This is a genomic window from Pseudoalteromonas sp. PAB 2.2 (genome assembly GCF_001938575.1).
Classification (GTDB): domain Bacteria; phylum Pseudomonadota; class Gammaproteobacteria; order Enterobacterales; family Alteromonadaceae; genus Pseudoalteromonas; species Pseudoalteromonas lipolytica.
In genome coordinates this window covers 115,344-173,014 of the sequence record NZ_LYPI01000009.1, presented here as the reverse complement: position 1 = coordinate 173,014, position 57,671 = coordinate 115,344, and the positions used below count along the sequence as shown (strand labels likewise).

57 protein-coding genes and 1 pseudogene (1 of these 58 only partly in view) are annotated in these 57,671 nt (G+C 41.4%); 38 read left to right on the top strand and 20 right to left on the bottom strand.

Features of this window, described 5'->3' with window-relative positions; translation table 11 throughout:
• The first annotated feature begins 98 nt into the window (after positions 1–98).
• On the top strand, positions 99–1,289 hold the full coding sequence (gene dapE, locus BWD47_RS07585) for a succinyl-diaminopimelate desuccinylase (RefSeq protein ID WP_075593738.1): 1,191 nt from the start codon (positions 99–101) through the stop codon (positions 1,287–1,289).
• 44 nt (positions 1,290–1,333) lie between these two features.
• Here the strand turns inward: dapE and BWD47_RS07580 are convergent, their stop codons facing one another.
• Positions 1,334–3,049 (bottom strand): lysophospholipid acyltransferase family protein, encoded by a 1,716-nt coding sequence (locus tag BWD47_RS07580; protein ID WP_075593737.1) that lies wholly within the window; start codon positions 3,047–3,049, stop codon positions 1,334–1,336.
• A 115-nt stretch (positions 3,050–3,164) separates the two neighbouring features.
• On the opposite strand from BWD47_RS07580, the gene BWD47_RS07575 reads away from it, so the two are divergent.
• Complete coding sequence (locus BWD47_RS07575; RefSeq protein WP_075593736.1) at positions 3,165–4,085, top strand: glyoxylate/hydroxypyruvate reductase A; 921 nt, start codon at positions 3,165–3,167, stop codon at positions 4,083–4,085.
• A gap of 99 nt (positions 4,086–4,184) precedes the next feature.
• Positions 4,185–4,319, top strand: coding sequence for a hypothetical protein (locus tag BWD47_RS20245; RefSeq protein ID WP_036967016.1), 135 nt, complete (start codon positions 4,185–4,187; stop codon positions 4,317–4,319).
• 59 nt (positions 4,320–4,378) lie between these two features.
• Here BWD47_RS20245 and smrA read toward each other — a convergent pair whose 3' ends face one another.
• From smrA to BWD47_RS07560, 3 genes are all read right to left on the bottom strand, one after another.
• A complete protein-coding gene (gene smrA / locus BWD47_RS07570; protein ID WP_036967020.1) occupies positions 4,379–4,960 on the bottom strand; it encodes a DNA endonuclease SmrA in 582 nt (193 codons plus the stop codon).
• A gap of 148 nt (positions 4,961–5,108) precedes the next feature.
• On the bottom strand, positions 5,109–5,354 hold the full coding sequence (locus BWD47_RS07565; protein WP_036969134.1) for a hypothetical protein: 246 nt from the start codon (positions 5,352–5,354) through the stop codon (positions 5,109–5,111).
• A gap of 100 nt (positions 5,355–5,454) precedes the next feature.
• Positions 5,455–5,898 (bottom strand): hypothetical protein, encoded by a 444-nt coding sequence (locus BWD47_RS07560; RefSeq protein ID WP_075593735.1) that lies wholly within the window; start codon positions 5,896–5,898, stop codon positions 5,455–5,457.
• Between the two features lie 158 nt (positions 5,899–6,056).
• On the opposite strand from BWD47_RS07560, the gene BWD47_RS07555 reads away from it, so the two are divergent.
• Positions 6,057–6,440, top strand: coding sequence for a response regulator (locus BWD47_RS07555; protein ID WP_036967027.1), 384 nt, complete (start codon positions 6,057–6,059; stop codon positions 6,438–6,440).
• Between the two features lie 63 nt (positions 6,441–6,503).
• Here the strand turns inward: BWD47_RS07555 and rpsT are convergent, their stop codons facing one another.
• Positions 6,504–6,764: a 30S ribosomal protein S20 gene (gene rpsT, locus BWD47_RS07550; RefSeq protein WP_036967030.1), complete on the bottom strand. Its 261-nt coding sequence runs from the start codon at positions 6,762–6,764 to the stop codon at positions 6,504–6,506.
• Positions 6,765–7,049: 285 nt separating this feature from the next.
• Here rpsT and murJ point away from each other — a divergent pair, with 285 nt between their 5' ends.
• From murJ to BWD47_RS07485, 13 genes are all read left to right on the top strand, one after another.
• Positions 7,050–8,588 carry a murein biosynthesis integral membrane protein MurJ gene (gene murJ, locus BWD47_RS07545; protein ID WP_371915639.1) on the top strand — a complete coding sequence of 513 codons (1,539 nt, stop codon included), beginning with the start codon at positions 7,050–7,052 and terminating at the stop codon, positions 8,586–8,588.
• A gap of 73 nt (positions 8,589–8,661) precedes the next feature.
• A complete protein-coding gene (gene ribF, locus BWD47_RS07540) occupies positions 8,662–9,588 on the top strand; it encodes a bifunctional riboflavin kinase/FAD synthetase (RefSeq protein ID WP_065978564.1) in 927 nt (308 codons plus the stop codon).
• Positions 9,589–9,613: 25 nt separating this feature from the next.
• Positions 9,614–12,439, top strand: coding sequence for an isoleucine--tRNA ligase (gene ileS, locus BWD47_RS07535; RefSeq protein ID WP_075593733.1), 2,826 nt, complete (start codon positions 9,614–9,616; stop codon positions 12,437–12,439).
• 9 nt (positions 12,440–12,448) lie between these two features.
• A complete protein-coding gene (gene lspA, locus BWD47_RS07530) occupies positions 12,449–12,949 on the top strand; it encodes a signal peptidase II (protein WP_036967038.1) in 501 nt (166 codons plus the stop codon).
• The gene (fkpB, locus tag BWD47_RS07525; protein WP_036967041.1) at positions 12,946–13,386 is read left to right on the top strand and encodes an FKBP-type peptidyl-prolyl cis-trans isomerase; all 441 of its coding nucleotides are present in this window, start codon (positions 12,946–12,948) and stop codon (positions 13,384–13,386) included. Before lspA ends, fkpB begins: the two co-directional genes overlap by 4 nt.
• Positions 13,386–14,315, top strand: coding sequence for a 4-hydroxy-3-methylbut-2-enyl diphosphate reductase (ispH, locus tag BWD47_RS07520; RefSeq protein WP_036967044.1), 930 nt, complete (start codon positions 13,386–13,388; stop codon positions 14,313–14,315). The genes fkpB and ispH overlap by 1 nt, the downstream gene beginning before the upstream one ends.
• A gap of 38 nt (positions 14,316–14,353) precedes the next feature.
• A complete protein-coding gene (locus BWD47_RS07515; protein ID WP_075593732.1) occupies positions 14,354–15,382 on the top strand; it encodes a sensor histidine kinase in 1,029 nt (342 codons plus the stop codon).
• Entirely contained in the window at positions 15,379–16,089 is a 711-nt protein-coding gene (locus tag BWD47_RS07510; RefSeq protein ID WP_305954740.1) for a LytTR family DNA-binding domain-containing protein, read from the top strand. The genes BWD47_RS07515 and BWD47_RS07510 overlap by 4 nt, the downstream gene beginning before the upstream one ends.
• A gap of 158 nt (positions 16,090–16,247) precedes the next feature.
• Positions 16,248–16,802, top strand: coding sequence for a type IV pilus modification protein PilV (gene pilV / locus BWD47_RS07505; RefSeq protein WP_075593731.1), 555 nt, complete (start codon positions 16,248–16,250; stop codon positions 16,800–16,802).
• A 1-nt stretch (position 16,803) separates the two neighbouring features.
• Positions 16,804–17,793 carry a PilW family protein gene (locus tag BWD47_RS07500; protein WP_075593730.1) on the top strand — a complete coding sequence of 330 codons (990 nt, stop codon included), beginning with the start codon at positions 16,804–16,806 and terminating at the stop codon, positions 17,791–17,793.
• Positions 17,781–18,263 carry a type IV fimbrial biogenesis protein PilX gene (locus BWD47_RS07495; RefSeq protein WP_036967062.1) on the top strand — a complete coding sequence of 161 codons (483 nt, stop codon included), beginning with the start codon at positions 17,781–17,783 and terminating at the stop codon, positions 18,261–18,263. The genes BWD47_RS07500 and BWD47_RS07495 overlap by 13 nt, the downstream gene beginning before the upstream one ends.
• Before the next feature lie 12 nt (positions 18,264–18,275).
• Positions 18,276–21,500 carry a pilus assembly protein gene (locus BWD47_RS07490; protein WP_075593729.1) on the top strand — a complete coding sequence of 1,075 codons (3,225 nt, stop codon included), beginning with the start codon at positions 18,276–18,278 and terminating at the stop codon, positions 21,498–21,500.
• Entirely contained in the window at positions 21,484–21,906 is a 423-nt protein-coding gene (locus BWD47_RS07485; protein ID WP_036967068.1) for a type IV pilin protein, read from the top strand. The genes BWD47_RS07490 and BWD47_RS07485 overlap by 17 nt, the downstream gene beginning before the upstream one ends.
• 23 nt (positions 21,907–21,929) lie before the next feature.
• On the opposite strand, the gene BWD47_RS07480 is transcribed toward BWD47_RS07485, so the two are convergent.
• Together BWD47_RS07480 and BWD47_RS07475 are read right to left on the bottom strand one after the other, a co-directional pair.
• Positions 21,930–22,463 carry a GspH/FimT family pseudopilin gene (locus tag BWD47_RS07480; protein ID WP_036967071.1) on the bottom strand — a complete coding sequence of 178 codons (534 nt, stop codon included), beginning with the start codon at positions 22,461–22,463 and terminating at the stop codon, positions 21,930–21,932.
• 71 nt (positions 22,464–22,534) lie between these two features.
• Positions 22,535–23,080 (bottom strand): GspH/FimT family pseudopilin, encoded by a 546-nt coding sequence (locus BWD47_RS07475; RefSeq protein ID WP_036969138.1) that lies wholly within the window; start codon positions 23,078–23,080, stop codon positions 22,535–22,537.
• Positions 23,081–23,217: 137 nt separating this feature from the next.
• Between BWD47_RS07475 and glnB the strand changes: the two genes are divergently transcribed.
• Positions 23,218–23,556 carry a nitrogen regulatory protein P-II gene (gene glnB / locus BWD47_RS07470; RefSeq protein WP_036967074.1) on the top strand — a complete coding sequence of 113 codons (339 nt, stop codon included), beginning with the start codon at positions 23,218–23,220 and terminating at the stop codon, positions 23,554–23,556.
• A 74-nt stretch (positions 23,557–23,630) separates the two neighbouring features.
• Here glnB and BWD47_RS07465 read toward each other — a convergent pair whose 3' ends face one another.
• Positions 23,631–24,392 carry an outer membrane protein assembly factor BamD gene (locus BWD47_RS07465; RefSeq protein ID WP_036967077.1) on the bottom strand — a complete coding sequence of 254 codons (762 nt, stop codon included), beginning with the start codon at positions 24,390–24,392 and terminating at the stop codon, positions 23,631–23,633.
• A 133-nt stretch (positions 24,393–24,525) separates the two neighbouring features.
• On the opposite strand from BWD47_RS07465, the gene rluD reads away from it, so the two are divergent.
• From rluD to clpB, 3 genes are all read left to right on the top strand, one after another.
• Positions 24,526–25,503 carry a 23S rRNA pseudouridine(1911/1915/1917) synthase RluD gene (gene rluD, locus BWD47_RS07460; RefSeq protein ID WP_036967080.1) on the top strand — a complete coding sequence of 326 codons (978 nt, stop codon included), beginning with the start codon at positions 24,526–24,528 and terminating at the stop codon, positions 25,501–25,503.
• Positions 25,504–25,508: 5 nt separating this feature from the next.
• Positions 25,509–26,231, top strand: coding sequence for a peptidoglycan editing factor PgeF (gene pgeF, locus BWD47_RS07455; protein ID WP_075593728.1), 723 nt, complete (start codon positions 25,509–25,511; stop codon positions 26,229–26,231).
• A gap of 98 nt (positions 26,232–26,329) precedes the next feature.
• On the top strand, positions 26,330–28,906 hold the full coding sequence (gene clpB / locus BWD47_RS07450; RefSeq protein WP_075593727.1) for an ATP-dependent chaperone ClpB: 2,577 nt from the start codon (positions 26,330–26,332) through the stop codon (positions 28,904–28,906).
• 85 nt (positions 28,907–28,991) lie between these two features.
• Here clpB and BWD47_RS07445 read toward each other — a convergent pair whose 3' ends face one another.
• Positions 28,992–30,539, bottom strand: coding sequence for a PAS domain-containing methyl-accepting chemotaxis protein (locus tag BWD47_RS07445; RefSeq protein ID WP_075593726.1), 1,548 nt, complete (start codon positions 30,537–30,539; stop codon positions 28,992–28,994).
• A gap of 390 nt (positions 30,540–30,929) precedes the next feature.
• On the opposite strand from BWD47_RS07445, the gene gshA reads away from it, so the two are divergent.
• Positions 30,930–32,504: a glutamate--cysteine ligase gene (gene gshA, locus BWD47_RS07440; RefSeq protein ID WP_075593725.1), complete on the top strand. Its 1,575-nt coding sequence runs from the start codon at positions 30,930–30,932 to the stop codon at positions 32,502–32,504.
• 136 nt (positions 32,505–32,640) lie between these two features.
• A complete protein-coding gene (locus BWD47_RS07435; RefSeq protein WP_036967095.1) occupies positions 32,641–33,249 on the top strand; it encodes a transglycosylase SLT domain-containing protein in 609 nt (202 codons plus the stop codon).
• A gap of 113 nt (positions 33,250–33,362) precedes the next feature.
• On the opposite strand, the gene BWD47_RS07430 is transcribed toward BWD47_RS07435, so the two are convergent.
• The 3 genes from BWD47_RS07430 to BWD47_RS07420 form a co-directional block, all read right to left on the bottom strand.
• Positions 33,363–34,202, bottom strand: a complete 840-nt coding sequence (locus BWD47_RS07430) for a mechanosensitive ion channel family protein (protein ID WP_065978556.1) — start codon at positions 34,200–34,202, stop codon at positions 33,363–33,365.
• A gap of 151 nt (positions 34,203–34,353) precedes the next feature.
• On the bottom strand, positions 34,354–35,622 hold the full coding sequence (locus BWD47_RS07425; protein WP_141687232.1) for an HlyC/CorC family transporter: 1,269 nt from the start codon (positions 35,620–35,622) through the stop codon (positions 34,354–34,356).
• Between the two features lie 61 nt (positions 35,623–35,683).
• On the bottom strand, positions 35,684–36,487 hold the full coding sequence (locus BWD47_RS07420; RefSeq protein WP_065978555.1) for an inner membrane protein YpjD: 804 nt from the start codon (positions 36,485–36,487) through the stop codon (positions 35,684–35,686).
• A gap of 243 nt (positions 36,488–36,730) precedes the next feature.
• Here BWD47_RS07420 and ffh point away from each other — a divergent pair, with 243 nt between their 5' ends.
• From ffh to tyrA, 6 genes are all read left to right on the top strand, one after another.
• Positions 36,731–38,107, top strand: coding sequence for a signal recognition particle protein (gene ffh / locus BWD47_RS07415; RefSeq protein ID WP_036967108.1), 1,377 nt, complete (start codon positions 36,731–36,733; stop codon positions 38,105–38,107).
• Between the two features lie 241 nt (positions 38,108–38,348).
• Positions 38,349–38,597: a 30S ribosomal protein S16 gene (rpsP, locus tag BWD47_RS07410; protein WP_036967110.1), complete on the top strand. Its 249-nt coding sequence runs from the start codon at positions 38,349–38,351 to the stop codon at positions 38,595–38,597.
• Between the two features lie 17 nt (positions 38,598–38,614).
• A complete protein-coding gene (gene rimM / locus BWD47_RS07405; protein WP_036967112.1) occupies positions 38,615–39,148 on the top strand; it encodes a ribosome maturation factor RimM in 534 nt (177 codons plus the stop codon).
• Complete coding sequence (trmD, locus tag BWD47_RS07400; RefSeq protein ID WP_075593724.1) at positions 39,148–39,915, top strand: tRNA (guanosine(37)-N1)-methyltransferase TrmD; 768 nt, start codon at positions 39,148–39,150, stop codon at positions 39,913–39,915. Before rimM ends, trmD begins: the two co-directional genes overlap by 1 nt.
• 33 nt (positions 39,916–39,948) lie before the next feature.
• The gene (gene rplS / locus BWD47_RS07395) at positions 39,949–40,308 is read left to right on the top strand and encodes a 50S ribosomal protein L19 (RefSeq protein ID WP_004587324.1); all 360 of its coding nucleotides are present in this window, start codon (positions 39,949–39,951) and stop codon (positions 40,306–40,308) included.
• Positions 40,309–40,802: 494 nt separating this feature from the next.
• Positions 40,803–41,927 carry a bifunctional chorismate mutase/prephenate dehydrogenase gene (tyrA, locus tag BWD47_RS07390; protein WP_036967115.1) on the top strand — a complete coding sequence of 375 codons (1,125 nt, stop codon included), beginning with the start codon at positions 40,803–40,805 and terminating at the stop codon, positions 41,925–41,927.
• A gap of 56 nt (positions 41,928–41,983) precedes the next feature.
• Here the strand turns inward: tyrA and nhaB are convergent, their stop codons facing one another.
• The gene (gene nhaB / locus BWD47_RS07385) at positions 41,984–43,564 is read right to left on the bottom strand and encodes a sodium/proton antiporter NhaB (protein ID WP_036967117.1); all 1,581 of its coding nucleotides are present in this window, start codon (positions 43,562–43,564) and stop codon (positions 41,984–41,986) included.
• Between the two features lie 285 nt (positions 43,565–43,849).
• On the opposite strand from nhaB, the gene fadR reads away from it, so the two are divergent.
• Positions 43,850–44,563, top strand: a complete 714-nt coding sequence (fadR, locus tag BWD47_RS07380) for a fatty acid metabolism transcriptional regulator FadR (protein ID WP_036967119.1) — start codon at positions 43,850–43,852, stop codon at positions 44,561–44,563.
• A 314-nt stretch (positions 44,564–44,877) separates the two neighbouring features.
• Positions 44,878–45,483, top strand: a complete 606-nt coding sequence (locus tag BWD47_RS07375; protein WP_036967121.1) for a peroxiredoxin C — start codon at positions 44,878–44,880, stop codon at positions 45,481–45,483.
• Positions 45,484–45,550: 67 nt separating this feature from the next.
• Here BWD47_RS07375 and BWD47_RS07370 read toward each other — a convergent pair.
• A pseudogene (locus BWD47_RS07370) lies at positions 45,551–46,057 on the bottom strand (TonB-dependent receptor domain-containing protein); the annotation flags it as partial.
• Positions 46,058–46,127: 70 nt separating this feature from the next.
• Entirely contained in the window at positions 46,128–46,607 is a 480-nt protein-coding gene (gene smpB / locus BWD47_RS07365) for an SsrA-binding protein SmpB (RefSeq protein WP_036967136.1), read from the bottom strand.
• A 133-nt stretch (positions 46,608–46,740) separates the two neighbouring features.
• Here smpB and BWD47_RS07360 point away from each other — a divergent pair, with 133 nt between their 5' ends.
• Together BWD47_RS07360 and BWD47_RS07355 are read left to right on the top strand one after the other, a co-directional pair.
• Complete coding sequence (locus tag BWD47_RS07360; protein ID WP_036967139.1) at positions 46,741–47,181, top strand: type II toxin-antitoxin system RatA family toxin; 441 nt, start codon at positions 46,741–46,743, stop codon at positions 47,179–47,181.
• Complete coding sequence (locus BWD47_RS07355; protein WP_036967142.1) at positions 47,178–47,504, top strand: RnfH family protein; 327 nt, start codon at positions 47,178–47,180, stop codon at positions 47,502–47,504. The genes BWD47_RS07360 and BWD47_RS07355 overlap by 4 nt, the downstream gene beginning before the upstream one ends.
• Before the next feature lie 101 nt (positions 47,505–47,605).
• On the opposite strand, the gene BWD47_RS07350 is transcribed toward BWD47_RS07355, so the two are convergent.
• Positions 47,606–47,968 (bottom strand): outer membrane protein assembly factor BamE, encoded by a 363-nt coding sequence (locus tag BWD47_RS07350; RefSeq protein WP_036967144.1) that lies wholly within the window; start codon positions 47,966–47,968, stop codon positions 47,606–47,608.
• Between the two features lie 116 nt (positions 47,969–48,084).
• Here BWD47_RS07350 and BWD47_RS07345 point away from each other — a divergent pair, with 116 nt between their 5' ends.
• On the top strand, positions 48,085–48,402 hold the full coding sequence (locus BWD47_RS07345) for a GIY-YIG nuclease family protein (RefSeq protein ID WP_036967146.1): 318 nt from the start codon (positions 48,085–48,087) through the stop codon (positions 48,400–48,402).
• On the opposite strand, the gene BWD47_RS07340 is transcribed toward BWD47_RS07345, so the two are convergent.
• The 4 genes from BWD47_RS07340 to ilvC form a co-directional block, all read right to left on the bottom strand.
• Positions 48,391–49,317 carry a M20/M25/M40 family metallo-hydrolase gene (locus BWD47_RS07340; protein ID WP_083633645.1) on the bottom strand — a complete coding sequence of 309 codons (927 nt, stop codon included), beginning with the start codon at positions 49,315–49,317 and terminating at the stop codon, positions 48,391–48,393. The genes BWD47_RS07345 and BWD47_RS07340 overlap by 12 nt on opposite strands.
• Positions 49,244–50,428, bottom strand: a complete 1,185-nt coding sequence (locus tag BWD47_RS07335) for a tetratricopeptide repeat protein (RefSeq protein WP_065978112.1) — start codon at positions 50,426–50,428, stop codon at positions 49,244–49,246. Before BWD47_RS07335 ends, BWD47_RS07340 begins: the two co-directional genes overlap by 74 nt.
• A gap of 93 nt (positions 50,429–50,521) precedes the next feature.
• Entirely contained in the window at positions 50,522–52,435 is a 1,914-nt protein-coding gene (locus BWD47_RS07330; protein ID WP_075593723.1) for a methyl-accepting chemotaxis protein, read from the bottom strand.
• A 142-nt stretch (positions 52,436–52,577) separates the two neighbouring features.
• The gene (ilvC, locus tag BWD47_RS07325) at positions 52,578–54,050 is read right to left on the bottom strand and encodes a ketol-acid reductoisomerase (protein WP_036967155.1); all 1,473 of its coding nucleotides are present in this window, start codon (positions 54,048–54,050) and stop codon (positions 52,578–52,580) included.
• A gap of 137 nt (positions 54,051–54,187) precedes the next feature.
• On the opposite strand from ilvC, the gene ilvY reads away from it, so the two are divergent.
• The 4 genes from ilvY to BWD47_RS07305 form a co-directional block, all read left to right on the top strand.
• On the top strand, positions 54,188–55,090 hold the full coding sequence (gene ilvY / locus BWD47_RS07320; protein WP_075593722.1) for an HTH-type transcriptional activator IlvY: 903 nt from the start codon (positions 54,188–54,190) through the stop codon (positions 55,088–55,090).
• A 227-nt stretch (positions 55,091–55,317) separates the two neighbouring features.
• Entirely contained in the window at positions 55,318–56,367 is a 1,050-nt protein-coding gene (locus BWD47_RS07315; protein ID WP_075593721.1) for a GGDEF domain-containing protein, read from the top strand.
• A gap of 149 nt (positions 56,368–56,516) precedes the next feature.
• Entirely contained in the window at positions 56,517–57,380 is an 864-nt protein-coding gene (locus BWD47_RS07310; RefSeq protein WP_075593720.1) for a MipA/OmpV family protein, read from the top strand.
• A 1-nt stretch (position 57,381) separates the two neighbouring features.
• Positions 57,382–57,671 carry the 5' portion of a DUF3019 domain-containing protein gene (locus BWD47_RS07305; RefSeq protein WP_036967167.1) on the top strand. 97 nt of this gene lie beyond the right edge of the window, so only the first 290 of its 387 coding nucleotides appear in the window; it begins with the start codon at positions 57,382–57,384; its stop codon lies beyond the right edge, outside the window.

Sequence of the window (57,671 nt, the reverse complement as noted above, 5' to 3'; positions counted from 1 at the left end):
ACGATAATGCATGGCGAACAGTCATTACTTTCACTTTCACATTGCGGTAATAAAAGCGCGCTGTAATACCCTTACTTATCTCAGTGGCTAGGGTTATTATGAACTGCGTACTAAATTCACACGTTGAGCAACATTTATCTGCCTATGATGAGGTGGTTGATGTTTTACAAACCTTAATTCGATTTAAATCTGTCACACCCGCACAAGCAGGAGCGATTGATTGGTTAGCAAAAAAATTAACCACGGTTGGTTTTGAGTGTGATGTGTTTAGCGATAATCAAGTAACGAATCTAATCGCTAAAGTCTCATTTGGTGATGGACCCGTAGTGGCTTTCTCAGGGCATATTGATGTTGTTCCTGCTGCACAGGGGGATTGGAAAGTTGATGCGTTTTCGGGTGACATTGTTGATGGCGCTGTGTATGGACGCGGCGCCGCAGATATGAAAGGCGGTGTAGCTGCCATGTTATGTGCAACACAGGCGCTGCTGCAGCAACGCAAAAATGTGCGAGGAACCTTTTATTGGTTGATCACCTCAGATGAAGAAGGCGAAGCCGAGTATGGTTCTCTTTTAATTGCACAGAAACTGGCTCAACAAGGCATCATACTAGATGGGTGCCTCGTGGGTGAGCCAACCAGTCATTTGCATGTTGGTGATACGATTAAAAATGGTCGCCGCGGAGCGCTCTCTGCACGTTTATTTATAAAAGGGAAAGCGGGGCATGTTGCTTATCCAGAGAACACCGTGAATGCGGCACATATTAGCGCAGAGGTCGTAAAGCGACTCATCGCCATTAACTGGTTTAAAGATGAACCAAGCTCAGAAACGACATTACAAGTAACCGGTATTAATATTGCCAATGTGGTCGATAATCTTGTGCCTGCACAGTGTGAATTAACGTTTAATGTACGTTACAGCCATGGCTATAAAAGTACCGATATAAAAAATGAAATTCAGGCTGCCTTGGCTGATCTTTCGCAGCACTTACAGGTACAGTGGGAGCGCCCATGTGAGTCTTATTACACACCCCATAAATCAGGCGGCTGTTTGCTCAAACAGGTTGAGCAGGCGATACATCAAGTAACAGGCACATTTCCAGTCTTAAGTACTCACGGTGGTACATCAGATGGCCGTTTTTTTGCGAGTGAGCATACGCAAGTAATTGAATGTGGTGTGCGAAACCACACTATTCATCAGGTGAATGAACATGTTCCTGTGGCTGACTTACTACTCATTGAAAAAATTTACAGCGAGCTGTTGGTTAATATCTTTAGCAATGTTAACACCTAAAAAGCATAGATAATCGGCCGATTGGCCGATATCCACTGTGTGTTTTAGCGAGACTCGCCCAAATAGCGTTTAGCTTTACTGGCCTTTACTTTATTAAGATCAACCAGTACAAGACCATCGATACAATTATTAAACTCAGGATCGATACTAAAGCTGAGAAATTGTACGCCGCCGGGTTCGCATAATTCGGTATATTGTTTAAACAAAGTGGGGACTTGGGCGCCAATATTAGCCAGAATATGCTTCAGCTCTACAAAATCTTCTTTAATATCACTCCCTGAAAATAACTGAGTACATTGTTCACGCTGTTGTTCAGTATGACGAAATTCATTGTTGGGTATCGCTAATGTTTGCTGCGCACCGTAGTAATGCTGATAGTAATGAACGAGTAAAGATTTTGCTTGTTCGGGTAAGGCATTTGATACACTAACAGCACCAAATAAATAGCGATATTGCGGATACCGATTTACAAATGCACCAATACCAAACCATAAGTAATCGAGGCTTTTTCTGCCCCAATATTTGGGTTGTACAAAACTGCGACCCAGCTCAATACCTTGTTCGAAATATGGCGCCATTTCGTCGCTGTAACTAAATAAGCTATCGGTATACAGTCCCTTTTGGCCATGTTTTTCTATAATTTCTTTTGCACACGCAAGACGATATGCACCGACTAGTTCCAGTTGTTTTGCATCCCACAGTACGAGGTGCTGATAATCCATATCGTATTTATCAATATCACGTCGCTTACCACTGCCTTCACCGACAGCACGAAAGGCTATTTCGCGTAAACGACCGAGTTCACGAAAAATCGGAGAGCTACCGCTATATTGATAAAGATAAATTTTCATTCCGTCTGATGTTTCACCGAGCAGTTCGCACTGTTCAATGGCTTTCTTTAAATCCTTAGTGGCCTCTGGGCTTGCGATTGGCGTTTGTGTTTTTAAAGGTAATGGCTTTTTAGTGACCAGGCGATAAAGCTGCTTTCTGATCAATTGCGCAATTTCTTTATCTTTTAAATTCTCAATTAAATATGACTCAGGCGGTATTGATGCACCAATTTCAAACTCTAACGATTTTTGTCGTTGTTTAAACATTTCTTTGACCAATAACAAGCTTGCTAATGGTTTGTAGATCATCGAAGTGCCATAAAATAGTGGGCTGTTTTTGGCTTTAATATAAATTGGCAAGATCGGCGCGTTGGCTTTTTTTGCCATGCGTAAAAAGCCGCTGTTCCACTTACAATCTTTGATACCTGTAGGGCTTAGTCGTGACACTTCACCAGCCGGAAATATTAATAATGCGCCTTCTGATTTTAAATGCTGTTGAATATTGGCCAGCTCTTTCTTTTTACTTGTCCCCGATAAGTTGTCGACGGGTAATAACAATGAGTGCATTGGCGTGATTGACATCAGCATGCGGTTAGCAACGACTTTAAGGTCGGGTCTAATGCTGGATAGCACTTTGATTAATGCTAATGCATCGAGCGAGCCAATTGGGTGGTTCGCAACAATAACAACATGGCCCTCACTGGGGATGTGTTCCATTTGTTTTGGTTTGTAACGTGTATCAAAGTCAAGTTCATCGAGTACTTGCTCAACAAACTCGAGTCCCTGTAAGTGAGGGTAGGCATCGCCAAAGGCAACAAACTCTTGTTCATGTAATAAATAGCCTAACCCCTTTTTTACCAACCCTTTTACTTTTGGTGAATTTTCTAACTGTGGTAAATTTGCTTCTATTACTTTATCAACACTGATCATACACACCTCAATCTTAAACGCATCTAGCGATATAAGTAGGGTAAAAGCTCGCTGTGACAGTTAAGTTGCAGTTGTGTGACTTTTTAAAGAGCGCTAACGATAAGCGGAGAACAAAATGATTTTACTTGTGGCAATCACTGGCCGAGATTGCAGTCAATTAATTGAACGATTACGTACTTTATTACCCGAAGTGGAAGTACAGTTGTGGTCAGAATGTACAGATTATAGCGCCGTTGAATTTGTATTGGCGTGGAATGCGCCTGCAGACTTATGGGCTAAACTCCCTAATTTAAAAGCTGTGTCGTCGTTTGGTGCAGGCGTAGACAGCATTGACTTAACGGCGATTGCACCCTCTGTTCCTGTGGTACGTATTGTCGACGAGACCCTTGCCAGCGATATGGCTGAATATGTGTTGACCCATGTATTAGCGCAAAAATTAAGATTGAAAGAATATTTTTTAAAACAATCACAAGGAGCATGGAAACCCAAACGAGCCTATGCACATCAGCATGTGGGTATTTTAGGCTATGGTGAGCTTGGAAAGGCATGTGCCAAACGTTTGGTGGCGAATGGTTTTACGGTAAGTGCATGGTCAAATAGCGAAAAACAAGAACAACAGGTTACTTGTTACCATACAGAAAATGGCTTGAATACAATGCTAAAACAGGTTGACTACTTGGTGTGTTTGTTGCCTCTTAATCAACATACTACAGGCATTATTGATGCTGCATTATTAAGTAAGCTGCAAAATCATGCGGTGCTCATTAATGTTGCCCGTGGTAAGCATGTCGTTGACGCCGACTTGCTGGCGGCTTTAGATAACAATTCCTTACGTGGCGCAACGCTTGATGTGTTCGCTGAAGAGCCTTTACCTGAAGGGCACCCATTTTGGTCTCATGATAAAATTACACTCACTCCTCATTGTGCTGCTTTATCGGATATAAACACGGTAACTGAACAAATTGCAGGTAATGTAAAAAGATTGCTAAATGGGGAAAGGTTAGTAAATCTGGTTGATAGAACAAAAGGTTATTGACATCTAATAAATTATTTTATTAAACAGCTTGTTAACATCTGTAACTTTGCTATGCTGTTGGTGGACAATAAACCAACAACAATAATAATAAGAGGTGTTATGAAATCTAATCAAGGTGGGGCAAAACTTAGCTTAGTGGTGGTGTCTGTAATCGTATTAGGTATATCTGCATGGTTTAATCAAGCCAATGCTGCAGGTGTTGACGTACCAGAAATTGTACAAAGTCAATCATAACGTTTTAAGAGGTGCTTCGCAAAGTGAGCGTTGCACCTGATTACATCTAAATTATGTTATTAACTTCTCTTAGAATGGCGCTCTCTATTCTCGTGCTTTTTCTCATCTGACTTTTTGATCATTACATAGGTAGCACCGTTGCCACCATGCTGCTTAAGTGCGCTGTGAAACGCAAGTACAGCGGGTATTTCTTGTAGCCACTTATTGGTGTAGCTTTTTAAGATACCCGGTTTCGATTTATTTTTAATACCAATTCCATGGCGAATTAACACCACGCGAATATTGCGCAGGTGACAATCATTAATAAAATTGAATAAGGTGCTACGGGCATGTTGGAGTGCCTGTCCATGCAAATCTAGGGTTGCATCAAGCTGATATTTCGCTAAGCGAAGATTTTTATAAACTTGGGCTTGAACGCCATCTTTCTTGAACGCTAAAACAGCGTGTGGATCAAGTAATTCAACGAACTCACTGCGAAGGTAGTTTTCATCGATTGCGAGATCAGACTCAGCGGCTTTACGTTTTTCTTGTTGTGACAGAGAAGGGCCTTGCTTGGTGGTATCGAGTTTTACAGTATCGTGCTTGAGAGGCTTTACATCTTCCATAGAAGAGAGAAATAAGTCGAAGTCGTTTAATGACATAAGGCACCTCTAAAATATCTTTATACGGAATATATGGTATCTCAGTTCAGTCATATTGTAAGTAAAAAAAAAGCCCAAACATAGCGATGTTTGGGCGTAAAGGATGATAGAAGCGTTAAATGTTCTATCAAATAATCTTGGGAGAAGATTAACCTTGATTAATATTCAATTGGCCAAAAGTGTAGACCTTGAATAAATAAAATGTGTTGATCAACACTAAGCTCATATTTGAGATCACACTTGATGACATCAGATCTAAACTAAACGATAAAAATAATAAACTACACGCGCTAATAGCAGCAAAACGCAATAAGGTTAACTGATTAATAAAAAAAGCACCTAATCCTAGTGCAAGTAACGTAAAGTTTAAAAGCCAATCTAGCTCGTTTAGCATGGTCGTATCTAATAGTGTCTGTGTTGAAAAAGGAGCGCCATTATGGTGATCTTTTACACAGCTTTCAACCAAGTAATTTTTTATTTTCAGATTAGATTTTTTAATCCATTATTAGCTTTTTCATTGCCGCAAAAAAACCGCTTTGCTCTGTTACACGGTATTTTTGGCAACTCGCAGGGTCGCGTTTATCTTGGCATAAGTAAATCACATTACGGCTAAGGTCTGCGCGGGGTATAAGGGTTGAGTCAAAGAGGTTTGCCCCGAAGCCAAAAACACCTGGCCAATACACGCTTTGAGATACCATCCCTAGTTTTTCATATGTAATGAGAACGGGCTTGGGCGTAATTAGCATAATTAATACAACAGCGGCAATTGCATACCAACGGCTTGCACTTTTTTTAACCGGTTCGGAGGCGCCAGCCTGCTGCACCGTTTGGGGGGAGACACGTTGCGGGTTTGCAGGTCGTCGTTTTGTTGTCGATGTTGGTTTTTTTCGTGCTGGTGTTTTACCTAACAGCGATTGTTTTTTTATTTTATTAGACATAAAGCTTATCTGGCCTTTTATACATAGCTCTCTATAATGAGATTATAACGAAGTTTTTGATATAATAGTCAAATTCAGATCATATAACACTGATTGTCTTATTGCGTCACAGAGTTACATTCAATTAGTGTGAACCTTTATTGCTTAAGAGGAATAGTATGGATACGCAGCTTTCAATTCTTATCGTTGACGATGTGGGAACAGTTCGTAGTTTTTTAAATCAAACGCTCATGCACTTGGGGATTGATGACGTGCGTGAGGCTTCAACGGCTGCGCAATGTTTAAGTGAATGTAAAGAGAAAGAGTTTAATATCATTTTTTTAGATATTGAATTGCCAGATGGCGATGGTAAAGAAATTATTTCTCATATTAACGACATTTCACCAGAGGCGAATGTGGTGATGGTGTCAGCCCATTCAACAGTTGAAAATGTGAAAGATGCAATTGATAAAGGCGCTAAAGGGTTTGTTGTTAAGCCGTTTACACCGAAGAAAATTGCGGCAATGTTGAAAAAGTTCTACCCAGAGCTGGAAATTGTGTAACGTCAAATTTCAGGCAAAAAAAAACCGGCAAAAGCCGGTTTTTTTATATCTTTCAAAAACAAATTATAGCGCTTTGATTTTAGCTGCTAAACGGCTCTTATGACGAGCTGCTTTGTTTTTGTGGATTAGACCTTTAGTTGCGTAACGGTCTAGGATAGGTGTTGCAACAGCAAATGCTGCTTGTGCAGCTTCTTTGTCGCCCGCTTCAATTGCAGCAACTACTTTTTTGAAGTAAGTGCGCATCATTGAACGACGGCTTGCGTTATGTTGACGATTTTTTTCGCTCGTGATAGCGCGTTTTTTTGCAGACTTGATGTTAGCCAAGGTTTGCTCCTAACAATCTTAAAATAAGCTTAATTTAAAGGCCGTGGAATATGCCTGTTTTTATCATGAATGTCAATGAATTTTTGACAGCTCAAGAAAAACTGCTCCTTATAACGAACATCAATTTGCCGCTTTAGCAGTTAATATCGCTATTGTAACAAAGCGTCGTGTCCGAGCCTAGTGCTTTAGAGATATTTTAGGCATAATCGCCCATCTTAAAGGTTTTTTGATAATAGGTTTAAGGTGGCAAAAGGATTATTTCGTTCCGGGATGATTGTCAGTGCGATGACGATGATTTCGCGTATTTTAGGGTTAGTTCGCGATGCGGTTGTTGCTAACTTGCTGGGTGCAAGTGCGGCAGCTGATGTGTTTTTATTTGCTAATAGAATCCCTAACTTTTTACGACGTCTATTTGCCGAAGGCGCATTTGCACAGGCATTTGTGCCCGTATTGTCTGAAATAAAAGAGCAGCAAGGTGACGACAAGGTTAGACTCTTTGTCGCGCAGGCTGCGGGCACTTTGGGCACAATTTTGCTGATCGTCACTTTATTTGGTGTGATTGCCTCGCCAGTGATTGCTGCTTTATTTGGTACTGGCTGGTTTATTGATTGGTGGCAAGGGGGAGAGGATGCCGCTAAGTTCGAATTAGCGAGTGCGTTATTAAAGCTCACGTTTCCGTACTTGTTTTTTGTGAGTCTTGTTGCTCTTAGTGGCGCAGTAATGAATGTGTATAACCGCTTTGCCGTGGCCGCATTTACCCCTGTTTTATTGAATATTTCAATTATTGCCTGTGCTATTTTTCTGCATGATAAATTTGCAGTAGGTGCTTATGCATTAGCAATAGGGGTGTTCATTGGTGGCTTGGTGCAACTGATTTTTCAGCTGCCATTTTTGTATCGAGCGGGCATGTTGAGCCGACCTAAGTGGGGGTGGCAAGACGAAAATGTCGTGAAAGTACGAAAGTTGATGTTACCGGCCTTGTTTGGTGTATCGATTAGTCAAATTAATTTATTGCTCGATACCATGATTGCCTCAATGCTTATGACAGGCTCCATTGCCTGGCTTTACTATTCAGACAGATTGATAGAGTTCCCCCTTGGGTTATTCGGTATTGGTATTGCAACAGTGATTTTACCGGCACTGTCTAAATTACATAGTACGAAAAGCACACTTGATTTTCAGCATACGCTTGATTGGGGAGTGCGATTTGTTATTTTCTTAGGTTTACCAGCCATGTTTGGTTTAATGGTGATAAGCCCGTTGATCATCACGGTGCTTTTTGACCATGGTGCGTTTCAAGACGGTGAAATTGATCACGTTCAAGCGGTTAGTTATGGCGTGATGGCGTACTCGGTAGGGTTAGTCAGTTTTATGTTAATCAAGGTGTTAGCGCCTGGTTTTTACTCGCGACAAGACACTAAAACCCCCGTGAAAATAGGCATAAAAACCTTGGTTCTAAACATGGTATTTAACATCATGTTAGCGCCTTTTATTGGTTATTTAGGGTTAGCTTTAGCCACGTCTATGTCGGCCAGCTGTAACGCGTTTTTACTTTATCGGCAGTTACGCAAAGAAGGGGTTTATCAGTTTTCTTCAATGAGCGTCGGTTTTACATTTAAGTGTTTGTTTTCGAGTATTTTGATGGCGACTGCGGTATGGTATGCAGGTCAGCACTTTGCATGGCGAAGCTGGCACTTTAGTGAACAAGTTATGTTGTTGGCAGGGCTGCTTGTGTTGGCTGTATTGGTATACTTTGTTGTGCTCTTTATTTTAGGAATACGACTAAATACGATAAAAAGTGTTGCAACTACTGAATCTAACTAAAAAAAAGATTATAATCGGCGCTTCAAGCCCGATGAACATGTTTTGGGCGTGCTGACAAAGGCAAATAGGTGGCATGGAGTTAATTAGAGGTATTCATAATATTCGCGCACAACACTATGGTTGCGTGTTAACGATTGGGAACTTTGATGGTGTGCATTTAGGCCATGCTGAAGTGATTAAAGGCTTGCTACTTGATGCGCAAAAACATCAGTTACCCAGCACTGTTATGTTATTTGAGCCTCAGCCACAAGAGTTTTTTGCTAAAGATAACGCACCCGCTCGATTGACACGTTTGCGTGATAAGCTTCGATTGTTAGCAGAGCTGGGTGTTGAACGCGTAATTTGTATTAGTTTTAATCAGCAGTTTGCTAACATGGAAGCAGAGCAGTTTGTTAACGAAGTCTTGGTTGATAAGCTCGGCGTGAAAGCGCTCACTGTCGGTGATGATTTTTGTTTTGGAAAACGTCGCAGTGGTGACTTTGCGTTGCTAAAAAATATGGGTGCAGCGCTGAATATAGATGTTAAAAGTACGGCCAGCTTTCGTCGTCTTAATGACAGAGTAAGTAGCACACTAATCCGCCATGCGCTAGCAGCAGGGCAATTAGAAGAGGCTAAAACGATGCTGGGTCATGGGTATGCGATTTCTGGACGTGTTATTCACGGTTGGGCAAAAGGCCGTGAGCTTGGTTTTAGAACGGCAAATATTGCCTTGAAACGTCAAGTATGCCCAGTAAATGGCGTATTTGCGGTGAAAGCGACCGTTGGCAATGAACAGCTGTTTGGGGTTGCAAATATTGGCAACAAACCCACATTTAACGGGACACGCGCATTATTAGAAGTTCACCTTTTTAACTTTGCGCAGGACATTTACGGACAATTTATGCATGTGGAGCTTGTAAAAAAGCTTCGCGATGAGAAAAAATTCGAGACATTAACACAACTGACGGCGCAGATTGCAGATGATGTAACCGCCGCTAAGCAGTGTTTTGGTTTAAATTAGGTAGCCGATACGGAAAGTAGGATTAATGAGCGACTACAAACATACTTTGAATTTACCGGAAACAGCGTTTCCAATGCGCGGCAATTTGGCACAACGTGAACCAACTATGCTTAAAACATGGTATGAAGACGATCTATATGGTCAAATTCGCAGCGCTAAAAAAGGTAAAAAAACCTTCATTTTGCATGACGGCCCTCCGTATGCAAACGGTGACATCCATTTAGGCCACTCTGTAAACAAAATTCTTAAAGACATTATTGTTAAGTCAAAAACCTTGTCTGACTTTGATGCGCCTTATGTGCCTGGTTGGGACTGCCATGGTCTACCTATTGAATTAATGGTTGAAAAGAAAGTTGGCAAGCCTGGCGTTAAAGTGTCAGCGGCTGAGTTTCGTGAAAAATGTCGCGAATATGCTAAAAAGCAAGTTGAAGGTCAAAAAACAGACTTTAAACGCTTAGGGGTATTTGGTGATTGGGACAAGCCTTACCTGACCATGAACTTTGACTTTGAAGCGAATGCAATCCGTGTATTAGGCCGTATTATTAAAAATGGTCATTTACACAAAGGTGCTAAACCGGTTCATTGGTGTACAGATTGTGGTTCAGCGCTTGCTGAAGCAGAAGTTGAGTACCAAGACAAACAATCACCTGCTATCGACGTACGCTTTGAGTTTGCAGATCAAGATGCCGTTATTAACGCATTTGAACTTGCCGATGGTCATCAAGGTACAGGCGCTGTAAGCACTGTTATCTGGACAACCACACCGTGGACACTTCCTGCCAACCGCGCAGTGGCTGTTCATGAAAAGCTTGAGTATGCATTAGTTCAAGTTGATGACGAGGGCGCGCAACAGCGTTTGATCTTAGGCTCTGAACTCGTTAAAGATGCGATGGATCGTTACGGTTTCAATCATTACCATGTACTGGGTTATGTTAAAGGTGCTGCCTTAGAAAACTTACACGTTGCTCACCCTTTTTATGACTTCACAGTGCCTGTGATTGTTGCTGAACACGTAACGACAGATTCGGGTACGGGGGTTGTTCACACTGCACCTGGTCATGGTCAAGAAGATTTCGCGGCTGGTCTTGCATATGGTTTAGAAGTAGCAAACCCGGTGGGTGCAAATGGTGTTTATTTACCTGATACGCCACTGTTTGCAGGTCAACATGTATTTAAAGCCAACGCGAGTGTTATTGATGTATTAACAGAAAATAACGCGCTGTTGCATCATCATGCACTCAATCATAGTTACCCACATTGCTGGCGTCATAAAACGCCAATCATCTTCCGTGCTACACCACAATGGTTTGTAAGCATGGATCAAGCGAACCTTCGTCAAGATTCATTGAATGAAATCAAAAAGACAGAGTGGTTACCTGAGTGGGGTGAAAGCCGCATTGCGAACATGGTTGAAGGCCGACCTGATTGGTGTATTTCACGTCAGCGTACATGGGGTGTACCTATTGCATTGTTCGTTGATAAAGACACAGGGGCGTTACACCCGAATACGCAAGCATTAATCGAAGAAGCGGCTAAGCTAGTTGAAAAATCAGGTATTCAAGCGTGGTACGATTTAGACCCTGCAACATTACTTGGTGATGACGCTGATCAGTACATGAAAGTGCAAGATACTTTAGATGTTTGGTTTGATTCAGGTGTGACTCACGCGTGTGTTGTTGATGCGCGTGAAGACTTGACGGGCCCAGCAGATCTTTACCTTGAAGGGTCTGACCAACATCGTGGTTGGTTTATGTCGTCAATGATGACATCGGTTGCAATTAATGGCCATGCACCTTACAAGCAAGTGTTAACGCACGGCTTCACCGTTGATGAAAACGGCCGTAAGATGTCTAAGTCACTGGGTAACGTTATTTCACCACAAAATGTGATGAACAAACTAGGTGCTGATATTTTACGCCTATGGGTTGCATCAACAGACTTTACTGCAGAGATGACGGTTTCGGATGAAATCTTCAAGCGCTCGGCAGATCGTTACCGTCGTATCCGTAACACGAGCCGTTACTTACTTGCTAACTTAAATGGTTTTGATCCAAAAACAGATCACGTTGCTATCGACGATATGGTTGAACTAGACCGCTGGATTGTTGGTCGTGCTGCCGAGTTACAAGATGAAATTTTAGCTGCTTACGACAAGTACCAAATGTTACTTGTAACGCAAAAATTAATGAATTTCTGTACGGGTGAGCTTGGTTCATTCTACTTAGATGTAATCAAAGACCGTCAATACACAGCGAAAAGCGATAGCCATGCACGCCGCTCATGTCAAACAGCGCTTTATCACATTGCAGAAGCAATGACGCGTTGGATGGCACCAATCTTAAGCTTCACTGCACAAGAGATTTGGGAAGCATTACCGGGCGAGCGTGATAAATTTGTATTCACATCAGTGTGGTACGATGGCCTTAAAGCCTCTACGCAAGGTAAGTTCAGTAACGATGATTGGCTCACAATTCTAAATGTACGTGATGAAGTGAACCGCGTATTAGAAGCGGCGCGTAAAGAAGACATTATTGGTGCGACTTTACAAGCAAATGTCAGTATTTATGCAACTGAAGCGTTAAGTTCAAAACTTGCCGCATTAGGTGATGAATTACGCTTTGTATTATTAACTTCTGGTGTCACTGTTGAAACGGTTACTGAACAACCACAAGGTAGCCAAGCAACTGAAATTGATGGCTTGTTCATCAACGTTACAGCAACAACGGCAGAAAAATGTGAACGTTGTTGGCATTACTGTGATGATGTAGGTGCTGAGCCTGCTCATCCTGAAATCTGTGGCCGTTGTGTTAGCAATGTTGATGGCGACGGTGAACAACGTCAGTTCGCATAGGAGTTGTTTGTGAGCAAACTAGCCGGAAAAAGTGGCTTAGTATGGTTATGGCTGAGTCTACTACTTTTAGTAGTAGACCATGCGACAAAAACACTTGTTGTAAATACCATGACCTACAAAGAATCTATTGAAATTTTGCCATTCTTTAATTTTACCTATGTGCATAACTATGGTGCTGCCTTCAGCTTTTTAAGTGATGCTGGTGGTTGGCAACGCTGGTTTTTAAGCTTAATTGCTGTGGTTATTAGTGTGCTTTTAACATGGTGGTTAAAACGTTTACCTGCCAGTAATAAGGTGTTGTGCTCTGCGTATGCACTTGTACTTGCGGGTGCGATTGGTAATTTATACGATCGTATTGTCTATGGTTATGTAATAGACTTTTTGCATGTGTATTATGAAAATTGGCACTTCCCAGCGTTCAATATTGCCGACAGTGCAATTTGTATCGGTGCAGCATTACTTTTATACGATGCCTTTACAGGCGAAAGTCCTAAGGAGCAAAAAGCATGAGCCAAGCAGTAATTGGTGAAAAGTCTGAAGTGATCTTTCATTTCTCAATTAAATTAGAAGATGGCTCAGCAGCTGATTCGACGAAGGTGCACAATAAGCCTGCAAAATTAAGAATGGGCGATGGTAGTCTAACCGCCAACTTTGAAAAGTGTTTGTTAGGCCTAGCCGCAGGCGAGAGTAAGTCATTTGAACTTGAACCTGAAGATGCCTTTGGGCAACCAAACCCAGATAATATTTACTATGTAGACCGCAGTAAGTTTGGCGCTGACACTCCAGCTGAGGTGGGGAACATTATTGCCTTCACTCAACCTGATGGCACTGAATTACCAGGACTTGTCCGTGAGGTACAAGGTGAGTCTGTAACGATTGATTTCAATCATCCACTTGCTGGCCAGCGTTTAACCTTTGAAGTCGATATTTTAGAGGTAACAGGGTAATGGATATTTTATTAGCTAACCCACGTGGTTTTTGTGCAGGTGTTGACCGCGCAATCAGTATCGTTGAGCGAGCACTAGATATCTTTGAAAAGCCTATTTATGTGCGACACGAAGTGGTGCATAACCGCTATGTAGTAGACGGTCTTAAAAACCGCGGTGCTGTATTCGTTGAAGAACTTGATCAAGTTCCTGATGACAGCATTGTTATTTTTAGTGCTCACGGTGTATCTCAAGCGGTACGTAGTGAGGCTAAGCGTCGTGAATTAAAAGTTTTCGATGCAACCTGTCCGCTAGTTACCAAAGTACATATGGAAGTAACGCGCGCGAGCCGTAAAGGCATCGAGTGCATTTTAATAGGTCATCATGGTCACCCTGAAGTAGAAGGCACCATGGGGCAATATAATAACGAAGCAGGGGGGATCTACTTAGTAGAAACACCGGAAGATGTTGCAAATCTGACGGTTAAAAATCCTGACAATTTATTTTATTGTAGTCAAACAACCTTGTCGGTTGATGACACTGCCGATGTTATTGATGCTTTACGTACAAAGTTTCCTGCAATTGATGGTCCGCGTAAAGATGATATATGTTATGCGACACAAAACCGTCAAGATGCGGTGCGTGACTTAGCAGATAAAGTTGATGTGTTACTGGTTGTGGGAGCTAAGAATAGCTCAAACTCAAATCGTTTACGTGAACTTGCAGATAAAATGGGCACTAAAGCGTATTTAATTGATGATGCAAGTAACGTTGAAGCTGATTGGTTTAACAACGTCAATGCCGTAGGGGTTACTGCGGGCGCATCTGCACCAGAAGTGTTAGTGCAGCAAGTAATTACTCGTCTAAAAGAATTGGGTGGAAACCAAGTTGTTGAAAACCCTGGCGAAGAAGAGAATATAGTATTTGCCGTTCCTGTTGAGCTACGCTAATCTAAACGAGTAGTTAACAACAGATACTAGGAGAGCCCATGAGCACACAGCCAAATCAAAACGGCTTGTTGATTGCGGCTCTTTTTCAATCCCGAGGTGTACTTGCTACACTCGTGGTAAGTCAAGTTATTGCTATTTTACTAGCGTTTGCCCCTGCAAGCGAAGGCGATGTGTGGCTTCGTCTTGCCATTTTCAGTTTCTTTTTGCACTTAATCTTTCTGACAAGTGTGGCTGCACTGTATATTTTCAGAAAATACTTGGCACGCCGTTCTAATAATTTCCAACTACTTATCCTGACTATTTCATTATTACTATCAACGTGTTTTTACAGTGTGGCCGTATTATTTCTCTCTGCAGATATTTATTATATTGAATCAGCGGGCTATTTTATCGCGAGTAATGTACTCATAATCTTTTTAGTGGCGGCATTATTTAGTCAATTTGTTGTTATACAAAACCAAAAAGAGCTACAAACCAAAGCATTAGCGCATGCTGAGTTAGATGCGTTACAAGCACGTATTCGTCCACACTTTTTATTCAATAGCTTGAACACAGCTGCCGAGCTAACGCATTATGATGCCGAAGCCGCCGAGCAAGCCATTTTGGCTTTAGCTGCGTTGTCACAAGCTGCAATGAAAAGCGGTAAAGCGATTTCTTTGCAAGACGAGCTGATATTATGTGAGCAATATATTGCTCTTGAGCGTTGGCGTTATGGCGAGCGATTAACGGTTAATTGGCAGATGCCAGCGTGCGTCCCAGACGTTGAAATTCCGTGTCTAACGATACAGCCTATTATTGAGAACGCGGTGTATTATGGCCTTGAACCGGCTTCTGAGAGCACAAAAATTACCATAGAGATGCATATAACCGATAAAAGCTATACGTTTATTATTATTAATCCTGTGGTTGAAAATGCAGAGCAGCGCCGCGCTGGTAATGGCATGGCACTTGAAAACATTCGCCAAAGGTTGGCGCTTTTTTATCACTATCGTGCCAAGTTAACCACCACACATCGCGATAGTGAGTTTAGAGCTAAACTTGTTATTCCAAGGCAGGAAATTACATGATCAATGTTTTGATTGTTGACGATGAACCGCTGGCTCGGGCACGTGTTAGGCGTTTATTAACCATGCATCCTAACTACCATGTTGTTGGCGATGCAGACAATGGTGAGCAGGCGGTAACGCTGTGTAAAGAGTTGCAACCGGATATCGTGTTATTAGATATTAATATGCCAAAATTAAGTGGCTTAGAGGTCGCAAAGGCATTAAAGTTGCTTGCTATACCTCCGGCTGTGGTGTTTTTAACTGCCCATTCTGAACATGCTCTAGAAGCATTTGAGTTAGCGGTAGATGGCTATTTAGTAAAACCTGTGACCGAGCAAGCACTTACAAAAACCTTACTGCAACTTAGCAAACTAAATCGTACACAAGTCAATAGGCCTGTTCATTCACATATCACCTATCAGTTAGCGGGGGCTATGCGCCGAGTCAATATCGACGATGTGCTGTGCTGTGTTGCAGAGCAAAAATATACGCGACTAATTTTTGTTGGCGGTGAAGCTATTATCGAGCATAGCTTGAAACAGCTTGAAAGTACGTACTCACAACAATTATTGCGTATTCATCGTAATACCTTGGTTAATAAGCTGCATATACAGAGCCTTCATTGCTCTGTGTCAAGTGGTCATCATTTGATAATGCGACATTATGATGAACCTCTCACCATTAGCCGCCGAGCACTTAAAACCGTAAAACAAGCGATGGGTGAATAGTTTTATCACACAGTTTTACGGTGCCAATTTTCGATGCTGTTTTAGTCGGTATGTTCGGACCGCTTATCAATTAATTTGACCGTTCATCTAAACCCTCATTGCTATTTATTATTGTCCTTTTATGCTTATTGTATGGAAATCTATGAGCTGATTTTAATATGACACGGCATTCACATGTTCAAGGCTTTACCTTAGTTGAAGTACTTATTGCTTTTGTGATTTTAAGCTTTGGGTTGTTAGGCGCTGTAGCGCTGCAGGCAAAAGCTAAGCAAGCTAGTTTTGATTCAATGCAGCGTGCTGCAGCGGTGGCGTTAGGAAACGATATTATTCAACGAATGCGAGCAAACGATTCCACAGGATTTACAGCCCTCTATAATGGCACTTTCACAAGTGACACTGCGTTAAATACCAATTTACAATGCTACAACGCAGCGTGTAATGCTCAGCAACTTGCAGCCCTTGATAAACAGCAATGGGTGCGGGCTATTCAAGCGCGTGAAAATACCGGGGCTTTAGATGATGCAACGGTGTGTATCAAGAGCACGCCTGTCGCAGCGGGTAATGCAAGTGAATTTAATATTAACGTGGTGATCAGTTGGCAAGGTCGACAAGCAATTAAAGCAAATGCAGGTACGTCGGCAATTGAATGCGGTGCAGCCAATGATAAGCGTCGTTTAATTGTGCTTGAAAGCTATATTTACTTAAGGTCTTGATATGAGAAAGCATGCAGGATTTACGTTAGTTGAAATGATGGTTGCGCTATTTATAGGCGGACTTGTTTTAGGTGGCGTTATGTTCACCTATATTAGTATGAAAGTGACCACGCGTGACACCATGACAATTGGTGAGTTACAAGAAACAGGCCGATTAGCGATTAATATTATGCAACGTGATATTGAGCAAATAGGCTTTTGGGGAACATTTTATGAAGACTCGTTTTCGCCAGCAAATACAGAGTCAACCGCTAATCCTACTCCCGATTGTTCTGAAGGGCTTAACAATGGTAGTTTCCCGGTTAAAACAGCAACGAGTAACTTTCGCTCAGTGTATGCAGTGTTAACCGCGACTGGTGATGCATTAGGCTGCATAAAAAACGCTAAAAAAAATACAGATGTTCTGCAGTTAAAGTTTCTTGAAGGTTTGCAAATTCGACCTGATGATACAGGTGCTGGCAGTTATTACTTTGTTGCCGAACAAGAAAGAGCTCAGTTTGTACAAGGGCCAATTGATGGTGCCTCACTTAATGTTAACGCGACTGTATGGCGTTATCGTCATCACGTTTATTACATTTCTGAGCAAAATTACACAATAAATGACCAACCTGTCACTGTGCCCGTTTTAATGCGCAGACGTTTAAAACCAGGCTCAGGCATGGTTACAGAAACGATAATGGAAGGGGTTGAGGACATGCACTTTGTATTTGGTCTCGATACAACCAATAATAGCCGTGTTGATACGTATAAAAGTATTAACCAAATGACGAATACTGATTGGGAAAACCGTCATGGCATCTTAACTGTGCAAGTTTTCCTATTAGTCAGAGCGCTTACCCCAGATGGCGATTTAAAAATTCAAAATCAAACGTATACCTTGGGTGAAGATGAAAGTAGTAGAGAGCTAACCTTTACTGATAATTACCGTCGAGCATTGTTTACCACGACTATTCGCTTAAATAATGTGGGAGCTAATTTATGGCGTATATAACGTTAGCAAAAAGACAACAAGGCGTTGTGTTAATTGTTGCTCTTATTATGGTTGTCGCGGTCACAGGCATTGCAGTTACTCTTATGAGTAGCAGTAGTATTGACATTAAAATCACCAATGCAGCACAAGAACGTGAAGCTGCAGAAAATGAGTTAATTGGCACGGTACAGCGCGTAATAGCCAACCAAGCTGCTGCAGGGGCAAATAGTGCCTTTTTTAAAAGAGCATCAGCAATACCTGGCGGAGTTCATGATTTAGGGAATATTGGCGATGCATCAAGTTCGATGGTTAATTTAAATAACGGCCCAAGTGATATTCCTTGTCCACGCAAGTTTAATTTTACAGCGGGTGTGTCATGCAACATGTTGCAAATAGATACATCAATTACCTATGGCTCTAAAAGTAATCACACACTCACAATCACAACGGGTGTTGCTCAAGAGATGGTAGGCCGTAACTCAGGCCGTTAACGGAGACTCATGATGAAAATGAAAACGTTAGTGCGCAGTATACTGACTGGTTTTGTAACCTGTATGGTTACTGCAGTGTATGCTGAAGACATAGAGCTATACGTTAACTATAATGTGAAAACAAATGAAAAACCGCGTGTTTTACTTATTTTTGACACTTCTGGAAGTATGGCATTTTCTACTGCAACGGGTAAAAGTTGTGGCTACAGCAGCTACACGGGCTATGTTGTGTGCCCAGACAGTCGTCTTGGTGTAGCAAAAAGTGCGATTACAAGCTTAGTAGATAACAATGACGATATTGATTTCGGTTTGATGCGTTTTAATAGCACAAATGGCGGTTATGTATTAGCTGGAATAGGCTCGTCATCTTCATCCTTGAAGACAGCCATTTCTGTACTACCTGCTGACGGGGGGACACCTTTAACAGAGACGCTTTGGGAAGCCTATTTATACATTACGGGTCAAAGTTTGTATTACGGAGAAAAAGTTAATGAGGCTTGGCGAGACACGTCAGTAGAGACAAAAGTCAGAAGGGGGTCAAAGCGTAAACCAAAATACAGTTATACATATATCTCTCCATTTGATACCACAGAGGAAGCAAAACGCTGTGATAACTCTGTTAATGTTATTTATATGACAGATGGTGACCCCTCTTCAGGCTCAGATAATGAGCAAGATGGAGAAATCAGTGATCTCTATAAATCTTATTTCGGTAGCAATTTAAGCGGCTCTGATAAAATTGCGGGTGTTTATTTACACAAGCTTGCGCAGATTATTCATGGCACTGAAGATGTTAAAGTGGATTTGTTTCCTTCAACATCTGATATTCATGAAACAGGGCGGGTGTATACGATTGGCTTTGGTAGCGGTATGAGTAAGGATGGTAAACGCTTATTATCAGAAACCGCTGATTTAGGCGGTGGTCAGTATCTTCATGCTGACACTGCAGAACAATTATCAAAAGCTTTAAAAAATACGATAACACGCATACGCGAAGTAAATGATACTTTTACTTCACCTTCTATTGCGAATAATAATGTTGATCAAACACGCAGTCGTGAAGGTATTTATTATGCAATGTTTTACCCAGAAACCGGTGCTCGGTGGCGTGGAAATCTTAAAAAGTTGAAAGTGTCAGGCGATGAAATCGTTGATTTGGATGGAAAGCCGGCATTAAACGCTGATGGTTTGATTGCAAAAGGGGCAAAGACATTTTGGTTACCAGATAATACAGCACCAGACGGGAACATTGTTCAGGAAGGTGGTGCAAATCTTATGTTATCAAACCTATCATCGCGGACCATTTATACCGATGCCGGGAGCGCTGGGTTAGTTGATTTTACTAAGTCGACAGTTTCTACGGCACTAGGTGGCGACTTAGCGGCAGCGTTAAAGTTTAATTTAACTACAGCAACAAGTGTCAATTCGTTGACTCTTGGGCTCTTATCGACCGAGTTAGATAAAACGATCAAGTGGAGCCGAGGAATAGATGTGGATGATGAAGACGGTGATGGCAGTACCAGTGATCAACGACAAGATATTTTTGGTGATCCTCTGCACTCAAAACCTGTGACAATTGATTACGGTAATGATGATGTGCGCATTTTAATTGGCACCAATGCAGGTTACCTACACTTTTTTCAAGATAAAAATGATGTATTAAAAGAAAGCTGGGCTTTTATACCCAGTAGCTTATACAAAATTATTAAACCATTACGAGAGAATCAAGAAAAATCAAAGGTCTATGGTGTTGATGGACCTATTTCTGTGTTCTTTGATGATAAAAATGGTGATGGAGTTGTAAATGGCACTGATCGTGTTTGGGCGTTTTTTGGCTTAAGACGTGGCGGCAATAATTATTATGGACTGGATATTACAAACCCAGATTCACCTCGACTCATGTGGGGGGGACCGATTATTGGTGGAACGGGAGACTTTAAAGAACTTGCGCAATCATGGTCTAAACCTACGGTGACATACATTAACTTAAAAGGGTATGAAAATCGACCACTGCTTGTTTTTGGTGCAGGGTACGACACCAATAAAGACAATGTTCTGCGTACTGAAGACACAAAAGGGCGCGGTATTTATATTGTTGATGCACAGAGCGGCAAAAAAGTGTGGGCTTTAACGTCGAGTGAAAATGGCTTTGCAGGTAAACACAGTATTGCTTCTGATATTAGTGTTTTGGATTCTGATTATGACGGTTACACTGATCGATTATATGCATCCGACACAGGCGGTGATGTATGGCGTATTGATATGCCTTCAAATAGCCCAACGAGCACAGAAAGTCCTTGGACACACTTTAAACTTGCGAGTTTAGGCAGTGCACTTGCATCTCAAGATCGTCGTTTCTTTTATAAACCGATGGTTGCGAGAACAATGTTTAGTAAGGTCTCTGAAACAGACGTAAATGGTAAGTCGGTTAAAACACGTATTGATACCCCCTTTGATGCAGTATTACTAGGTAGTGGGAATCGCTCTAAACCAACGGGCACCACAACGAGTGATCAATTGTTTATGATCCGCGATATCAATACAGTGACGCGCTCATTCCAAAGCGATGAGATTCCAGCGGCGATCACCCAGGCTAATTTAATGAATATGGATGCTGACCCGTTTGGTAATGCACTTGATAGTGTAGATAAATTTACCGATTTAGAAGTTGAATTAGGTCAATACCATGGTTGGTATTATACCCTTCCAGTGGCTGGTGAAAAATCACTGGCAGCAAGTACGGTTATTGGAGGAGTCGCTTATTTCACCAGTTACGCACCCGCTTCTTCAACAGAAACAGCGAATCAGTGTTCATTAACGGGAGGCTCAGGGGGATTATATGCGTTCCACTTACACTACGGTACAAAAGTGTATGATAGTCTAAAATTTACGACCTCAAATGATGTACCTGATACACCTCAGCTTTATTTCGGTGTTGGTGATAGCTGTGTTGATAGTAATAACAATGGTTTTTGTGATGGAAGCCCGGATGCTGATAACCCAGATGAGATTAAGGATACAGACGAAAAAGTCAAAGAGATGAGTCAGTTCTTAACCATAGGACCAGGTCTTAAAGGCGAGCAAAACCCCTTTAAAGTGAAAGAAATACAAGGTCCGGGTTTAACGGTTAAAGATGGAAAAATACAACTGGTTAATGATGCAACTCCGATTGGTTTTGGTTTTAAAACACAGCAAACCTATATTTATAAGCGAGAAGTAAATGACAAGAGTAACTAATAAAGTAAAAGGGTTTACCTTAATCGAACTGATGATTACCGTGGCAATTTTAGGCATTATAGCCAGTATTGCGTTACCAAGTTACTTTGAGCATGTTAAACGCACTGCCAGAACAGAAGCCATTACTGCATTACTTGATGCTGCCAATAAGCAAGAGCAGTTCTTTGTCGATAACAGGCAGTATACAACAACTTTGGCTAACTTAGGGGTCAGTGCTACAACTGAGAATAATTTTTATAAAATTTCAGTTGTTGTCGATAACAGTGCCGGTACATTCGCGTTTACTGCCACACCTGCAGCAGGGCCCGTTTTACAAGATGGTGAATGTGCAACATTAACTATTTCAGATACAGGATTAAAAACCTCAACGGGCTCTGCGAGTGCGAGCACCTGCTGGGGTAAGTAATCCCTCATTGAATAATTGAAATATCAGGATTGGCATTTGTTGGTGTCTTTTAGCCGAGTACGCCCAATAGAGCTTATTGAAATAGCAAGCCCTTTAAGGCTTGCTATTTTGTATTCAGGGCAGTACACAAAGGTGCCATTATTAAATCCCACAGGCATGCCATCTGAACGAAATGTGATTGAATGGCGGGGGTAAGTTAGCATATCAAGTTTATCGACTGCTTCAAGTTCCCAAATAATAGTATCACCTTCATCAAGCACTCCAATATCGCCCCTGTCGACAAATACGGTGAGTGCTTTGTGCCAATGCTCTCGATTGCATTGATTTTCTTGTAGCCCACAAAAAGTAACGTATGTGCTGTGGGTTTTTGCGTTATGGCGGCTTACGCTTAATGCGCGTTTAACTAAGTGAGTGCGGTTTTCTAGGCGACTTTTAGCTAGATAAGGCTTATATTCAAACAGCGCAATATTCATAAGTATTGCGACTATTGATAGCACCACTAAGCTTTCAATGAGTGTTGCACCATTTCTATGGTGCAACGTGTTTAAGGTCTCCATCCGTGAAGACTCCAAATTGTGACAGTTTAATTAACTATAGCTGGACCTAAAATGGTGTCAAATTATGGGGCTTAATCACAGGTATTTGTTGTATCACCTAGGTATAAAGCAGTGCCAGATTTAAATACCTGCAATGCTTTGTTGTTATCATTTGCGCCAGAAGGGCAAAAAGTAAAGGTGCCTGGATCAGAGGTGATCATACCGCTAGTATCAAAGATAAGTGCGTTATTGCCACTGAAACTCAGTTTACTCGTTTTAGGGATTTCTTGGAGGACTCTCAAAGTGGTATCGCCATTAGCAGGGTTATAACTGCCATTCTGATCTGAATCAAAAAATACAAAGACCGTGCCTTGGTCCCAATCATTAGAGCAATTCATTTCTGTATTACTCTCAATATTAGCTGTTGCTCCACTACAGACTACAACAATTGCATCGCTACTGGTGGCTTTTGCCCGTGCAAAGCTAATACTGCGCTTTAATTCTTGTAAGTAGCTTTCGGCGCGGTCATTTTCTAGCAAATCAGAGCTATCCCACAGTGCTATGGCAGCCACAATGCCCACGATTGCAATGGTGACCATCAGTTCGAGGAGTGTAAAGCCCTTTTGTAATGATTTCATTGTTGTCTCTACTTTTAATACTTTATTTAATAATATCATGATTGTTGATTTTATCACCGTATTTCATAGCTTTGTTTGCTATAGAGAGCCGTATTGTCTAAAATCGAGGCAATCAAGAAATAATAAGTAGCCTTAAAATGAAAAAAATCGAAGCAATTATTAAACCATTCAAGCTTGATGATGTTCGAGAAGCATTATCAGAGGTAGGCATCACCGGGATGACGGTTAGTGAGGTTAAAGGTTTTGGCCGTCAAAAGGGGCACACAGAACTTTATCGCGGTGCTGAATACATGGTTGATTTTTTACCCAAGGTAAAACTAGATATTGTACTAAGTGATGAAGACGTAGATAGAGCCATTGATGTGATTGTTAAAACGTCACAAACGGGCAAAATTGGTGATGGTAAAATATTTGTCACAGATGTTGAGCGTGTTGTGCGTATTCGTACCGCAGAAGAAGATGAAGACGCAATTTAACGAAATAGCAGTCACACACACTGTAAAAAAGGCGCCAAATTTGGCGCCTTTTTAATGCTTATTCAGCGCTTAGGTTATTTACGCTTATTTGCTTCGCGCGTTTCTTTAGCATGCGCACTTAGCTCAGGTAAACCTAGCTTCTCGTAGCTTTTCTCCATGATCTCTAATGCTTGATCTAGATAACTGCTTTGCGAGTAGTGTTCAACGACATATTTACCTCGGTTTGCAGCGGCAAGATAAGCTTCACGCTCGTAATAGTACTCTGCTACTTTTAGTTCATAACGCGCCATTTTGTTAAGTAACCATACTAAACGTTTTTTCGCTTCTGGCGCATAAACGCTATTTGGGAAACGTTTCAGTAAGGTTGATAAATCGGTAAATGCAACCCGAGTGCGATTTGCATCTCTATCCGCACGGTCTACACCAAAGTATTCTTGGAATGCGTTTTTGTCTGCTTTGATATTAACCAAGCCACGCATGTAGTACATGTAATCTAAATCTTTGTGATTTGGGTTTAAACGAATGAAACGGTCAATTGTTGCGAGAGCTTGTTCAGTATTGCCTGCTTGATAATGTGCATACACGAGATCCATTTGTACTTGTTTTGATAGTGGACCAAATGGATAGCGTGAATCAATAGCGCTTAATAACTCAATAGCTCGTGCATAAAGGCCCGAATCTAACGTTTGTTTCGCATCTTCATATAAAGCTTGTGCAGATTTATTCGGAACGCGTTGAATATCTTCTTGATCAGGAGCAGATGAACAGGCTCCTAGGCCAAGTAATGAAACTGAAAAAACAATGGCGAACGCACGTTTCCCTATTTTATTTATCATTTTATTTATTACCTTCGATGTCTTCGGCTAGGCCAAGTGAGGAAAACCGAGTAAACTATACATACAATGCTAATTAAAGCGATTCTAACCCAGTCGAGCAAAGCTTGCACTGGTAAATTGGGTAAAGTTACTAATGTCAGAGCAAATTTCTCTCCAAGCCGAGGTTCCAATTGACCTTGGCGGTAAACGTCTAGACCAAGTATTGGCGCAATTGTTCCCTGATTATTCTCGTTCACGTATAAAAACGTGGATTTTGGATGATAAAATCACCGTGAATGGTGAAATATTAAACACCCCGCGTGAAAAATTACTCGGTGGTGAACTGGTCAGTGTTGAAACAACCATTGAAGCACCGCGCGAGTACGAGGCACAAAATATCAAATTAAACATCGTTTATGAAGACGATGATATATTAGTAATCAATAAACCGATGGGATTAGTGGTACACCCAGGGGCTGGTAATCCAGACGGTACAGTATTGAATGCCTTGCTTCATCATTACCCCGATATAATTAACGTGCCGCGTGCAGGTATCGTGCACCGTCTTGATAAAGACACCACAGGTTTAATGGTGGTAGCAAAAACAATTCCTGCGCAAACGCACTTAGTGTCTGCACTGCAAAAGCGTGAAAACTTCACACGTGAATATGAAGCAATTTGTAATGGCACTATGACGGCAGGCGGTATGATTGAAAAGCCAATTGGCCGCCATGCAACAAAACGTACTCACATGGCTGTTCATGAAATGGGCAAACCTGCGGTGACTCATTACCGTGTTGCTGAAAAGTTTCGTGCACACACACGCTTACGTTTACGCCTAGAAACTGGCCGTACTCACCAAATTCGTGTGCACATGGCGTATTTAAACCATCCACTGGTTGGTGATCAGTTATATGGCGGGCGCCCACGTCCACCGAAAGGCGCAACGCCAGAGCTATTTCAAATGCTGAGAGACTTTAAACGTCAGGCATTGCATGCGGTTAAATTGTCAATTGCGCACCCTATTACAGGTGAGTTAATGACATGGCAGGCACCTATTCCAGACGATATGGCCGCTATGACAGAAGCATTGCGAGCTGATACGAAAGCCAATCCAAATATTGAGTATTAAACACTATGATTACGCCAACATGGACTGCCCCTGACACTATTGGAGCCCTCAGTACAACTCGTGAAAACGGGGTATCTAAGGCGCCGTTTAATAGCTTTAATGTAGGGTTTCATGTTGGTGATGATGAGCAAGCTGTGCAGACAAATCGCACTGCTTTAACGAGGCAATTGCCAAGCCCTGCTGTGTGGTTAAATCAAGTACATAGTGCGGATGTGGTGGTGGTTGATGAACGCGTTGATATTCATTCAGTAAGTAGCGCAGATGCACTTTATACTCGCCTAAAGCAGCAACCGCTTGCCATCATGACGGCCGATTGTTTACCCGTGCTATTGTGTTCAACGTCAGGGGATGAAGTTGCTGCGGTTCATGGTGGGTGGCGCGGATTAGCGAAGGGAATTCTTGCCAACACACTGAGTAAGTTTAAGGCTGAGCCTGCTGACATCATTGCCTGGTTTGGTCCTGCTATCGGGGCTTTGCAGTTTGAAGTCGGGCAGGATGTTAAAGATTGTTTTTGCGATCAAAACCAGATTCATCAGCATGCGTTTACTGCCCAAGGTGAAAAATACTTAGCGGATATTTATTTACTTGCCAAGCAGCAACTCAGTCAGCTTGGTGTTGTGGGTATTTATGGCGCAGAGTATTGCACCTACTCACAGCCATCATTATTTTTTTCGTATCGACGAGATGGTCAAACAGGGCGAATGGCAAGCTTGATCTGGCGCAAATAATCGCACTTTTTAGTGATTAAATTTTCATCTCTTACTTGAACAAACTACATATCATACCCATTAATTAAGCAATTAGTTTTTTTAATAGGTAAACCTTCATGCGTTTAGATAGATTTACAAGTAAATTTCAATCTGCGCTTTCAGATGCGCAGTCATTAGCACTTGGGCGCGATCATCAATTTATTGAACCCGTGCACTTAATGTATTCATTACTTCAGCAAAGTGGCTCTAGTGTTCGTGCACTCCTTGCGCAAGCTGGCGTGAGTGCAGACGAGTTAAATACAAAATTATCACAAGAAATCGAAAAGCTTTTTAAAGTAGAAGGCGTTGGTGGCGACGTACAGCTATCGAATAATATGGTTTCGTTAATTAACTTATGTGATAAATATGCTCAAAAGCGTAAAGATAAATATATATCGAGTGAACTTTTTGTACTTGCTGCGTGCGATGATAAAGGCCCGCTAGGAGATATATTTAAAGCGCTCAATATTACTTCAACAAAAATTGAAGCGGCCATAGAGGCTATTCGTGGCGGTCAAAAAGTGGATGACCCGAATGCGGAAGAAACCCGTCAGGCATTAAAAAAATTCACCATCGACCTTACTGAGCGTGCCGAGCAAGGCAAGCTTGATCCTGTGATTGGCCGCGATGACGAAATACGCCGTACCATTCAGGTTTTACAACGTCGTACGAAGAACAACCCCGTGTTAATTGGTGAGCCAGGCGTGGGTAAAACAGCCATTGCTGAAGGCTTAGCACAACGTATTATTAATGGTGAGGTACCCGAAGGGCTCAAGAGCAAACGCGTGTTGTCGCTTGATTTAGGGGCATTAGTTGCGGGTGCTAAGTACCGTGGTGAGTTTGAAGAGCGTTTAAAATCAGTTTTAAATGAATTAGCCAAAGAAGAGGGCCAAGTAATCCTCTTTATTGATGAAATTCATACCATGGTTGGTGCAGGTAAAACTGATGGTGCGATGGATGCAGGGAACATGTTAAAACCCGCTCTTGCACGTGGTGAGCTTCACTGTGTGGGAGCCACAACGCTTGACGAGTATCGCCAATACATTGAAAAAGATGCAGCACTTGAACGTCGCTTTCAAAAGGTATTCGTAGCAGAGCCATCGGTAGAAGACACCATCGCGATTCTTCGTGGTTTAAAAGAGCGTTACGAGCTACATCACTCTGTTGATATTACCGATCCGGCAATTGTTGCAGCGGCGCAGCTATCGCACCGTTACATTAGCGATCGTCAGTTACCCGATAAAGCGATTGATTTGATTGATGAAGCGGGCTCGTCAATTCGTTTACAAATTGACTCTAAACCAGAGTCACTTGATAAACTTGAGCGTCGTATTATTCAGTTAAAACTCGAAGATAATGCACTTGCCAAAGAAAAAGATGAAGCAAGTCAAAAGCGTCGTACTGAAATGCAAGAGCTAATAGCTGAACTTGAAGTGCAGTATCGTGAGCTTGATGAAGTATGGAATGCCGAAAAAGCCTCTTTGCAAGGCACACAAGTGATTAAAGCGGAGCTTGAACAGGCTCGTTTAGACTTAGAAGTCGCGCGCCGAGCAAGTGATTTACAACGGATGTCTGAATTACAGTATGGCCGTATTCCTGAACTTGAACGCAAGTTAGATCTTGCATCGCAAGCAGAAATGCAAGAAATGAGCTTACTTAAAAACCAAGTTGGTGAAGATGAAATTGCAGAAATTTTATCGCGCTGGACAGGTATACCCGTCTCTAAAATGCTGCAAGGCGAGCGAGAAAAACTACTGCAAATGGAAGATCAACTTCATCACAAAGTTATTGGCCAAGATGAAGCCGTGGTTGCTGTAGCGAATGCGATTCGTCGGTCACGTGCAGGGCTTGCTGATCCAAACCGCCCAATAGGTTCTTTTTTATTCTTAGGCCCAACAGGGGTAGGTAAAACAGAGCTTACTAAAGCGCTTGCAAGTTTTATGTTTGACACTGAAGATGCCATGGTGCGTATTGATATGTCTGAGTTTATGGAGAAACACTCAGTAGCACGCTTAGTGGGAGCACCGCCGGGTTACGTTGGATATGAAGAAGGTGGCTATTTAACAGAAGCTGTTCGTCGTCGTCCATACTCTGTTATTTTGCTTGATGAAGTAGAAAAAGCGCACCCCGACGTGTTCAATATACTTTTACAAGTGCTTGATGATGGCCGTTTAACTGATGGACAAGGTCGTACCGTTGATTTTAAAAATACGGTGATCATTATGACCTCAAACTTAGGATCAGACATCATCCAAGAGCAAGCTGGTTCGAACGACTATGCAACGCTAAAAGAGAAAGTGATGGGCGTGTTGGTAAGCCAATTTAGACCCGAGTTTATAAACCGGATTGATGAAACAGTGGTATTCCATCCACTTGCGAATGATCATATTAAAGAAATTGCCGATATTCAGTTAAGTAAACTGCGTGAACGCTTAACCGAAAAAGGCTATCTTCTTGAGGTAACTGATGCTGCCCTTGACCGTATAGCACAAAGTGGTTTTGATCCTGTCTATGGTGCACGACCGTTAAAACGTGCAATTCAACACACCATAGAAAACCCGCTAGCGCAGCGCTTGCTTGGAGGTGAATACCTACCTGGTGCTATTATCCATATTGATGCAGATGAAAACGGGTTGGTTTTTTCAACCCGTTAATATCGGAAAATAAAGAAGCCGCATCAAATGATGCGGCTTTTGTGTTTGATTAAACAATTTTAATAAATCGCTTATTTAAGAAACACTAAACTTTAAACGTTAATAGCATATCGTTTACTTTGCGCGACCCCTCAACGAGGCCTGCGGCATCTTTAGCTACGTTATAACTGAGCTTTAAGTTCTCTTCGCTGTGTCCTTTAATACTTTCAACGTTTTCGCGTATATCTGCACTGACAACTTGTTGCTCTTCGGCTGCGGTAGAGATTTCGGTCGCCAGACCAGATATTTCATTTATCTGTGCGAATATACTCGCAAGCTCAGCTTGAGTATGTGCGGTTGTTTCAACACAACTATCAGCTTGTTGCTTAGTTGACTGCATTACTTTAGACCAACTAAATAATGTATCTTGAATTTCTTTAATTGAACTATGAATTTGCGCAGTGGCATTCTGTGTTCGTGAAGAAAGTGCACGCACTTCATCGGCAACGACAGCAAAACCTCGACCATGATCACCTGCACGGGCAGCTTCAATTGCGGCGTTTAAGGCAAGTAAGTTTGTTTGCTCAGCTATACCTTCAATTTCAGTCATCACTTGGCCGATTTTATCGGCTTCACTGGCTAATGAATTAGCGGTTGTTGCTGCTTGTTCAACTTGGTTAGCAAGGTCTGATACCATCGCGCTATTGTCTTCAATATGCAGTTTGATATCTGTACAGCTTTGGTATGTATCATTTACTTTTTCAGCTGTATGGTGCGTATTTGCTGATATTTCACCAATGGTTGCGCTCATTTGTGTCATTGCAGTCGCAATATCACCTAAACGCTGACCTTGTGCCGCTATACCCTGCTCAGTAAGCGATGACTGCGTATCTAAGTTTGTTGCGATATTCTTAAAGGAGTAGGTCGAGTCTTTAACGCGACCCAGCACTGTTCGTAATTTTGCAAATAGCATCTGCTGATTATATTGCGCAATACTAAATGGGTGTGCACCGCAATACACATAGCGTGACACAGAATCAAACTCTGCACGCTGTGATTTAAGTGCTGAAGGAGTCACTATTAACTCATCATAATTAAGCGCAGCAAGCAGTAAAATAATGGCAAGTGTCGCTAATACAGTCATCAACGATGTGGTAAAACCAAGAGCAATAACCCCCGCAAGAATAATAATCAAAGACACTATTTGTCTTAGAGACACATTTTCGCGAAACGAGGCGATTGATTTGCCATCATTAATCTTTTGATACAAAGCCGTAGCGCGTGTTTTCAAGTGTTCAGAGGGTTTTGTACGCACTGATTGATAGCCGACTAATTGTCCATGTTCGTAAATGGGTGTGACAAAGGCATCAACCCAATAATAACGTCCATCTTTACAGCGGTTTTTTACCATGCCTCGCCAAGAGTGGCCTTGTTTAAGCTTTTCCCACATTTCTTTAAATGCGGCTTTAGGCATATCAGGGTGGCGCACTATGTTATGGTTTTTACCTAATAGCTCATCTTCGGTATAGCCAGCTATGTTACAAAATTCTGTGTTTACGTAGGTAATTACCCCACGTAAATCGGTTGTCGAGACAAGCTCCTGCTGTTCAGAGTATGTCACTTCTTGATTAATGATTTCTTGCCCACGACGCATATGAGTCCTTGAAATATACTTTGTTACGGTGTGCGGATTATAATCTCAGAAAAATGTAAGGGAAGAGGGGACAAGCTGATTACTGCTAAAGTTTTAGAAATTTTATTCATCCCTTGATCTAAAGCAATAACTTGTCTGATAAATTATGCTTAAACTAACCCTTTTGTATTGCATGAAATGAATGTCAGAAATAATCGGTCTTGCTGATGGGGGTGATGAAGCAATTTAGCATCAATGAAGTGCCCTCAAACCAATTGTATAATAGTATTCACAATGGCAAGATGAGCTATGAGTGACGGAGCATAAAATCAAACAACTATTTACTCTTGAGTATTTATTTTTTGCCCCCATACACTTAGGATTAAAGCCACGCGGCTCGAGGAAGCATTTTTGATAAAACATAATTTAAATAAAACGCTAGAAGCGTTAACAGCACATTTTCCACACGCAATAAATGGGATTAAACGTGGCATCGAGCGAGAAGCATTAAGGATTAAACCAAATGGTGTTATCTCAAAACAGGGTCATCCACAAGGAGTGGGAAGCGCTTTAACCAATGACCATATCACCACTGATTTTTCTGAGTCTTTATTAGAATTCATTACGCCTGTTAGCACATCGGCTGAGCAAACATTAGCGCAGCTTAAAGATTTGCAAAAGTTTACCTTGTCACAGATGGATGATGAGCTGCTATGGCCTATCAGCATGCCATGCTTTATTGATAATCAAGATGACATTGTGCTGGCTCAGTTTGGTGACTCAAACATAGGGCGCATGAAAACGTTGTACCGAGAAGGGTTAAAGAATCGGTATGGCAGCATGATGCAAGCTATTGCTGGTGTGCATTTTAATATCTCTTTTCCTGATGAGTTATGGCAGAGCTTGCACGCGTTGAGTGCCAGTGAGCAACCACTTAGCACCTTTATTTCAGATGGTTATCTGGGGCTTATTCGAAACTTTAAGCGTGAGCTTTGGTTAATAAGTTACTTATTTGGTGCGTCACCTGCATTATGTAGCTCATTTTTACAAGGGCGAAAAACTGATCTGCCATTTAAAAAGTTGGGCAAAGGCACATTGTACCTTGAGGTTGGCACCGCACTGCGATTAGGTAATTTAGGTTACACAAACAGCGCTCAATCATCGTTGCGAGTGATGTATAACTCGCTTGAGGAATACGTAGCAGGTTTGAAAGCTGCCATTCATACGCCTTCTGATATTTACGGTCATATTGACGACTATACCCGTGCTGAACCAAAGCAGCTTAATAAAAATATCTTACAGATAGAAAATGAGTTTTACTCGCCAATTCGACCAAAACGTAATGCTACATCAGGCGAAACACCGACAGATGCCTTATTACGAGGGGGCATTGAGTACATAGAAGTGCGTGCACTTGATGTAAATCCATTCAGTGAAACTGGGATCGATTTACAGCAAATCCGTTTCCTCGATGTCTTTTTAACGTATTGTCTTTTAAGCGAATCTCCAACAATGGATTGGCAAGAGCAACAGTTAAGCACACAGAACCTTGATGCGGTAGTTAATGAAGGGCGTAACCCTGAATTACAATTAACAAAACAAGGTGAAGCAGTTAGCTTGGTTGATTGGGCATCGACTATTTTTGAGAGTCTAATCCCTGTTGCGCGTTATATGGACAGTGCGTATGGCGTAAGTTACTACAGCGAAACAATTCATGAGCTGTCGAGTTGGATAACTGAGTCAAGTAAAACGTTTTCAGGGCGTTATGTTGCAACACTTGCAAAAGAAAACCAAGATAACGGCCAGTTTGCTTTAGCACTTGCACAGCAATATAAAGAAAATCATTTAGCCGCGGATTATCAGTATTACGATCCGGCTTTTTTAAGGGAACAAGCCGTCAATTCGATTGCAAAAGAGCGTGAAGTAAAAGCAGCAGATACGCTATCTTTTACGGCCTTTTTAGATGATTACTTTGCTAAAGCTTAGCGGCTTTTAGGCATAAAAAAACGCAGCCTAGGTTGGCTGCGTCAAAGATTCTTCAGGGATGAAACAATGCTATACTGCTGCATTCATAAAGTCAGACTGACTCAATAAGAAAAAGTTCAGCGAGATATTAAAAAAAATGAAAAAAAATTTAATTATTTTATCGCTGGTCGCTTCTATGGCGGGTTGTGCCACGGCTCCACCAGAGCAACCGCATGATATTTGTAAGATTTTCGAAGAAAAACCTGATTGGTATTATGATGCACGTGATGCACAAGAAAAGTGGGGCTCGCCAAAACATGTGCTGATGAGCATGATGTATCAAGAAAGTTCATTCCGTCATGATGCCGCTCCACCGATGGAATACTTTTTATGGATTATTCCTATCGGCCGAGCAAGCTCTGCCTATGGTTACTCGCAAGCAAAAACACCTACGTGGTCAGACTATATTCGTGAAACCGGCAACAGTGGCGCTGACAGAGATGACTTTGATGATGCCATCGATTTTATGGCTTGGTTTGTTTATAAAACACATAAAGTGAATGGTGTATCAAAGTGGGATGCTTACGCACAATACCTAAATTACCATGAAGGGTGGGGCGGGTATAAGCGCGGTACCTACAAAAGCAAAAAGTGGTTAATGAGTGTAGCTAATAAAGTAAAACACCGTGCGAGCCGATATGGTGCTCAGCTTAAACAGTGTGAAGATGAGCTTGATAAAAACTGGTTTGAGCGCTTATTTGGCTAAACACGTACAAAGATAAAAAAGCCCGTAACTACGGGCTTTTTTATTGCATTCAATTGCACTATAACATTAAAGAGTACCCATTCTGTTACTGTTAGGTACACTTGTGCATGTGATTACTTGCCAGGAAACTGGTGAATATGCACATCGCGCTGCGGGAATGGGATAGTGATATCTGCTGCATCGAAAGCAATTTTCACTTTTTCATAGAGGCCAAAATACACAGGCCAATAGTTATCAGAATCAACCCATGCCCAAACGAGCATACCAATGTGGCTGTCACCATGTTGACTAACATGCACAACAGGTTTCTTCGCTTCTTGGTCTTTAAGCACTAATTCGTAGTCATTAAGGACACTCAGTAGTACTTCACGGGCTTTATGAACGTCATCGCCATAGCTAATACCAAATTCAATGTCGACACGGCGAGTGGCTTCCGCAAACTTATTCTTCACGCAGCCGTTTGACAGGGCCCCATTCGGAATGATTATTTTTTCATTATCGTAGGTAAGCAAAATAGTGACGAAAATCTGAATTTCAACGACTTTCCCCATGTAACCTTGTGCTTCAATAACATCGCCCACTTTAAAAGGTTTAAAGAATAAGATCAGCACACCACCTGCAAAATTAGCCAGACTGCCTTGCAATGCCATACCCACAGCTAAACCTGCAGCACCGAGCATTGCGATGAATGAGGTGGTTTCTATGCCAATCATTGAGGCGACAGAAATAAGTAATAGTATCTTCAGAATGACAGAAATAAACGACACTAGAAAGTGTGTCAGGCCTGCTTCAAACTTTACTTTATACATTGATTTTTCGGTCATCTTGGCAATTCTGCCAATTAGCCACCAACCAATAACAAGCACCAAAATCGCTAAAATAAACTTTGGTCCATACGTCATGAGTAGCTCAATTGCTTGGTTATATACTTTTTCGATCGATATTTCGTCCATTTTTGCTCCATGTAACGAGACGTTAAAATATGCAAGCCATAGTAGACGAATTAGCTGCTTAATGTGTGTTTATAGGTATGAAATAGGAAACTTCGGGGTAGAATTATGAAATAAGCTATAAAAAAAGGAGTAGCAAGCTACTCCTTATCTGTTATTCAGTTCGTTTACTGGGAATAACTTTCACCAGTTTTACCATATTCTCTTTCACTTCCAATACTTCTATTGGGTAGCCTGCTATTCGTAGGCTTAAATTCGAATCTGGGATATCTTCAAGGTATTCAACAATTAAGCCACTCAAGGTTTTAGGGCCATCGATAGGTAATTCCCACCCCATCTCTTTATTTAGATCACGGATGTTTGCACCACCATCAACAAGCACTGTGCCATCATCTTGAGTTGTCACTTCTTCACTTGGAGTACGTGTTTGCGTTGTGGTGAAATCACCTACCACTTCTTCAAGAATGTCTTCAAGAGTTACAAGGCCTTGAATATCACCGTATTCATCAACCACTAAACCAATTCGTTCTTTTGATTGTTGGAATTTCAAAAGCTGTGTGTTCAGCGAGGTACCTTCAGGGATAAAGTAAATCTCGCGGACCGCACGCAGTAATGATGGTTTATCAAACTGCTCTTTCGTCAATAGACGAAGTGCATCACGTGAGTGAATAAAACCAACCGCATCATCAATTTGGTCGCGATAAAGTAATACGCGAGTATGCTGTGCATGTGTTAGTTGGCGACTGATTAGTTTCCAATCGTCATTAATATCAATGGCGACAATTTCGTTGCGTGGGATCATGATGTCTTCGACGGTCACTTGCTCTAAATCTAAGATAGACGTCAGCATGCTTTGGTGACGTGCAGGCAATAAGGCACCCGATTCATTAACCACGGTTTTTAATTCTTCTTTACTTAAGCTGTGCTCTTCGATTTGCGCGGTCGTAATACCAAATAAACGTAACATACCATTGGTCAGCCAGTTTACCATTACAACGAACGGGAAGAGTATTTTAAGCAAGCCTTTAAGCACGATAGAGCTAGGAAACGCGACTTTTTCAGGGTAGAGAGCCGCGAGCGTTTTTGGTGTAACTTCAGCAAAAATTAACACCACTAAAGTCAGAGCACCTGTCGCAATAGCCAAGCCAACATCACCGTATAAGCGAATACCAATAATCGTCGCAACCTGTGCTGCAGCGATATTAACTAGGTTGTTACCAATCAAGATCAGACCAATAAGTCTGTCTGGGCGACTTAAGAGTTTACTGACGCGTTTCGCTGCGCGATGGTTTTCTTTCGCAAGATGGCGTAAACGAATACGGTTAATTGACATAATTCCGGTTTCAGAACCCGAAAAATAAGCAGAAATAAGTATCAATAATCCCAATACGATAAACAGGGTACTAGTCGATATGTCGTCCAACGATGGATCCTTTTTTTATAAACCAATGCATATTAAGCTAGAGAGAGCTTGCTGAGTCAAGTTAAAACTTATTTAGTATCACTTCTTGAATGAAACGGCTGCCAAAATAAGCAAGTGATAGGATAAATGCAGCTATCATGATCGAAAATACCACGGGTTTTCCTCGCCAACCTTGGCGTAAGTGACCAACCGTAACAACCGTGAAAATAAGCCACGCAATCAATGATAAAACCGTTTTATGGATAAACTCACTGGCAAACATACCGTCTAAGAATATAAAACCAGACAGAAGTGCGAAGGTGAGTAAAATAGTGCCTAAAGTTAATAGTTGGTAGAGCTGACGCTCGACCACCATTAGCGGGGGTAAATGGCTGTGCACAATGGCCAAATCTTTACGCTTTAAGCGTTTATCAATAAAGTAAAATTGTATAGCGTATAAAGTCGCGATAATAAGTACGCAATAAGCTAGCAAAGATAGCGAGATATGTGTCACCAAGCCTAGTTCTACATCAATGGTATGAATAATCACATGATGCGGTATAAATAGGCTAGCAAGCGTTAAAATAGCTGCAAAGCCATAAACAACAGGCAATAGCAACGTTGCAGGAAACTTAAGCGACACCGCCGTGACAGACACCACAATGACCCAGCAGGTTAAAAGTGCCACATTAACAATGCTTAAATCTTGGCCGTCTGCTCGAAAAACAGAATTCACCAGTAATAACATATGTGCAAGGATTGCTACGGTGCTTAAAATCACCGTGAGCTTTTGGCTTGGGCCTTGTTTGTGAAAAAGGCGTGAAAGCACATGCGACGTTGCTAACACATAAAACAAACTAGCAATAATAGTTAAACTAATAATCATCGTGTTTTGGCCACTTAATTTATATCAATAAATCCTTGTCTCATTGATGCCATTGTATTTTATAGCAAGGCAAAAGCATAGAGTTTGTAAAAAGAAACTCAAACAGCGCACTTGAACACTGTATTGTCGACCACCATTTACGGTATACTGCTAGGAATTGAAATTTAATATTGCCTGTATTGCAACTTAAATTGTGTTTTTTGCGCGCTTTACAGGTGAAACACGTTTTATCGGAACCTTTACATGTTTGAGAATCTCCAAGAACGCTTAGGTAAAACCTTAAAAAATATCAGTGGCCGCGGACGCTTAACTGAAGACAATATTAAAGATACATTACGTGAAGTCCGCATGGCATTTTTGGAAGCGGATGTTGCGTTACCCGTTGTTCGTGATTTTGTTAAGCAAGTTAAAGAACGCGCAGTTGGCGTTGAAGTAACTAAAAGCTTAAGCCCGGGCCAAGTGTTCATTAAAATCGTTCGTGAAGAGCTTGAAAAAGCCATGGGCGAAGCAAATGAAGAGCTAAGCCTGAATGCGCAGCCGCCAGCAGTTGTGATGATGGCGGGTTTACAAGGTGCCGGTAAAACGACCAGTGTGGGTAAACTTGCTAAGTTCTTAAAAGAACGCAAAAAGAAATCTGTGCTTGTGGTGAGTGCTGACGTATATCGTCCTGCGGCAATCAAACAGCTTGAAACCCTAGCTACTGAAGTAGGGGTTGAGTTTTTCCCAAGTGATATTTCGCAAAAGCCTGTTGATATTGCCAGTAATGCGATTGCCCACGCGAAGAAAAAGTTTATTGACGTTGTTTTAGTTGATACAGCGGGCCGTTTGCACGTTGACAGCGACATGATGGATGAAATCAAGGCACTACACAGTGCGATTAATCCTATTGAGACCTTATTTGTTGTTGACGCAATGACAGGTCAAGATGCTGCAAATACAGCAAAAGCGTTTGATGAAGCATTACCACTCAGTGGTGTGATTCTAACGAAAACTGATGGTGATGCCCGTGGTGGTGCTGCTTTATCTATTCGCCATATCACCGGTAAGCCGATTAAGTTCATGGGTGTGGGTGAGCGCACCGATGCTCTTGAACCATTCCATCCTGACCGTATAGCGTCGCGTATTCTAGGCATGGGTGATGTACTTTCATTGATCGAAGAAGTCGAAATGAAAGTCGACAAGGAGAAAGCCGCCAAAGTTGCTGAAAAAGTATTTAAAGGCGATGGCTTTACACTTGATGATTTTGCTGAGCAGCTGCGCCAAATGAAAAACATGGGCGGTATGATGTCGATGCTTGATAAATTGCCAGGTATGCAAAATTTACCCGATGCAGTAAAAGGGCAAATGGGTGATAAAACATTTGTGCAAATGGAGGCGATTATTAACTCAATGACGCCAAAAGAACGCGCCCGTCCTGAAATCATTAAAGGCTCACGTAAAAAACGTATTGCAGCGGGTTCTGGTACTCAAGTACAAGAAATCAATAAATTGCTTAAGCAATTTACGCAGATGCAAAAGATGATGAAGAAAATGAAAGGTAAAGGCGGCATGATGAAAATGATGCGCGGCATGAAAGGGATGTTACCACCAGGTATGATGGGTGGCGGACCTAAGTTTTAATTTTCAAAAAGTCCGTTACGTATAAAAAAGGAGCAAATAGCTCCTTTTTTAATGGATAAATTATGCCGAATTTAGGCGCAGATGTAAGATCTAACGCACAGATCAGTGTTTAATCAACTAAACTTACATTTTGCATCACTTCTTACTTGCAATGTTGCAAAAAACTCGTACAATTCCCCAGCTCCCCGTACTGGGGAGTAAATCTTATTAATGAAAACAGTCAATCTATTTAGAGGACGGTATGGTAACTATTCGTTTGCAACGTGGTGGCGCTAAAAAACGCCCTTTCTATCAAATTGTGGTTGCGGATAGCCGTTTCTCGCGTGACGGTCGCTTCATCGAGAAAGTAGGTTTCTTTAACCCAATCGCTTCTGGTCAGGAAGAAAAAGTACGTTTAGATTTATCTCGTGTTGAACACTGGGTAGGTCAAGGCGCATCTCTTTCAGATCGCGTAGCTAAATTAGTTAAAGACGCTCGTAAAGCGGCTTAATAGGCGTAAGTGTAACCATGAGTCAAGAGAACACCTCGATAATTGTTGTAGGAAAGCTCGGCGCCCCCTATGGTATAAAGGGCTGGCTTAAGGTGCATTCATTTACTGATGATCCCGAAGGGATCTTCGATTTCAGCCCATGGTTGATAGGGCAACAAGGTAAATGGCAGACCTTAGAGGTGGTCGACTGGCGTCGCCACAACAAAGGCTTTATCGCTAAAGTTGCGCAAGTAAACGATCGAGACCAAGCAATGGCTTTCACCAATGTTGAAATCTCTGTTGACGCGGCGCAACTACCAGAATTACCGCAAGGTGAATTCTATTGGCGAGATCTCATTGGCATGTCTGTTGTAACCGATAAGGGTTACGACTTAGGCACGGTTGATGACCTAATGGAGACAGGTTCAAATGATGTTTTGGTTGTGAAAGCAAACAAAAAAGATGCATTTGGCCAAGCTGAGCGTTTAATTCCTTTTTTAACAGACTCTGTTATTAAAGAAGTTAAACACGAAGCAAGAGAAATTACCGTAGACTGGGACCCAGGGTTTTAATGTCACAAACGAGTTCGTTATGGGTAGGGGTGATAAGCCTTTTCCCGGACATGTTTGATGCTATTACCACTCAAGGGGTAACAGGTCGCGCAGTTAAAAATGGTTTAATTGACTTTAACTGCTGGAATCCACGTGACTACGCTACTGATAAGCATAGAACCGTGGATGATCGTCCTTATGGGGGCGGTCCCGGCATGTTGATGATGGTTGAACCATTGAAACAAGCCATCCTTGACGCTAAAAAAGCGGCAGGCGATGGTGCAAAAGTAATTTATATGTCCCCGCAAGGGCGCAAATTAGATCAGCAAGGTGCGGCTGAATTAGCCAACTCCGATAAACTGATTTTGATTGCCGGTCGCTATGAAGGTATAGATGAGCGAATCATAGAGTCATATGTTGACGAAGAATGGTCAATAGGTGATTTTATTCTGAGTGGTGGTGAACTACCCGCTATGACATTAATTGACGCTGTTGCGCGATTAGTGCCTGGTGTACTAGGTCACAATCAGTCAGCAGAGCAAGATTCATTTTCGGATGGATTGCTTGATTGTCCTCACTATACACGGCCAGAAACATTGGATGATAAACAGGTGCCTGCTGTATTGCTCAGCGGAAACCACCAAGAAATTGCTAAATGGCGCTTAAAGCAGTCATTAGGTAGAACTTGGTTACGTCGTCCTGACTTGTTGCATAACCTAGCTCTGACTGAGGAGCAAGCGGTACTTCTTGCAGAATTCAAGCAAGAGTACCAACAAGCTTGTGGCTAGAAGACAGTTACACCTAGGAAAGTGAGAAATATAATGGCAAAAGTAAACCAAAATATTATTAAAGCGCTTGAAGAAGAGCAGCTTAAAACAGACGTACCAGCATTCGGCGCTGGTGATACAGTAGTTGTACAGGTACGTGTAAAAGAAGGTAACAAAGAGCGTCTACAGGCCTTTGAAGGTGTTGTAATCGCTAAGCGTAATCGTGGTCTTCACTCAGCTTTCACAGTTCGTAAAATCTCGAGCGGTGAAGGTGTTGAGCGTGTATTCCAAACGCACAGCCCTCTTATCGACAGCGTAACAGTTAAGCGTCGCGGTGCAGTTCGCCGTGCGAAGCTTTACTATCTACGTGAGCGTTCTGGTAAATCTGCACGTATTAGAGAAAAACTTAACTAATACGCGCTGTTTATCAACGCAAAAAAACGGGTTGCAGCCTTCGGGTTGCAACCCGTTTTGGTTTTTAGGGAACAATTTTTCTATTGTATTAATTCGCTTAATAAAGTGAGCAGTTTTGAAGCGATAAAACGTCGTTAATAACAAGGAAAAAATGTCGTTATTTAGTCATTATCGGCAATAGCTCCTGCATTGCTCTACCTCCTGCATCCATGCAGTCGTAAATCAGACATTTTTAACGCAGGTAGCGACAGGTTTAATCCCTCAAAATGATGAAGCATTATTGTGGATTGAAATTAGCTGGCTTCTTCTTATTTTACTTTTCACACCTCTTTCAATAATTCCCGTACAGCAATATTTGAACTGGCGTATTTCCCCTGCGTGATTAGCCCCAAGGACTTTGTACTTTGCTGCTTATGCTGGTACTATATTTCGTATTAAAAGGTTTACTTTTTTGTATATTTTAGTTTACGTTTTGGGTTTGAGGTGTGGTAACAGTGGATAAGCTAGCAGAATTAAGAGCAGGGATCGATGAATGTGACGCGCAATTAGTCGCGTTATTAGCAAAGCGTAATGGTATTACAGAACAAATAGGGGCTATTAAGCAGCAAACAGGGGCGCCATTACATGCGCCTGACCGTGAAGCCGATTTGCTGGCAGCTCGTCGCCAAGAGGCAATGAGTCAAGGCGTTAACCCTGAGCTTGTTGAAGATATCCTGCGTCGTATGATGCGAGAAGCGTATCAAAATCAGCAAGGGAGCTTGGCCTGTTCTGCTCCTCAGCTATCTCCGATTGTCATTGTGGGTGGTCAAGGGGCTATGGGGCAATTATTTGCCCAACAATTTATTCGTTCTGGGTATGAAGTCCGTATTTTAGATAAACAACAGCAGGCTGATAGTGAAGCTATTTTAGCAGGCGCAAAGTTGGTGTTAGTGAGTGTGCCAATCAATGCGTTAGAACAGGTAGTAGCAGCATTACCAACGCTTGATGATGAGTGTTTATTGGTTGATATAACCTCGGTGAAGCAAAAGCCATTAAAAGCATTAATGGCAGCTCATTCAGGCCCTGTTGTTGGCTTACACCCAATGTTTGGCCCCGATATATCTCATTGGGTAAAGCAGACTGTTGTGGTATGTGAAGGGCGTAATCATGAAGTTGCGCAAGGATTATTGGCACAATTACAAGTGTGGGGCTGTCAGGTAGTGGAAATGGATGCTAAAAAGCATGATGAAGCAATGCAAATTATCCAGGTCATGCGCCACTTAACGACTTTTGTTTATGGTCAGTTTTTAGCAAAACAAAGTCATACACTCGCAGAACTGAGAAGTTGTTCATCACCCATTTATCAGCTAGAACTCATGATGGTTGGTCGTTTATTTGCGCAATCGCCAGAGCTTTACTCTGATATTATGCTTGCGCAATTTGATGATGTCGAAGCCTTATTGGCTAACTACCAAGATACGTTTGCGCAAACATTAGAAAAATTAAAAGCGGGTGATAAAGCCGCTCTTATAGATGCCTTTGCAGAAGCTAAAGCGTATTTTTCAGATGCAACGGCACATTTCTTGACACAAAGTCGTAGCTTATTGAATAAAGCGAATGATGCTAAAGTGCTTGATTAACACTGTCGCTTAAGTAAAAGCGAGCACATTGTTTGCTGCTCGCTATACACTGCTTATTAGTGACCGCCTAATGAGCCAGGTAATCCACCCGAATGGTGTTGAATAAGTCCCCATTGATAGAGTAATTCAGTCATATCAGACAAACTAAATAACGTCATACTTAAACCTACTACAGTCAATACGATTGTATAGGGCAGTGCCATAAAGACCATTCGTCCGTAAGAAAGCCTGAGCACGGGGGCAAGTGTCGAGGTGAGTAAAAATAAAAATGCAGCTTGACCATTTGGTGTCGCCACACTAGGCAAGTTAGTCCCTGTATTAATTGCAACGGCTAACAAATCAAATTGATCACGACTGATTTGCCCCGCCTCTAACGCGGCAGCGACCTCATTAATATAAACTGTACCAACAAAAACATTATCGCTCACCATAGAAAGCAATCCATTCGCAATAAAGAACATCACCAATTGTAACTGCCCTTCAAATGTCAGCACCCAACTGATAACCGGCGTAAACAAATGTTGGTCGATTATTACTGCAACAATTGAAAAGAATACACACAGCAGAGCGGTAAAGGGGAGTGCTTCTTCAAATGCTTTTCCTAACTGGTGCTCTTCAATGATCCCTGCACTGGCAGTGGCAAAAATAATCACCGATAAACCAATTAACCCGACGGTTGCTAAGTGTAAAGCAAGTCCAATGATGAGCCACACCGCTATTACTGCTTGAATAGCCAAATTGACTTTGTCACGCGTTGTTCGTTTTTTCTCAAGCTTTTTAGCATGCTCAGATAATATGGTGTGAATAGGAACTGGCAATTTAGCACCGTAACCAAATGTCTTCGTTTTTTCGAGTAGAATAGTTGTCGCTACACCTGCAATCATTACAGGCAAGGTGATGGGGAGCATGCGAAAGAAAAACTCTCCGAAAAACCAGCCAGCACGTTCTGCAATAATTAAATTTTGCGGTTCACCAACCATGGTGCATACGCCCCCTAATGCAGTACCGATTGAAGCATGCATCAACAAATTGCGTAAAAATGCCCGAAATTCTTCCAATTCTTGACGATTGACAGGACGCACTTGATTATCGTCGTTTATATCATGTTCACTGCTGGAGTCTTTCCCCGATGCAACTTTGTGGTAAATGCTGTAAAAACCCATTGCAACGGCAATAACAACCGCCATGACAGTCAGGGCATCAAGAAATGCAGATAAGAATGCAGCAGCAAGTGTAAAAGACAGCGACAGCACTGTTTTACTGCGAACTGAGACAACTAACTTAGTGAAAATATACAGTAACAGATCTTTCATAAAGTAAATGCCCGCAACCATAAAGATCAACAGTAAGATGACATCCACATTTTGAACTATTTCATGTTCAACCTGACCCGCTGAAGTCATTCCAATAAACATCGCTTCTATCGCCAGAAGTCCACCGGGTTGAAGCGGGTAGCATTTTAATGCCATAGCAAGGGTAAAAATAAACTCTAGCACCAGCACCCAGCCAGCAATATAAGGGTTTAATTGAAATAAAATCGGATTTAACAATAAAAAAGCAAGAATGGTGTATTTATACCATTGTGGCGAATTCCCTAAAAAGTTTTTAAAGATTGCCGGCAGAACTCGTTGCTGCATTGCAGTACCTTATTAGATGGGATGATAACGCTAATAAGTTAATTCACTTAGCGTTAACAGTAAATATGCTGTTAGTGTAATTTTAGTATAGCTAAAGTACGATAACGATTGTTAATTATTAACTTAAGTGTGGTTTATTAATACTAGGCTAATTATTTCGTTATTATATTTAGATTTTTATGTACACTGGATGGACTTTACTTGTTAGTTACAGAGCATCTGGTACAATCAGTGGGTTGATCGCTTTGTGCGATAGAAGTATGTGCTAACTCAAGTGGAAATTGAATGAGAATTTTTAAAGCGAAAAGTCCAGCAGGTTTTGCTGAAGAATACATTGTTGAATCTATTTGGAATGGTGACTTTCCGCCTGGCTCAATTCTTCCAGCAGAACGAGAGTTGTCAGAGTTAATAGGTGTTACACGTACCACTTTGCGCGAAGTGCTACAGCGTTTGGCGCGTGATGGCTGGTTAACGATTCAACATGGTAAACCAACTCGCGTTAATAATTTCTGGGAAACCTCAGGTCTTAACATTCTAGAGACGTTAGCACGACTAGATGAAGACAAAATGCCAGAGCTTACCGATCAACTTCTATCGGCTCGCACTAACATTAGTGCCATTTACACTCGTGCTGCAATAAAATTAGCTCCTGAACGCGTGATCGAAATTTTATCGCAAAGTGAGCAGCTTGAAGACAGCGCGCAAGCATTTGCAGACTACGATTACAAAGTACATCATGAACTTGCTGTCGCAGGTAACAACAGAATCTATGTACTTATCTTAAATGGCTTTAAAGGTTTTTACTCAAAAATCGGTTGCCATTACTTCTCTGATTCGCGTACACGTGAGCTTGCTCGCCAATTTTATAAAGATTTAACCTCGCTTGCTGAGCGTCATGAACACGACGGGGCTATTTCGCTTATGCGTAAATACGGCCATCAAACGGGTGAAATCTGGCAGCAGATCCGTGGTGATATGCCAGAAGATATCATGGACTAACAGCCCTTAGTTATGCGCCTTTTTATATTTGAGAACCCAGCTTTAAGCTGGGTTTTTTGTATTTATTTAACAATAAGGTGGGTTCATAATCACCCTGCATCATAAGGTAATTCGATAGGTATAGCGCATATCTTTTTTATATCAATTTTTCCGATTGCATATATCGCTTTTTTCGATTGTTCATTTGCCTGTAACCTCTTTAAACTATCTTGCTAAATATCGATACTTACTCTTGGTTTTTGTTTTTTCGGAACCATATATATGTGAGTATTGCGTAGGCAATTGGAAATAAACTCAAATATTTGGAGATAAAAATGGGTGTATTAGTTGGCCGTCAGGCACCAGACTTTACTGCAGCAGCTGTTCTTGGTAACGGTGAAATCGTTGAAAACTTCAACCTAAAAGACACTATCAAAGGTAAAAAAGCAGTTATCTTCTTTTACCCGTTAGACTTCACTTTCGTATGTCCTTCAGAGTTAATCGCTTTCGACAAGCGTTTTGAAGAGTTCCAAAAGCGTGGCGTTGAAGTAATCGGTGTTTCTATCGATTCACAATTCTCACACAACGCATGGCGTAACACTGCTGTTGCTGACGGCGGTATTGGTCAAGTTAAATATGCACTAGTTGCAGACGTTAAGCACGAAATCTGTCAAGCGTACGACGTTGAGCACCCAGAAGCAGGTGTTGCTTTCCGTGGTTCTTTCCTAATCGACGAAGAAGGTACAGTACGTCACCAAGTAGTTAACGATTTACCATTAGGCCGTAACATTGATGAAATGCTTCGTATGGTTGACGCACTAGCGTTCCACAGCGAGCACGGTGAAGTATGTCCAGCAGGTTGGACTGAAGGTAAAAAAGGTATGGATGCAAGCCCTGAAGGTGTTGCTAAATTCCTTTCTGAAAACGAAGGCGACCTATAATTTAGGCCTTTGTTGAAAGTATTAAAAAACCCGCCAATTGGCGGGTTTTGTTTTATCTGGTATGCGTTTAGTTAAAGCGCATTGTTAGCTTCGTATAGAAATAACGTCCACGAGGGTTATGCACACTTGATACATAGCCATATAAGTCGCTATCACCATCACCAATTGCAAATGGAGGATCTTCGTCAAATACGTTATTAACGCCCACAGAGAGTTTTAGTTTTTCTGAGAAGTTATACGCAGTCTGTAAATCAACCAGTGTTTGAGAGTCAACCATGCGTGATGTGTTGCTATCAAAGTCTAGGTTACCGTCAAAGTCGATATCAGGGGTATCTTCAAACTCACCGATGTAACTCACATTCACATTCGTATTAAAGTCGCCCATTTCCCAGTTAGTGCTGAATATCCAACGATTTTCTGGGTAACGATATTCACCCGTATAATCACGACCATCTTTCTTAAATTCATTTTGGTATGCCCATTCAAGATTGAATTTTAAGAACCCGTAGTCATTCATTGCATGCGTGTAATTAGCAGAGACATCAACACCAGATACTTCTTGTGAGGAAACGTTTCAAAATGTTAAAAGTGAGGTAGAGTAAGGGGGTCAGAGCCTAACAGAAAGTTAGGCTCAAGCAGGGATTTTATGCTTTATGTTTCATCAGGCGTTCTTTTTCACGCGCCCAATCTTTGTTTTTCCCATCTTCACGTTTATCGTGCATCTTTTTACCTTTAGCGAGGTGGAACTCCAACTTCACCCAGCATTTTTTCCAGTACATGGCAGTGGCGATCAGTGAATAACCATCACGCTCTGTTGCACCGATAAGACGATCGATTTCACGTTTGTTCAAAAGTAATTTGCGATACCTAAGCGGATCACAAATTACATGTGTTGAAGCACTGTTGAGAGGCTGAATTTGACTGCCAAGTAAAAATGCTTCGCCGTTTTTAATGTGAATATAAGTCTCAGAGATGTTTACTTTACCAGCTCGGATACTTTTTACTTCCCAGCCCTGTAGTTCAACCCCTGCTTCAAACTTATCGTGTAAAAAATACTCATGACGCGCTTTTTTGTTAAGCGCGATAGTATTGCTTGTCGATTTAGATGATTTTTTCTTAGCCATAGTGGTTCATATTATACGTAAAAACAGCGTTTTTACATCGCTTTTTTAAGGCTTTATACAAATAATCCCGTTACTAAAATTTGGGGAAATAGCCAAAGCTTGCTAAAATTCGCCGACACAGTTGGGAGTGAATATGCCACAAATAGAAAAAAGTGCGCTGGTAATGTACAGCAGTAAAGAAATGTTTGATTTAGTGAACGATGTTGATGCGTACCCTGAGTTTTTACCACATTGTTCAGACGCTAAAATTATTGCACAACAACCCAGCGGTATGACGGCCAGTTTAGAAATATCGAAAGCGGGTTTAAAGAAGTGGTTTACCACAGAAAATACCTTTATTGATGAGCAAACCGTTGCTTTACGTTTAGTTGATGGTCCTTTTAAAAGCTTGCAAGGGAAATGGCATTTTTTACCTTTAGACGATAAAGCGTGTAAAGTGCAATTACACTTAGAGTTTGAATTTGCTAGTAAACTAATTGAGCTTGCTTTTGGTAAGGTGTTTAACGAAGTGGCAAAGAATATGGTGAATGCTTTTACTCAACGTGCGAAAACGGTGTATGGAGTCCGCTCATGATAAGTGTTGAAGTTGTATTTGCGTTGCCTACAACCGCGACAAGTTTACTTGTCGAAGTACCAGAGGGAACCACTGTTGAGCAAGCTGTTATTAAATCGGGCATTATCGAAAAGTGCCCCGAAATAGATGCGAATAACCTCACATTAGGTGTGTGGAATCGCACTTGCAAGTTAACACAAGAGGTTAAGCAAGGGGATAGAATTGAAATTTATCGCCCATTAATTGCAGACCCCAAAGATGCACGCAGACGTCGTGCAGAGAAAGCCAAAGAAGAAGGTAGAGCTAATAAAGTTACCGGTGGGCGCCCACTGAATAAAGCATAGTAACCTATTGAAAGTGAATCACTTACTGCACGTTTTAACCGGTGGTTTTATCTATTTAGCATACAAAAAAGGGTCGCTTTTGCTACCCTTTGTTTTTATATTTACTCTTGTTCAAGTGGGGTATTGAACTCACTTGGTTGCTCATAATCACCTGATATTGACACGAGCTTATTATCTTCAAAATTAACCGTTAACGATTTGCGTTGTTCATTGCTACGGCCTAGATTAAAAACATAAAGATAATGCCAAGTATTCTTGTCGAATGAATCTTCTGCAACCGGTTTACCAAGTACGTAAACCACTTGCTCACGAGTCATATTAACGCGAAGCTTATCAACGTCAGATTGTTCTAAAAAGTTACCCTGAGGAATGTTGATGCGATAAACCCAACTAGAACACCCAGCGGTAGCACTTAAAGTAAGGGTAAGTACTAACCAAAAAGAAAAAGTTTTAAACGACTGCATTATTTGTTTGAATCCTTATTTTTTATACACTGCATGATACCGATTAGTCACAGAAGGTAAAACCCTTTTCAATAATTGTTTTACTGAAACATGATTAATGCTCACGAGGCACAGATTTGACCACCGACACGACAAAAAGTTTACCTGAATCAATAAAAAAGCGCGACAGTTCTCAATCACACTGGCATTTGTATATTGTGCAGACTCGTTTTGGCCACTGGTATACAGGGATCAGCACCGATGTTGAAAAACGTTTTGCAGCTCACCAAGCTGACAAAGGGGCAAAAAATTTAAAAGGAAAAGGACCTTTAACCTTAATTTATCAGCAACCGGTTGGCTCTCGCAGCGAGGCTAGTAAGCTTGAGATTCAGGTTAAAAAGTTAAACAAAGCGCAAAAAAGGCAGTTTGTTATCACAGCTAAATTACCTGGTTAGGGCACTAACAAACTCTGCAATTTTGCTCACTGCGTGTTCAAATAACCTAAAGTCAATGTGCTCTAGGGTATCACTCGGTTGATGATGGTGTTTATCGTGTCCCATGCCAAAATAAATATAAGGGACACCTGCTTTTGCAAACGAATAATGATCGCTGGCTCTTCGCCAATCAACGTTAAGATCAAATAATCGATTAAGTCGGGCAGATGAACTGGTTGCAAAAAATGTAATGTTTTCATCAGAAAGTCTAGTAATTGCTGTTTTATACTGCGCTATTGATTGGCCGTCTAAAAAGGCATAAATGCGAGGTTTTCGCTTGTTAACCACGAGCATATCCAGATTAATATTTAATGCGATATCTGCGCTGTTTAATTGTGACACTAAATAGTTACTGCCATGTAAGCCATTTTCTTCTGCATCGGTGGCAACGAACATTAATTGGTTCTGATGGGGCTTATCGGCGAAATACGCTGCTAAATAGAGTAAAGCAGCAACACCGCTGGCATTATCGTTTGCGCCAGGGTAGAGCTTAGTCCCGCGTTGCCCTAAATGGTCATAATGTGCAGTAAAGATAATCTTTTTACATTGAGCGCAAGCGGATGGTTTAGTCGCAATGATATTGCGGGCAGTGGCTTTTTGATAAAAAGTTGCGGGGTATTGAAATGTTTGTTCTTGAACTTCATAGCCTAATGAGGTTAAGCGGCTTGCAATGTAATCAGCGGCACGCTTTGCGCCGATTGTATTGGTTTTCCGGCCATAAAATTGCGTTGAAGTAAGCGTTGTGACATCTTGTTTTAAATGAGAGTCAGCACTGGCAAACGCAGCATCACAGTAAAATAAGTTACTGGTAATCAGTAAGCTTTGCAGTATGCGAACGCAGTGCCTGTAGTTTACTTTCATAACGCTGTTTATCATGATCAAAATCTGCCTTATTGTTCGCCATGGTCAGGTATTTTTTGGCTAGTTTCAAGTCACCTAGCTGAAAATATATACGTGCAAGGCCAAAGTCACTGTCATGTAAGTTATTATCTAAAGTGCGTGCTTTCTTAAAATGCGCTATCGCATCTTCATAGCGCCCAGTTGCGTAGGCATCATTGCCAAGCGAAATATGATAATACGGATTAGTTTGACGCTTTTTATCTAGCTGTGTGAGGATGGCATTACCCTGTTGTTCACGATTCGTCAAATTGTAAAGCAGTGCTAGGTTGCCCAAAGCCGTGTTGTTATCAGCATCTAAGGTTATGGCATATTGGTAGGCTACTTCTGCCTCTGGGTAGAGATTTGTTAGCCTTAAGAGCACACCTAAGTTCCCCCAAGCTCCTGAATAAGCGCTATCTGTATTGATAGCAGCTTTGTAATAACTGTATGCACGACCATAGTCATGGCTAAGCATGGCCGAAACCCCTTTGTTGTTATAAAACATGGCGGTGATACGAGCTTTATTAATATGACTTGTTTTAAATGCTGCCTGACGGCTATTTGGATCAAAATCAATCACTAATGAACGCGAACCAGGATAAATAATCGTGCGGTTTATGGCGTGTTTGTCGTGTTCTCTTACCTTTAAATTTATGTGTCCTGTCAGTAAGCTAAAGCCATTATTTCGTGCCCAATACTCTGGAATGTGAACCTTTTGAAATTGCCCTTCAAGACCAAGATACTCGGCTAAGCTGTACGCTAATATTGATAAAGAGAGGCAGTTGGCATTTAAATCAGCATAGGCTTGATTCGCGGTTAGTGTCGCGCCTGATTGATAAGACAGTGAGGCATCACCATTTTCTAATAAAAAGTGCAGTAAACGTTTAGTTGTCTCGAGTGAGCGAGTGTCTTCAGGAAAAGCACTGTCTAACTGACGTTTAATACGCGGAGTTAGCGCAAAAATTTCTTCCTGACTTTCGACTTTTGAAAGCCTAAATTCATTGAGCTCAGTGAGTGCTAATGGCGCAGGGGCCAACTGCTTAGGTGTATTATTACATGCTGATAAAAAGCAAAGACTTGATAATAGAGCAATCGTAGGCGCGTTCATAAGGCCCCCTTTAATTAACAGCCTAGGGAATCACATGTCTGTAAGTATAGGCTGTAATTAAAAAAGGGTCAGTGTTTACTGTTACAAAAGGTGTCAGCGTTTATCAAAGGTCGCAACAAGATCGTCTAGCGTTTGCGCACTGCTTGCTAAATCCTTTATTGCTTGCTCAGTGTCAATCTGCTCATGCATCACGGTATCGCTGATATCGCTAATTTGCTCAATATTGCGTCCGACATCAGCAACGACATTGCTTTGCTCCTCTGTGGCCGTCGCAATTAATGTTGCCATATCATTAATCTCATTAGCTGCATTGGTGATCGTGTTAAGCAACTCAACAGAGCTTTGCATGGCATTAACACTCAATTGAGCGCGTGATTTAGAATGATTGATATGTTCGACAACAAGATCGGATGTGCTTGTTAATTCACTGATCATCGTTTGGATTTCATTTGTCGATTGTGAGGTTCTGCTGGCAAGTGCGCGTACTTCATCTGCAACAACAGCAAAACCACGACCATGCTCACCAGCGCGAGCAGATTCAATCGCTGCGTTAAGCGCTAATAGGTTTGTTTGCTCAGAAATACCACGAATAGCATCAACAATGCTGGCAATTGCCTGCGTTTTGTTTGCAAGTTCGTTAACTTGTTCCGTAATGTTGTCGATGTCGTTTGCTAATTCAATTATTGCTTCTTTACTTTGGGTCACCTGCGTATGACTTTGTTCGGTACTGTGTTTACTGGTTTCTGTCAGTTTTGCTGTATTCGTGGCGCTTGAGGCAATTTCTTGTACCGTCGCGCCCATTTGATTAATTGCGGCAGCAACTGAAATTGTCTGTTCTTTTTGATTATCAAGCGCTTCAGAGTTCTTTTGGGCCTGCTTAAATACATGGGCCGCGCTTTGTCTTATTTCGCGACTTTCTTGCGCTACTTGCATGATGGCCGTTTCAATTTTTGAAATGAATTGGTTAAAGCCCGTGCTTAAGTTAGCCAGTTCAGGCTGCTCAGATTCTGGCAAACGGTATGCTAAGTTTGCATCACCAGAGCCTAAACGCGTGAACAGCTCTGCCATTTTTGATAGGGGGGACGACAGTGTTTTTGCTAATAAGAAACCGGCGAAGCTGGCAACTAGCGCAATGACAATTGCAAAGCTGATTATCTGCCATTGTAACACTTGAATACTGGCAAATACCTCATTTTTGGGCACTTGAGCAATGACAAATAAATCGGTATTTTTAATTGGGCTGGCAGCAAGCAGTGTTGCTTCGCCATTCAGGTCGAGTTCGTGTAAATTAAAATCTTGATTGGTTAGTAAAGAGTCTGTAATACCTGGCTGGTACACCGAATCTAGTTTTGCCTTAGCCACTTTACTGGCATCTTTATGTAATTGAATTAAGCCATTTTTATCTGCTATGAACACAAACCCAGTTTCTTCAATCTTAAACCTTTGTAGCATGGCTTGCATGTCATCAATGCTTTTTGCCAATCCTGCAAGACCAATACCATTGGTTTGCTGGTGGTTGACAAACATTTTTACATCAGTGGGCGACTCTTGATAAATACTGATAGAAAAAGGCACTGATGATTGCGTGAAGGCAAAAAACCAACTGTCTTGCTCTTTCGTAAGCACACGTAAAAAACCGTCTTGATTCCAATATTGTGCAGTTTCACGATTGGCCCATGATGCCGTGGCTAAATCATACTGTTTAACAAGGCGGTTGAGCTCTTTGAGCAGCGTATTATCGTTATTATTTCCTGAGCGAGCCCATTCTAAAACGAACTCGTTGCTAGAAAGCTGTTCTGCAGCGCTGATCATTTGGTTTATATCGTGGGTGATATAGTTATCAATTGCTTGCAATTTACTTGGCAGTTCAGATTCAATCATACGGTGTTCGATGATTTTTTTTGCACTATAAAGGGCTGTTGCACCGATAAGTGCTGCAACGATAAGAGCAATAGAACTGCCTAGTAGAGTTATTTTTTTGGTAATGGTAAGTTGATTTAACGCCATGAAAGTGTCTTAGTTTACAACAAATAAGAGAGTAATTTTAGCATACACTTTGCAGATGACGAATAAATGTAGGGACAAAAAAAAAGCCCAAAGCATATGCAATTGGGCTTTGTTTCTAACAAGCGAAACTTACTTTCCAGGGTTAAACAATTTTCTTCATTGCTGACATGTAACCGCGTAGTTTACTGCCTACCACTTCAACAGGGTGCTCTCGAAGTGCTTTATTCACAGCGATCAACGTTTGGTTATCAACCTGATTGCTGGTGCTATCAAGGCCTTTACCAATGACATCAGTATCCATGTTTTGCATAAAGTCTTTTAGCAGTGGTAAACACGCATGGTTGTATAAGTAACAGCCATATTCTGCGGTATCGGAAATAGTTCTGTTCATTTCAAAAAGTTTTTTACGCGCAATCGTATTAGCAATTAGTGGCGTTTCGTGCAGTGATTCATAGTAAGCCGATTCAGCAATGATGCCCGCTGCTGTCATGGTTTCAAATGCCAGTTCAACGCCTGCTTTTACCATTGCAACCATTAGAATACCTTGGTCGAAGAAGGTTTGTTCATTGATCTCTTCATCAGTATTTTGTTGCTTTTCGAATGCTGTTTCTGCTGTTTCTGCGCGCCATGCGAGTAATTTTGCATCATCTTCAGCCCAATCAGCCATCATGCCACGAGAAAACTCGCCGCTGATAATATCGTCCATGTGCTTATTATAAAGAGGGCGCATGATTGTTTTTAGCTGCTCGCTTAACTCAAATGCCTTTACTTTCGCAGGGTTCGATAAGCGGTCTAACATGTTTGTTACACCACCATATTTTAGTGCTTCGGTGATTACTTCCCAGCCGTATTGAATCAATTTAGAGGCATAACTAGGATCAATCCCTTTTTCAACCATTTTGTCAAAACACAGTAATGAGCCGGTTTGTAACATGCCGCATAAAATAGTTTGCTCACCCATTAGGTCTGACTTAACTTCAGCAATAAATGATGATTTTAGTACACCTGCGCGGTGGCCACCGGTGCCAGCCGCGTATGCTTTTGCTTGTGCTAGGCCATGTCCTTGCGGATCATTTTCAGGGTGAACAGCGATAAGCGTAGGGACACCAAAGCCGCGTTTGTACTCTTCGCGTACTTCAGAGCCTGGGCATTTAGGCGCTACCATAATGACCGTTAAATCTTCGCGAATTTGCATACCTTCTTCAACAATGTTGAAACCATGTGAATAGGCAAGGGTCGCGCCTTGTTTCATAAGTGGCATGATGGCATTCACAACGGATGTATGCTGCTTATCAGGTGTTAAGTTCAATACTACATCGGCAGTTGGGATAAGTTCTTCGTATGTACCAACAGTAAAACCGTTTTCAGATGCATTTAAGAATGATTGACGACGCTCAGCAATAGCCGACTCGCGCAACGTATATGAAACATCTAAACCTGAATCACGTAAATTTAAACCTTGGTTAAGACCTTGTGCGCCACAACCGACAATAACGAGTTTTTTCCCTTTTAAAGCGTCTACGCCATCAGTAAATTCTGATGGATCCATAAATTCACATTGCGCTAATTGCGCTAACTGCTCACGTAAAGGAAGGGTGTTGAAATAATTCGCCATTGTTAGTGTCCTATTAATACTAGTTTGTTAGAAAACAAAGAGTCGTTCTTTGTATGGGTTAACAGTATGCAATTTTAAACCTTGCGTAAAATGATATATTTGCATTAAAGTGTTTCATAAAATGAAATGGTGAAATTATGGATCACAAGCATCTGCATTACTTTTTAGCATTGGCGAAAACATTACACTTTGCGAGGGCCAGTGAGCTGTGCCATATCAGTGCTCCGACACTGAGCCGAAACATTAAGCAGCTTGAGGAGGAGGTTGGCGTCGTCTTGTTCAATCGAGATAATCGCACGGTTAAATTAACTCGAGAGGGTGAGTCTTTTATTGAATATGCTAACGCAACGTTAGCGAATTGGCACCGTTTCAAAGCGAATGTACAAGAGCCACAGCAGCATATATACGGTAATGTGAGTATTTATTGTTCGGTCACCGCCTCGTATAGTTTTTTACATCAGATATTAGAACAGCTACGGATGCAGCATCCCTATATTGAAATAACTTTAAATACGGGTGATCCAGCACTGGCTATTAATCGGGTTTTAGATGGTCATGAAGCCATGGCCATTGCAGCAAAACCTGCTAAGTTACCTGGGCAAATAGCATTCACCAGTATTGGTTACTCGCCTTTGGTACTCATTGCTCCTAAAATTGCGTGTCCTATTAGTGAGCAGCTTAAAGATGAAAATAATATTGCCTGGTCAAACCTTGAGTTTATCGTGGCAGAGCAGGGGTTATCTCGACAGCGTTTAGAGCAGTGGTGGCGTAAGAAAAGCATTCATGGTCGAATTTATGCGCAAGTAGCGGGGCATGAAGCCATGGTATCAATGGTGAGTTTGGGTTTAGGGGTGGCAATGGTGCCGAAGATCGTGCTCGACAACAGTCCGCTAAAAGATAAAGTTCAAATTATTAGTGATGCTGAACAAACTATTCCCGGTTTTGATATTGGTTTAGCGGTACTCAATAAAGAGCGGCATGACCCGGCACTGAATGCGATTTGGAGTATTGCGCAATCGTTAACTCAACAGGCAATCTAATACTTTTATGCTCGCTTATTTGGTTGGGTGTATGAGTTTGATTTGGTTCTTTTGGTTGTTCTGTTTTTGTATAGGTATATTATTTTTTTATAGTTATTTAGTATGGTTTTTTAAAAGTTTAACTCGTGGTTTGTACTGGTTTATGTCTGTTAAATTGCTTTTTTATTGATTTTTTTCAATGTGTTGCTACCGTAATTTAAAATAATAAAAATTCATGGCAACGACACATGGTATTGTCTGCTCAAGCCGCTCATTCTTTAGGTTATTCTAGCCACTGTTTAAAGCTAGCCATTCCATTAATGGTGAAATATAAAATTCCCATAACGCCGCTTAATTATGCAATTTGGTATTGCTATGTTAGTGACAAGAACCATGATTTAAATAAAGAGCTGGATGGCTTTATTAGCAGATTTAATGGCTGTAGTTATGAGCAAGCTAACTACTTATTTAACAAGTACCTTTCAGCCAATGACCTATCCTTATTTTATCAGCTTTCGAATAGTTTTGATGATGTTGTAGGGCAAGTCCAACATGATTTAACTGCAGCGCTTAATCAATCAACGCAGTTTAATCAGGTATTATATGCATGCAGGGGGAAGTTACACGATGCTGATATTAGTAAAGAAAGAGGCTTCGATGATGTACTTCACTGTGTTGAGCGTTTAACTAACGAATCAGCCGCATTACAAAATCGCACGCAAGATTTTCAAAATCAACTAGCCCTAGCATATGCAAAAATTATAACGCTAAAACAAGAGCTGATTGATTCAAAAAGAAAGGCTGAAAAAGATACGCTCACTGGGCTTTTTAATCGCGGCAAATTTGATGAAGATATTACCGTTTTTTGTCAGCGTGATGATTTAGCCGAAATCGCTGTGTTAGTGATGGTCGATATTGACCACTTTAAAGTATTTAACGACACTTTTGGTCACCAAAAAGGTGATCAAGTATTACGTGCTGTTGCGGTAAAATTACTGAAGTATGTCGCAAGTGTTGGTCAAGTTTATCGTTATGGGGGAGAAGAGTTCTGTTTCACTGCGCAGTTTACCAGCATCAGTGATATGACTAACTTTACTCAACAGCTGCGTTTAGCCATCACAAAATTACACATTAAAGATCCTGCTTCCACGACTGTACTGGGTTATGTTACCGCAAGCTTTGGTGTTGCAATTAAATCAACAAATAGTCAACCAAATCAACTCATTAAAAAAGCTGATAAGGCACTTTATCTCGCTAAAAAGCACGGTCGTAATCGCATAGAAATTATTGAAGAGTAACAAAGTGACAGACTTACTGCGTATAAATGTATCAAATTTGTGAATAGTTGTAACTTGCTAAGGACAGTTTATTCACAACTTGGTAGTATGGTGTCATTGCATAATTCTCTTTGGTCGTAACAATAATAATGAAGTCTCAGACGATCAGGATGTGCGTAATCGTTTTTTCTGTGCTGCTTTTGCTTTCAAGTAAAGTCTATGCCGATGAATCAACACGCACTGAACGTGAAAGCCGTGTGGCTAGTCAAGAAATCGATATTAATCGCTGGCACGTAAGTGTTAATGCGGGTATTGGTGTCATGACGAACCCGCTACATGGTGGTAAAAATTTACCCTTAGTAGTGCTACCTGAAATAGCCTATTACAGCGAAAAGTGGTTTTTTGATAATGGCCGCCTCGGTTATTCTTTTCATGAAAGTGCTTCACACGTTGTTAATTTTGTGACCGAGTTTAATCCTGAAACTCGCTTTTTTATTGATTTTCATCCAAGTAATGTGTTTGCACTGCAAACATCAAATAGCTTCATGGTTGAATCAACGACCAGTGACGAACTCGTAGAGAAAAGGGCGACAATTGACGATGTACTTAAACGTCGTTGGGCACTTGATGCGGGCGTAAGCTACCACTACGTACGCGATAACCATATTTTCTCTTTACAAGCTTTAGCTGATGTATCTGGGGTCTACCAAGGAATGCGAAGTGCATTACAATGGCAAGCACATTATCAAGTCGATGACCTTGAAATAATGCCGAGCATGGGCATTTGGTACAAATCAGCCAAACTAAATGATTATTTTTATGGTTTATCTGCCGAAGAGTCTTCAAATGGGGTAATTGGTGTTGGCAGTAGCTGGCAACCTTATGCTAAAATCGACGCCCGTTGGCCTCTGAGTGAGACCAACTCTCTTCGTTTTCATTTAGCATATTACGACTACTCAGCCGTGGATGACAGTCCGCTTTTTGAACACACGTATTCAATGACTGCTTTTATAGGATTCAATCATATTTTTTAATATGAAGTATTTTGTTTTAAGTCTGTGTGTGTTTGTTGCTGTTATTTGGGGGTTCCCGAGTCACGCACAAGCGACTCACTTAGCTATCTCACCCAAAGTGTGTGTTGTATTACAGCAGCATGATTTTTGCGATCTTCAGTTAAAAATAAGTTGGCAAGTGGCGCAGCCTGAAGATGTGTGTTTGTACCAAAATAATCAGCAAATTCAATGCTGGAAGAACACTCGAAAAGCGCAGTTACATCATAAAGCGCGTGTTCAGGTTGAAACAATATACTCCTTAATCAATCCGCA

Coding starts and splice junctions, on each gene's coding strand:
- nhaB (WP_036967117.1), bottom strand. CDS start 43,564: ATGCAGCAACGAGTTCTGCCGGCAATCTTTAAAAACTTTTTAGGGAAT.
- BWD47_RS07510 (WP_305954740.1), top strand. CDS start 15,379: ATGATCAATGTTTTGATTGTTGACGATGAACCGCTGGCTCGGGCACGT.
- fkpB (WP_036967041.1), top strand. CDS start 12,946: ATGAGCCAAGCAGTAATTGGTGAAAAGTCTGAAGTGATCTTTCATTTC.
- BWD47_RS07555 (WP_036967027.1), top strand. CDS start 6,057: ATGGATACGCAGCTTTCAATTCTTATCGTTGACGATGTGGGAACAGTT.
- BWD47_RS07435 (WP_036967095.1), top strand. CDS start 32,641: ATGAAAAAAAATTTAATTATTTTATCGCTGGTCGCTTCTATGGCGGGT.
- ispH (WP_036967044.1), top strand. CDS start 13,386: ATGGATATTTTATTAGCTAACCCACGTGGTTTTTGTGCAGGTGTTGAC.
- BWD47_RS07375 (WP_036967121.1), top strand. CDS start 44,878: ATGGGTGTATTAGTTGGCCGTCAGGCACCAGACTTTACTGCAGCAGCT.
- BWD47_RS07360 (WP_036967139.1), top strand. CDS start 46,741: ATGCCACAAATAGAAAAAAGTGCGCTGGTAATGTACAGCAGTAAAGAA.
- pgeF (WP_075593728.1), top strand. CDS start 25,509: ATGATTACGCCAACATGGACTGCCCCTGACACTATTGGAGCCCTCAGT.
- rimM (WP_036967112.1), top strand. CDS start 38,615: ATGAGTCAAGAGAACACCTCGATAATTGTTGTAGGAAAGCTCGGCGCC.
- BWD47_RS07465 (WP_036967077.1), bottom strand. CDS start 24,392: ATGATAAATAAAATAGGGAAACGTGCGTTCGCCATTGTTTTTTCAGTT.
- BWD47_RS07310 (WP_075593720.1), top strand. CDS start 56,517: ATGTGCGTAATCGTTTTTTCTGTGCTGCTTTTGCTTTCAAGTAAAGTC.
- BWD47_RS07445 (WP_075593726.1), bottom strand. CDS start 30,539: ATGCGTCGTGGGCAAGAAATCATTAATCAAGAAGTGACATACTCTGAA.
- murJ (WP_371915639.1), top strand. CDS start 7,050: ATGACGATGATTTCGCGTATTTTAGGGTTAGTTCGCGATGCGGTTGTT.
- rpsP (WP_036967110.1), top strand. CDS start 38,349: ATGGTAACTATTCGTTTGCAACGTGGTGGCGCTAAAAAACGCCCTTTC.
- BWD47_RS07565 (WP_036969134.1), bottom strand. CDS start 5,354: ATGCTAAACGAGCTAGATTGGCTTTTAAACTTTACGTTACTTGCACTA.
- BWD47_RS07485 (WP_036967068.1), top strand. CDS start 21,484: ATGACAAGAGTAACTAATAAAGTAAAAGGGTTTACCTTAATCGAACTG.
- BWD47_RS07515 (WP_075593732.1), top strand. CDS start 14,354: ATGAGCACACAGCCAAATCAAAACGGCTTGTTGATTGCGGCTCTTTTT.
- BWD47_RS07420 (WP_065978555.1), bottom strand. CDS start 36,487: ATGATTATTAGTTTAACTATTATTGCTAGTTTGTTTTATGTGTTAGCA.
- ileS (WP_075593733.1), top strand. CDS start 9,614: ATGAGCGACTACAAACATACTTTGAATTTACCGGAAACAGCGTTTCCA.
- BWD47_RS07480 (WP_036967071.1), bottom strand. CDS start 22,463: ATGGAGACCTTAAACACGTTGCACCATAGAAATGGTGCAACACTCATT.
- BWD47_RS07335 (WP_065978112.1), bottom strand. CDS start 50,428: ATGAACGCGCCTACGATTGCTCTATTATCAAGTCTTTGCTTTTTATCA.
- BWD47_RS07560 (WP_075593735.1), bottom strand. CDS start 5,898: ATGTCTAATAAAATAAAAAAACAATCGCTGTTAGGTAAAACACCAGCA.
- BWD47_RS07575 (WP_075593736.1), top strand. CDS start 3,165: ATGATTTTACTTGTGGCAATCACTGGCCGAGATTGCAGTCAATTAATT.
- BWD47_RS07490 (WP_075593729.1), top strand. CDS start 18,276: ATGAAAATGAAAACGTTAGTGCGCAGTATACTGACTGGTTTTGTAACC.
- BWD47_RS07475 (WP_036969138.1), bottom strand. CDS start 23,080: ATGAAATCATTACAAAAGGGCTTTACACTCCTCGAACTGATGGTCACC.
- BWD47_RS07340 (WP_083633645.1), bottom strand. CDS start 49,317: ATGATAAACAGCGTTATGAAAGTAAACTACAGGCACTGCGTTCGCATA.
- BWD47_RS07350 (WP_036967144.1), bottom strand. CDS start 47,968: ATGCAGTCGTTTAAAACTTTTTCTTTTTGGTTAGTACTTACCCTTACT.
- BWD47_RS07315 (WP_075593721.1), top strand. CDS start 55,318: ATGGTATTGTCTGCTCAAGCCGCTCATTCTTTAGGTTATTCTAGCCAC.
- BWD47_RS07580 (WP_075593737.1), bottom strand. CDS start 3,049: ATGATCAGTGTTGATAAAGTAATAGAAGCAAATTTACCACAGTTAGAA.
- ilvC (WP_036967155.1), bottom strand. CDS start 54,050: ATGGCGAATTATTTCAACACCCTTCCTTTACGTGAGCAGTTAGCGCAA.
- ilvY (WP_075593722.1), top strand. CDS start 54,188: ATGGATCACAAGCATCTGCATTACTTTTTAGCATTGGCGAAAACATTA.
- ribF (WP_065978564.1), top strand. CDS start 8,662: ATGGAGTTAATTAGAGGTATTCATAATATTCGCGCACAACACTATGGT.
- trmD (WP_075593724.1), top strand. CDS start 39,148: ATGTCACAAACGAGTTCGTTATGGGTAGGGGTGATAAGCCTTTTCCCG.
- ffh (WP_036967108.1), top strand. CDS start 36,731: ATGTTTGAGAATCTCCAAGAACGCTTAGGTAAAACCTTAAAAAATATC.
- BWD47_RS07355 (WP_036967142.1), top strand. CDS start 47,178: ATGATAAGTGTTGAAGTTGTATTTGCGTTGCCTACAACCGCGACAAGT.
- BWD47_RS20245 (WP_036967016.1), top strand. CDS start 4,185: ATGAAATCTAATCAAGGTGGGGCAAAACTTAGCTTAGTGGTGGTGTCT.
- dapE (WP_075593738.1), top strand. CDS start 99: ATGAACTGCGTACTAAATTCACACGTTGAGCAACATTTATCTGCCTAT.
- smpB (WP_036967136.1), bottom strand. CDS start 46,607: ATGGCTAAGAAAAAATCATCTAAATCGACAAGCAATACTATCGCGCTT.
- pilV (WP_075593731.1), top strand. CDS start 16,248: ATGACACGGCATTCACATGTTCAAGGCTTTACCTTAGTTGAAGTACTT.
- rplS (WP_004587324.1), top strand. CDS start 39,949: ATGGCAAAAGTAAACCAAAATATTATTAAAGCGCTTGAAGAAGAGCAG.
- BWD47_RS07330 (WP_075593723.1), bottom strand. CDS start 52,435: ATGGCGTTAAATCAACTTACCATTACCAAAAAAATAACTCTACTAGGC.
- BWD47_RS07495 (WP_036967062.1), top strand. CDS start 17,781: ATGGCGTATATAACGTTAGCAAAAAGACAACAAGGCGTTGTGTTAATT.
- fadR (WP_036967119.1), top strand. CDS start 43,850: ATGAGAATTTTTAAAGCGAAAAGTCCAGCAGGTTTTGCTGAAGAATAC.
- clpB (WP_075593727.1), top strand. CDS start 26,330: ATGCGTTTAGATAGATTTACAAGTAAATTTCAATCTGCGCTTTCAGAT.
- BWD47_RS07430 (WP_065978556.1), bottom strand. CDS start 34,202: ATGGACGAAATATCGATCGAAAAAGTATATAACCAAGCAATTGAGCTA.
- smrA (WP_036967020.1), bottom strand. CDS start 4,960: ATGTCATTAAACGACTTCGACTTATTTCTCTCTTCTATGGAAGATGTA.
- glnB (WP_036967074.1), top strand. CDS start 23,218: ATGAAAAAAATCGAAGCAATTATTAAACCATTCAAGCTTGATGATGTT.
- BWD47_RS07500 (WP_075593730.1), top strand. CDS start 16,804: ATGAGAAAGCATGCAGGATTTACGTTAGTTGAAATGATGGTTGCGCTA.
- rluD (WP_036967080.1), top strand. CDS start 24,526: ATGTCAGAGCAAATTTCTCTCCAAGCCGAGGTTCCAATTGACCTTGGC.